We start from the raw sequence: 56,513 nt of genomic DNA, 5'->3' as shown, positions 1-56,513 counted from the left end.
TGTCGATACCTTTACCGTGCAGCACTTCAGCAGCTTTGGCAGCATCTGCATCATTCTCAACCCGCACGCCAGTCAACTTTTCTGCTTCCGTTTCGTTCGGAGTGATCATATCTAACAGAGACAGAAGCTCATCAGAGAGCTCACAGGCCGGGGCCGGATTCAGAATCACTTTGGTCTGGTGCTGATGGGCAATTTTCGCTGCAGCCAGAACGCTCTCAAGCGGGGATTCCAGCTGCATTAATAACGCCGAAGCATCAGCAATTTTCTGCTGTTGCGCTGCCACCAGTTCGGGAGTCAAAGCGGCATTCGCGCCGGCGTGAATGCCGATCACGTTTTCACCTGCGCCGTTGACAAAAATCAGCGCCACGCCGGTCGCTTCATCTTTAATGGTACTGATTGGCGAAGTATCAATATTATCGCTGGCAAGCTGCTTACAAACGCGGCCACCGGTATCGTCATCGCCCACACAGGCAATAAACGCAATGTCTGCTCCACTGCGCCCTGCCGCAACGGCCTGGTTCGCACCTTTACCGCCGAACGCCACCTGATACCCCTGCCCGGTGACGGTTTCACCCGGCGTTGGGAAATGTTCGAGGTTGAGGATATGGTCAGCATTGATGCTGCCAAGAACGACGAGTTTGCCTGTGCTTTTCATATCTTAATATCCAGTTTGAGTGCGCCGCTCATGCCTGAGCGGCGCGTTGCCCTGCTTTTCTTTAATTCTTATTTGGTGATCAGTTTCAAATCAACCGGGATTTTCGCATCCACTTTCTCGCCTTTCAGCACTTTATCAGCGGTTTCCACACCGATAACGCCGATCTGGTCAGCCATCTGAGCCACTGTCGCGCCCAGTTTGCCGCCTTCAACCGCTTTCACGCCGTCAGCCGTACCATCGAAACCGACGACCAGCACATCAGATTTACCCGCGGTTTGCAGCGCACGCAGGGCACCCAGTGCCATTTCGTCGTTCTGAGCAAACACAGCCTGAACGTTAGGGTGTGCAGTCAGCAGGTTCTGCATAACGTTCAGACCTTTAGTACGGTCGAAGTCAGCGGGCTGGCTGGCCAGCACGTCAAATTTATGTGCCGCAACAGCCTGTTTGAAACCTTCACCACGTTCACGGGCTGCGGAAGCACCAGCAATCCCCTGCAGTTCAATGACTTTCGCGCCGTCGCCCAGTTTCTTAGCGATGTAATCACCGGCCATTTTGCCGCCAGCAACGTTATCAGAAGCAATGTGGCTCACCACGGTCCCCTGGTTTGCCATACGGTCGAGAGTGATCACCGGGATTTTAGCCTGGTTTGCCATCTTAACGGCATTGCCCACCGCGTCGGAATCCGTTGGGTTAATCAGCATTAATTTGGTGCCGCGAACCGTTAAGTCCTGCACGTTGGCCAGCTCTTTTGCCGGGTTGTTTTGTGAATCCAGCACCACCAGGTTGTAGCCCAGCTTGTCGGCTTCTTTCTGCGCGCCATCTTTCAGCGACACGAAGAACGGGTTATTCAGGGTAGACACCACCAGCGCGATGGTGTCTTTTGCCATGGCGTTTGCGCTTACGGTGGCGCTCAGGGCGACAGCGGAAACCAGGGTAGCCAGTTTTTTCATGTTCATAGTCAGATGTCCTGTAGGGTTATGGTTTTACTGCTTTTTATTGTCCACCAGCACCGCCAGCAAAATTACCACCGCTTTGACGATCATCTGGTAATAAGAAGAAACACCTAATAAATTCAGACCGTTGTTCAGGAAGCCGAGGATCAATGCCCCGATCAGCGTGCCGACAATCCGGCCTTTGCCGCCCGCCAGGCTGGTACCGCCCAGCACAACCGCCGCAATAGCATCCAGTTCATATCCCGCACCCGCCGTTGGCTGCGCAGAGGAAAGACGTGCTACTTCGATGATCCCGGCCAGCGACGCCAGCAGACCACACAGAGAGTAGACGATGATTTTCACTTTGTTGACGCTAATGCCTGACAGGCGCGTTGCCGCTTCGTTGCCGCCGAGCGCATAGATGTAACGCCCCAGGCGAGTATGGTGCAACATGTACCACGCGGCCAGGAAGACAATCGCCATGATCCAGACCGGCGTTGGGATCCCCAGCGGGCGGCCAATACCGAACCAGCCAAACAGATCAGCATTGTCCGAGAAGCCGGTATTCATCGGGCTGCCGTTGGTGTAAACCAGCGTCACCCCGCGCAGCAGCAGCATCATCACCAGGGTGGCAATAAAGGCCTGAACCCGCCCTTTCGCTACAATCACACCCGTTACGGCACCAATGGCAGCCCCAAGAGCCAGCGCAGCCGCAACGGCCACCAGCGCATTGACCTCAAAGCCCACAATCGAGGCCGCCACCGCCCCGGTCAACGCCAGAAGAGAACCGACGGACAGGTCGATCCCGGAGGTCAGAATGACCAGCGTCATCCCCACCGCCATAATGGCGTTCACCGACGTTTGCTGCAGGATGTTGAACAGGTTATTCACGGTAAAGAAGTTCGGGCTCAGGGCCGAGACAATCGCAATCAGCACCAGCAGAGCGATCAGCGATTTTTGCTCCATCAGCCACGCTTTGGTGAACCAGCGACGGGTGGACACGGTCTGGGTACTCATTTATCTAACTCCTGATTCACTCGATTAAGCTTGCCAACGGCCGCGGCCATCAGCGCCTCCTGGGTGGCTTCTTCACGGGAGAACTCCCCGCTCAGTCGCCCTTCGTGAATAACCATAATGCGGTCGCTCATGCCCAGCACTTCCGGCATCTCGGACGACACAAGGATGATGCTCAACCCTTCGGCTTTAAACTGGTTAATTAACTGATAAATTTCTTTTTTCGCTCCAACGTCGACGCCACGAGTTGGCTCGTCGAGGATCAGCACTTTCGGACGGGTCATCAGGCCACGCGCGATGGCAACTTTCTGTTGGTTACCGCCGGACAGCAGGCCAATTGGCTGTTCCATGGAAGGCGTTTTGACGTTGAACAGGCGAATAAAGTCCTGCACCGCCTGCTGCTCATCTTTATGCTTCAGGCTGCCAGCCCCGCGACTGAAATAACGCAGCGCGGTCAACGACATGTTCTCCTTCACCGACATCCCCAGAACCAGCCCATCACGCTTGCGGTCTTCAGAGATATAAACGATGCCATTAGCCAATCCATCTTGCGGAGAACGAGTCACTACTTCACGGCCATCCAGCGCCACATAGCCACCGCTTCTCGGCAGCGCGCCATAAAGCACTTTCATCAATTCGGTACGCCCGGCACCCATCAGCCCGGCAACGCCGAGGATTTCACCTTTACGCAGCGTGAAAGAAACCGCCTTCACGCCGGGGCCAGATACGTTATCGACCCGCAGGCGAATATCGCCGGGCTGTTTGTCCAGATGCGGATACTGGTCTTCCAGCTTGCGGCCAACCATCATTTCGATCAGGGTATCTTCGGTAAGCGTGGAGACTTCGCGCTCGGCAATAAACTGCCCGTCACGCAGCACTGTCACGTCGTCGCACACCTCAAAAATCTCTTTCATGCGGTGGGAGATATAAACGATGCCGCAGCCCTGAGCCTTCAGCTCACGGATAACGCGGAACAGCGACTCGGTTTCCGTGTCGGTCAGCGCATCGGTCGGTTCATCCATGATGATGACTTTGGACTCAAAGCTCAGCACCTTGGCAATCTCAACCATTTGCTGATCGCCAATCGACAGCTCGCCCACCAGACGCTCGCTGGTGTAGCGTAAATTCAGCTTCGCCAGCAGCTTGTCGGCTTCACGGTACATCTTCTTCCAGTCAATGTTGCCAAAATGCCCGACAAACTCGCGGCCAAGGAAGATGTTCTCCGCAATGCTGAGCTGCGGGATCAGGTTGAGTTCCTGGTGGATAATCCCGATACCGGCTTCCTGAGACGCTTTTGGCCCGCTAAAGGCAGTTTCTTTTCCCAGCCACAGCAGCGAACCGGCATCTTTGGTGTAGATCCCGGTCAGGACTTTCATCATCGTGGATTTGCCGGCGCCGTTCTCACCCACCAGCGCCATTGCGCGGCCCGGGTAAACGTTCAACGCCGCACCAGACAGGGCTTTCACCCCTGGGAACGATTTATCGATCCCTTTAAGTTGCAGTAAGGGTTCCATGCTGACCTCCTCAGAAGGTTACGCCGGCACAGAGAATGATATTCGCATACGGGGAACACTCCCCGCTGCGAATAACCGCATGTGCATCCGCGGTGTGCTGCTTGAACTGCTCATGGCTGATGTAACGAATAGTTATGGTGTTTCCCTGGTGTTTTTGCAGTTGCTCAATATGGCTGAGCAACGTTTCGTGAAGCACGGGATTATGTTGTTTGATTTCAGAAGCAATGATTGCCGCCTCAACCTGCATTTCCTGCGTTACCACATCCACGACCTGCATAAAGCCCGGAACGCCGTGAGTTAATGCCAAATCAATGCGCTGGGTATGGCGCGGAATTGGCAGCCCGGCATCGGCAATCACCAGTGAATCGGTGTGCCCCAGACGGGAGATAACGGCCGAAATATCAGCGTTAAGAACGGTACCTTTCTTCATTTTCCTGCTCCACTAGCGAAACGTTTCGCTGATAATGAGTGTAGGAAAAGAGGTGGCGGTTAAACAACCACCAGGTTAAAGAAGTGTGATCAACATCGAAACGTTTCGCTAATAAATGCAAAACGGTACCTGAGTACCGTTTTTTAGTCTTTGCGCCCTCTCCTTGTGGGAGAGGATTGGGGTGAGGGCATCAGGCCAGTAAAGACTGGCTGACTTAAATCTCGACCTGGGTGCCCAGCTCGATAACCCTGTTCGGCGGGATCTCAAACTGGTCAGGCGCGCGCAGGGCATTTCGCTGCAGGGCGAGGAACAGCTTGCCGCGCAGGCGGAGATACCACGGACGCTTACCGATAATCAGCGACTCATGCGACATGAAGAACGAGGTTTCCATCATCCGACAGCTTAGGCCTTCCAAACCACAGCGGTGGAAAATCTCTTCCACGTTCGGCGTTTCACGCCAGCCGTAGCTGGCCACCACGCGCCAGAAGGTGGGTGACAGCTGCTCAATAGAAACGCGTTTAACGTTGTGAACGTATGGGGCATCTTCGGTGCGCAGCGTCAGCAGTACGACTCGCTCATGCAGCACTTTGTTGTGCTTCAGGTTGTGCAGCATGGCAAACGGGATCACGTTCAACGCACGGGACATATAAACCGCGGTGCCCGGTACGCGAACCGGCGGAGACTTCTCAAGGGACGCAATCATCGCTTCCAGCGAGTTACCGTGCTCGTGCATACGGCGCAGCAGGCGGAAACGCTCGCTCTTCCACGTCGTCATGATGGTAAACATGACAAGCCCCAGCGTGAGCGGCAGCCAGCCGCCAGAGACGATTTTCTCGAGGTTAGCAGAGAACAGCGGCACGTCGATAAACAGGAAGCCCACGCACATCAGGAGCACGGCAATTTTATTCCAGTGCCAGTTTTTGCGCGCGACGGTGCAGCAGAGAATCGAGGTCAGCACCATCGTGCCGGTTACTGCGATCCCGTATGCCGCCGCCAGGTTACTTGAATGTTCGAAGCTAACGATGACGATCACCACGGCGATATACAGAATCCAGTTAATCGCCGGAATGTAAATCTGCCCGGACTCCATTTCTGAGGTATGGATGATGCGCATTGGCGAGAGATAACCCAGGCGAACCGCCTGACGAGTCAGCGAGAATACGCCGGAAATCACGGCCTGAGAGGCAATAACCGTTGCCAGCGTCGCCAGGACCAATAAAGGGATCAGCGCCCAGTCAGGTGCCAGTAGGAAGAACGGGTTTTTAATCGCTTCCGGGTTCTTTAACAGCAGCGCGCCCTGGCCAAAATAGTTCAGAACTAATGAAGGCAGAACCGCGATAAACCATGCGATACGAATCGGGAGCTTACCAAAGTGCCCCATATCGGCATATAGCGCTTCAACCCCGGTTATAGCCAGCACAACAGCGCCGAGAGCAACGAACGACACGGCTTTGTACTGCACGAAGAAATTCACCGCCCAGGCCGGGTTAAGCGCCTGCAGAACTTCCGGGTTGCCGATGATACTGCGCGCGCCCAGAACAGCGAGCGTCAGGAACCACAGCAGCATCACCGGAGCAAACAGCTTGCCCACCATCCCGGTACCGTGCTTCTGAATCATAAACAGCAGCGTCAGAACAATAATAGAAAGGGGAACAATGTACTGATCGAGCTGCGGCGCGGCTATCTCAAGACCCTCTATGGCCGACATCACCGATATCGCCGGTGTGATAACCACCTCGCCGTAGAAGAAGCTGCCGCCAATCAACCCCATGATCACCAGTACAGAGGTCATTCGCGCCGTCGTATTACGCCCGGCAAGCGACATTAGCGTTAAGATCCCGCCTTCCCCGGCGTTATCCGCCCGCATCACGAAGGTGAGATATTTGATGGAGACGACCAGTACCAACAGCCAAAAAATTAACGACAAAAAGCCAAACACGGCGTCGCGTTCAACGCCAAACCCAAACTGCCCGGACAGGCATTCACGAAGGGTATAAAGCGGGCTGGTACCTATATCACCGTACACAACCCCGATAGCAGCCAGCGTAACGGCCGGCAACGATTGTTTATTATCAGCGCTCATAGACTAATCTTTTGTTGGAATCCCGAAAACGTGTGCTTAGTCCCTTGGCCCACAAAACGGCGCACAGTATGCACGATAATTGTGTAAATCGTACTCCTAAATGCATTTGACTTATCTCAGCTCAAACGTTGCATGCGGCATAATCAGCACATTAACTGGCTAAAAATAAACGCTATACTCGCGTTTCTCCACAGGGTTAACCGCGTAAGGATGCAAAGCTAATTATGGCTCAATCACATTTGCTGGCTGAAAGAATTTCTCGTCTCAGCCAGGCGCTGGAAAAGGGACTTTTTGAACGTCAGCACGCCGTTCGTCTCTGTTTGCTGGCGGCGCTGAGCGGCGAAAGCGTCTTTTTACTTGGTCCGCCAGGCATTGCAAAAAGCCTGATCGCCCGCCGCCTGAAATTCGCCTTTCGCGAAGCGCGCGCCTTTGAATATCTAATGACTCGCTTCTCAACGCCAGAAGAAGTTTTTGGCCCGCTTTCTATTCAGGCGCTGAAAGATGAAGGCCGCTATGAGCGCCTGACCGCCGGCTACCTGCCGGAAGCCGAAATCGTGTTTCTGGATGAGATCTGGAAAGCGGGCCCGGCAATTTTAAACACCCTGCTGACCGCCATTAACGAACGCCGCTTCCGCAACGGCGCCAGCGAAGAAAAAATCCCCATGCGCCTGCTGGTGGCCGCCTCTAACGAGCTGCCCGAAGCGGACAGCAGCCTGGAAGCGCTGTATGACCGCATGCTAATCCGCCTGTGGCTCGACAAAGTACAGGACAAAGCGAATTTCCGCTCAATGCTCATCAGCCAGCACGACGAAAACTTTAATCCGGTCACCGAAAACCTGCAGGTTACCGATGAAGAATATTTCACCTGGCAGCAGCAAATTGGCGGCGTCGAGCTGCCGGACGACGTTTTTGAACTGATCTTCACCCTGAGGCAGCTGCTTGAGGCCACGCCGGGGGCTCCTTATGTATCCGATCGCCGCTGGAAAAAAGCCATTCGTCTGCTGCAGGCCTGCGCCTTCTTTAACGGCCGCGATGCCGTGGCGCCTATCGATCTTATCCTGCTCAAAGACTGTCTGTGGCACGACACGGCAACCATGAATTTGATGCAGCAGCAGATTGAAGTTTTGATGACCGGCCACGCGTGGCAGCAGCAGGCCATTCTGAGCAAGCTCAGCGGCATCGTCCAGCGCCGCCTCCAGCTTCAGCAGCAAAGCAGCGATCGGGACGCTTTCACCGTGCTCAAGCAGACAGGCATGTTCAGCCGCAAGCCGCAGTATCAGCTCCCGGATGAGATAACCGGCGAAACGCTAACGCTTTTACTGCAAAAGCCGCTGAAACTGCACGATATCGAAGTGATTCATATCACCCTGGCGCGTGAGGCGCTGGCGCAGTGGCTTAATAAAGGAGGCGAGATCCGCGGCAAGTTGAACGGCATTGGTTTTGCGCAGTTGCTTAACCTTGAAGTGGACAACAGCCTGCACCTGACCATTCGCGATGTTAGCCTCCAGGCCACACGGCTGGCGCTGCCGGGCCACCAGCAACAGGGCGTACCGGATGAGATCAAAAAGCAGTTTGACGATCTCGACGCCGCGTTACACCAGCAGCACGAGCGCTTTAACGATCAGCAAAAATGCCTGTTTATTGAAAGCGACTGGCTGGGAAAAATTGAAGCCAGCCTGCAGGACGTTGCGGCACAGCTGAAACAGGCCCGGCAATGATAAGCGTTGAAACGCTGGATATGATCCTGACTATTGGTGAAGGCGAACTGATAGAAGAGATCATTATTACCCTGCTGGCTGCCCCGCAGCTGGCGGTGTTTTTCGAAAAATTCCCGCGTTTGAAAAAAGCAGTTAGTGAAGACTTACCTCGCTGGCGAGACCAGCTTAAAGGCCGACTGAAGGACGGACACGTCCCGGATGAGCTGGCGCAGGAAGTCCTTTGCTACCAGCAGAGTCAGTTACTCACCACCGGGCAGCTCATCATGCGGCTGCCGGAAATTATTCAGCTGCTGCATAAGCTCGGCTCGCCGTTCTATGAACAGGCCAAAACGCTGGTGGCTGATAACCCGCACTTCACCCCGGCGCAGCATACGCTGTTTCTGCAGCGCTGGCGGTTGAGCCTGGTTGTACAGGCCACGTCGCTTAACCAGCAGCTGTTAGAAGACGAGCGCGACAAGCTGCTGGCGGAGATTCAGGAGCGGCTGGCACTTAGCGGGCAACTGGACCCCGCACTTGCCGAAAACGATAAAGCAGCGGGCAAGCTGTGGGACATGAGCGGCGGCACGCTCAAGCGCGGGGACTATCAGCTGATTGTGCAATACGGCGAGTTTCTCACCGGCCAGCCCGAGCTGATGCAGCTTGCCGAACAGCTGGGCCGCTCCCGCGAGGCAAAATCGGTCCCGCGGAAAGATTCCCCCACGGAGCCCTGGCGTATGCTGGTTCGGGAACCTGCCACCGTGCCCGAACAGGTTGACGGCCTACAGCGCAGCGACGATATCCTGCGCCTGCTGCCGCCCGAACTGGCAACCCTGGGGATTACCGAACTGGAATTTGAGTTCTACCGCCGCCTGGTGGAGAAGCAACTGCTCACTTACCGTCTGCACGGTGACGCATGGCGTGAAAAAATCATCGAACGCCCGGTCGCCCATCAGGATTTTGACGAACAACCTCGCGGGCCATTTATTGTCTGCGTGGACACTTCCGGCTCCATGGGCGGGTTCAACGAGCAATGCGCAAAGGCTTTTTGCCTGGCGCTGATGCGCATTGCCCTCGCCGACAACCGGCGCTGCTTTATTATGCTGTTTTCCAGCGAAGTGGTGCGCTATGAGGTCAGCGGGCGGGACGGCATCGATCAGGCGATCCGTTTTTTAAGCCAGCACTTCAGCGGCGGGACGGATCTTGCCAGCTGTTTCCGCTCGATCCTGGAAAAAATGCAAACCGGAGACTGGCACGATGCCGATGCGGTGGTGATCTCAGATTTTATCGCCCAGCGGCTACCGGACGATGTCGTCAGCAGCGTGAAGGCGCTGCAGCGGCAGTATCAGAACCGCTTTCACGCGGTCGCCATGTCGGGGCATGGAAAACCCGGCATCATGCGCATCTTTGACCATATCTGGCGCTTTGACACCGGGATGAGAAGCCGCCTGCTGCGTCGCTGGCGGCGCTAAGACTCACAGCAGGTCGCTAACCTTAGCCTGCACTTCTGGCGACCAGACGCCGCACTGAACCTGGCCAATATGCGGCAGCTGAAGCAGCAGCATCGTCAGACGAGACTGGCCAATGCCGCCGCCGATGGTTTGCGGCATTTCACCTTTCACCAACGACTGGTGCCATTCGAGCTGGAGCCTGTCTTCATCTCCGCTGATCGCCAGCTGGCGCTTCAGGGTGTCCGCATCCACGCGGATCCCCATAGAAGAAAGCTCCAGCGCATCTTCCAGCACCGGGTTCCAGACCAGGATATCGCCGTTCAGCCCCGGTAAACCTGCTTCCCCGCCGGTTGACCAGTCATCATAATCCGGGGCGCGGACGTCGTGACGTTTCCCGTCCGACAGCTTGCCCCCGATACCGATTAAGAAGACCGCGCCAAGTTCTTTAGCGATAGCCCGCTCGCGGCCTTTTGCGTCCAGACCAGGGAAGCGCTGCAATAACGTTTCGCTGTGAACAAAATGGATTTTCTCCGGCAGCAAGGCGGCCAGGCCAAACCGTTCACTCACTTCAGCCTCGGTAGCCTTAATTGCCGCCCAGATGCTCTCTACGGTTTGTTTTAGCGTGCCGGTGTGGCGTTCGCCGTCACCCATCACGCGTTCCCAGTCCCACTGATCGACATAGACCGAGTGAATCGGGGATAAACGGTCTTCATCGGGGCGAAGAGCTTTCATGTGCGTGTAAAGCCCTTCGCCCGCGCTGAAGTCGTGCTGGCCGAGCGTTTTTCTTTTCCATTTGGCCAGCGAATGCACCACTTCAAACTGCGCCTGCGGCAAGGTTTTCACCTTCACCTGCACTGCTTTCTCGCTGCCAGATAGGTTGTCCTGTGTGCCATCCCCTACGCGGCTGAGGATCGGCGCCTGTACTTCTATCAGGCCCAGCTTCTCTTCCAGTTGACGGGAAAAATGGGTTTTCACAAAACTGATCTGACGTTGTTTAGCAATCCAGGCGGTTTTCATGGCTTTTCTCTTTGTTGTGGTGTTTCTTCCATCGATTAAGCAACAGAAACGTCATCGTATTCAATAATCAACAATAAAAAAGGCCAGCCTCTTTTTAATCGACGAATTTAAGGCTATAAAAAATGGAAAATCGGCATTTATCATAGGAAAAAGTGATGGATAATTATCAGATCGACAATCTCGATCGCGGCATACTCGAAGCATTAATGGCCAATGCCCGCACCGCATATGCAGAACTGGCCAAACAGTTTGGCGTCAGCCCGGGCACCATTCACGTCCGCGTCGAAAAGATGAAGCAGGCGGGGATCATTACCGGGGCGCGTATCGACATCAGCCCGAAGCAGCTCGGCTACGATGTCTGCTGCTTTATTGGCATCATTCTGAAAAGCGCCAAAGATTATCCCTCCGCTCTGACCAAGCTGGAAAACCTGGATGAGGTGACTGAGGCTTACTACACCACCGGCCACTACAGCATCTTTATTAAGGTGATGTGCCGATCCATTGATGCCCTCCAGCAGGTACTTATCAACAAGATCCAAACAATCGATGAAATTCAGTCCACTGAAACGCTGATCTCGCTGCAGAACCCGATCATGCGCACTATCCGGCCCTGATCGTTAATTTTAATACCCATATTATCCACAGGTAGATCCCCGCTCTTTCACAGCGTACAATACGCGACGATTTGAAAAGGCGGGACACAATGGCTGATATCACTCTGATTAGCGGCAGTACTCTGGGTAGTGCCGAATATGTAGCAGAACATCTGGCAGAGAAGCTTGAAGAAGCGGGACACGGCACTGAAATGCTGCATGGCCCTCTTTTAGAAGATCTTAAAGCCAGCGGTATCTGGCTGGTGGTCTCTTCCACACATGGTGCTGGCGATCTGCCGGACAACCTGCAGCCTTTCTATGACGCTATAAATGAACAGCGCCCGGATCTGAGCGACGTAAGCTATGGCGCGATCGGGATCGGCAGCCGTGAATACGACACGTTTTGCGGTGCTATAGAGAAGATCGATCTGCTTCTGACCGAATGCGGTGCAACCCGCATAGGATCCTTGCTCAAAATTAACATCCTCGATCACGACATTCCTGAGGATCCAGCCGAAATTTGGGTTGGTTCCTGGATTAATTTACTCCCTGAAGTGTAAAGATTGCGCGATCAGATGTGGATAACTCTGGTTAAAAGCTTGGATTAACCCGTAGTTATCCCAATAACAACCGCTGTTCACTTTTTGAGTTGTGCATAAACCTCAATTCTGATCCCAGCTTATACGGTCTGGGATCACCGGTAGTACACAGCAAACGATCCTTTCCAGGTTGTTGATCCTAAAATGGATAAATGGCTTATCCACAGAGGTGGTCGATCCTAATAAGAGATCACAATAAAGAGATCTTTAAATAAAAAAGATCTTCTTTTAATAACCGAAGATCCCGATGCTTTCTCGAAAGACTAAAGTTGAGTAGAATCCCCAGCCCGGGAAGTCACAAACCCTCATTCGCGAAACCGAGGCAGTTACCATGTTTTATCCAGATCCTTTTGACGTCATTATCATCGGCGGGGGTCATGCAGGCACAGAGGCGGCAATGGCCGCAGCTCGTATGGGTCAGCAGACCCTGCTTCTGACACACAATATCGACACGCTGGGACAGATGTCCTGTAACCCGGCTATTGGCGGTATTGGCAAGGGACATTTGGTTAAGGAAGTGGATGCTCTCGGTGGCCTGATGGCTACCGCGATCGATCATGCAGGCATTCAGTTTAGAATACTAAACGCCAGCAAAGGCCCTGCAGTCCGCGCCACTCGTGCTCAGGCAGACCGCGTGCTTTACCGTCAGGCCGTACGCACCGCGCTGGAGAACCAGCCAAACCTGATGATTTTCCAGCAGGCGGTTGAAGATCTTATCGTTGAGAACGATCGTGTCGTCGGTGCGGTCACCCAGATGGGGCTTAAATTCCGCGCGAAAGCGGTTGTGCTGACGGTAGGCACCTTCCTGGATGGTAAGATCCACATCGGGCTGGATAACTACAGCGGCGGCCGTGCGGGCGATCCTCCGTCGATCCCGCTCTCACGTCGCTTACGTGAACTGCCTTTGCGCGTCAGTCGCCTGAAAACCGGGACACCTCCGCGCATTGACGCCCGCACCATTGATTTCAGCGTACTTGCTCCGCAGCACGGAGATAACCCGATGCCGGTCTTCTCCTTCATGGGGAACGTGAACCAGCACCCGGAGCAGGTACCTTGCTACATCACGCATACCAATGAGCAAACTCACGAGGTCATTCGTAATAACCTCGACCGCAGTCCAATGTATGCAGGGATTATCGAAGGCATTGGTCCTCGTTACTGTCCGTCTATCGAAGACAAAGTGATGCGTTTTGCCGATCGCAACGCGCACCAAATCTTCCTGGAGCCTGAAGGGCTGACCAGCAACGAGATTTACCCGAACGGGATCTCCACCAGCCTGCCCTTTGACGTTCAGATGCAAATCGTTCGTTCGATGAAAGGAATGGAGAATGCGAAGATCGTTCGCCCAGGCTACGCGATTGAGTATGACTTTTTCGATCCGCGCGATCTGAAACCAACGCTGGAAAGCAAATTTATCCAGGGGCTGTTCTTTGCTGGTCAGATCAACGGCACCACTGGTTACGAAGAAGCCGCTGCTCAGGGTCTGCTTGCCGGTCTCAATGCCGCTCGGTTCTCTGCCGAGAAAGAGGGTTGGGCACCGCGTCGCGATCTGGCTTACCTTGGCGTGCTGGTTGATGACCTGTGCACTCTGGGGACCAAAGAACCGTACCGTATGTTTACTTCCAGGGCTGAATATCGCCTGATGCTGCGTGAAGACAACGCCGACCTGCGTCTCACCGAAGCCGGTCGTGAGCTGGGTCTGGTGGATGATGCTCGCTGGGCTCGCTTCAACGACAAACTGGAAATGATCGAACGTGAGCGTCAGCGCCTGAAAGATATCTGGCTGCACCCGAACTCTGAGCAGGTAGCAGAGGTGAACGCGCAGCTCAGTGCCCCGCTTTCCAAAGAAGCTAACGGCGAAGATCTGCTGCGTCGCCCAGAAATGACCTACGCGGCGATGACGCAGCTGTCGACCTTTGCGCCAGGACTTCAAGATCCTCAGGCTGCCGAACAGGTCGAGATCCAGGTTAAATACGAAGGCTATATTGCACGCCAGCAGGATGAGATTGAAAAACAGCAACGCAATGAGAATACTGTGTTACCAGCCACGCTCGACTATAGTCAGGTGAGCGGGCTGTCTAACGAAGTGATCGCCAAACTTAACGATCACAAACCGGTTTCCATTGGCCAGGCATCGCGCATCTCGGGTATTACCCCTGCGGCAATCTCTATTTTGCTTGTCTGGCTTAAAAAACAAGGGCTGCTGCGACGCAGCGCTTAAAAACAGACGACAACAGGCCAGGCAATCCTGGCCTCTTTTTTTGATGGGTTTATGACGTGCTGACTAAATTATCTCGCCTGCTGAAAGAAGCGGGCATCACTCTCCCTGAAAATCAGCAGCAGCAACTGGTGGGCTATGTCTCGCTGCTCGACAAATGGAACAAGGCCTATAACCTCACTTCGGTGCGTAATCCTGATGAAATGCTGGTGCGGCATATTCTGGATAGCATCGTGGTCGAACCGCATTTGCAGGGCAGCCGGTTTATCGACGTTGGCACGGGCCCTGGTCTGCCTGGGATCCCGCTGGCAATCGTGCGCCCTGATTCGCATTTCACCCTGCTGGACAGCCTCGGCAAGCGTGTGCGATTCCTGCGTCAGGTCCAGCACGAGCTGAAGCTGGAAAACATTACTCCGGTACAAAGTCGCGTGGAGGATTTTCCGGCGGAACCTCCGTTTGACGGCGTTATCAGCCGGGCTTTTGCCTCGCTAAGCGACATGGTGAACTGGTGTCACCATCTGCCTGCTGCGCACGGGAAGTTCTATGCGCTGAAAGGGGTGCGTCCGGATGAAGAAATTACCCAACTGCCTGCCGGATTCACCGTTGAAAATATCGTCAAACTCAACGTGCCGAGCCTGGAAGGGGAGAGGCATTTGGTGCTGATTAAGGCAAACAAAACTTAATATTTATCAAAAAACGACGCGATAGAGATGTTTCACTGAGGTTAAAAAACGGCGGGGCGATCGATGTAATGGTTGGTTACATTTAACCAATCTTTAACTCGGATTTATCCTGCTTTTAACTTAAAAGTGATTAATTACCAGGGTAATAATTTTATTCGAAAATATCATCCGGCTAAAATTATGCCGAAAAACGGCCTTTGTCGGATGTTAAAAGTTTAACTGGAATGTCAATGAAAGGTTTTTATGATGTTTCAGCTTGTTTTAAACAGAGTGCACATTAATCAGCTTAATTATCAGTCATCTGTAATTAGTGCTTTCTTAAGCGGCAAAATAATGTCTGCCGATAAGATGTTTAATTTGTGATCGTGTGCACGCTTTGCTGTCAGGGATTTCGGCTTATTTGCACTTTTTGAGGAAGCCGATGCGATTCACCAAAAGTCAGAAAACGGCTCTGCGGAAAATTAATTAAACATTTGTTCACCTTTTCGCTACTTATTGTTTGAAATCACTGGGCCGCACCGTATAATTTGCTCGCTTTTTGAGGCTTGACTCAGCGTCGCAAAGACAGTTTTATACGACACGCGACATACCTCATAGGTAGCAGGAGTTAGGAAACGTCATGTCTGTGTCGCTCTTGAGTAAGAACGTAGCCCGCAAGCTTCTGTTCATCCAACTTCTGGCTGTGGTAGCAATTGGACTGCTGTTTTGCCTTAAAGCTCCTTCTTGGGGCGCTTCCGCTCTCGGTGGAGGCCTGGCGGTTTGGTTGCCAAACGCGCTGTTTATGATTTTTGCCTGGCGTCATCAGGCGCATACACCCGCAAAAGGCCGCGTGGCCTGGACATTCGCTTTCGGCGAAGTGCTAAAGGTGATTGCGACCTTCATCATTTTAGTGGTGGCGCTGGCGTACTTTAAGGCGGTGGTATTGCCGCTAATAGTGACGTGGGTTTCGGTGCTGGTTGTGCAGATACTCGCACCAGCTGTAATTAACAACAAAGGGTAAGAGGCATCATGTCTGCAGGAGAAATCTCTACACCGCAGGAGTATATAGGTCACCACCTGAATAACCTTCAGTTGGACCTGCGTACTTTCTCGCTGGTGGATCCGCATAACCCCCCGGCTACCTTCTGGACGCTCAACATCGACTCCATGTTCTTCTCAGTATTTCTGGGGCTGGTGTTCTTGGTGTTGTTCCGTAAAGTGGCGAAAACCGCAACCAGCGGCGTCCCGGGTAAATTTCAGACTTTTATCGAGCTGATTATTGGCTTTGTGCATGGCAGCGTGAAAGACATGTACCATGGCAAAAGCAAGGTTATCGCTCCACTCGCCCTGACGATTTTCGTCTGGGTCTTCCTGATGAACTTGATGGATCTGTTGCCTATCGATCTGCTGCCGCTTATCGGCGAGCACTTCTTAGGCCTGCCAGCCCTGCGCGTGGTGCCGTCTGCGGACGTGAATATCACCCTGTCTATGGCGCTAGGCGTGTTTATCCTCATTCTGTTCTACAGCATCAAAATGAAAGGCATTGGCGGCTTCACGAAAGAGCTGACGCTGCAGCCGTTCAATCACTGGGCATTTATTCCTGTCAACTTAATCCTTGAAGGGGTAAGCCTGCTGTCCAAACCTGTATCACTGGGTCTGCGACTGTTCGGCAACATGTATGCCGGTGAGCTGATTTTCATTCTGATTGCAGGTCTGTTGCCGTGGTGGTCACAGTGGATTCTGAATGTGCCGTGGGCCATTTTCCACATCCTGATTATTACGCTGCAAGCCTTCATCTTCATGGTTCTGACGATCGTCTATCTGTCGATGGCGTCTGAAGAACATTAATTTACTTACCACTACTGCGTTTAACTGAAACAAACTTGGAGACTGTCATGGAAAACCTGAATATGGATCTGCTGTACATGGCTGCCGCTGTGATGATGGGTCTGGCGGCAATCGGTGCTGCGATCGGTATCGGCATCCTCGGGGGCAAATTCCTGGAAGGCGCTGCACGCCAACCAGATCTGATTCCACTGCTGCGTACTCAGTTCTTTATCGTTATGGGTCTGGTGGATGCAATCCCAATGATCGCTGTTGGTCTGGGTCTGTACGTGATGTTCGCCGTCGCCTAGTGAGCGATGTTTGAGTCATCTAGTAATATCAGAACGTTAACTAACAAAGAGGCATTGTGCTGTGAACATTAACGCAACAATCCTCGGCCAGGCCATCGCGTTTGTCCTGTTTGTTCTGTTCTGCATGAAGTACGTATGGCCGCCATTAATGGCAGCCATCGAGAAGCGTCAGAAAGAAATTGCTGACGGTCTTGCTTCTGCAGAACGTGCTCAAAAGGACCTTGACCTTGCACAGGCCAACGCGACCGACCAGCTGAAAAAAGCCAAAGCGGAAGCTCAGGTGATCATTGAGCAGGCGAACAAACGCCGTGCCCAGATCCTTGATGAAGCGAAAACTGAGGCAGAGCAGGAACGTAATAAAATCGTTGGGCAGGCTCAGGCAGAAATCGACGCTGAGCGTAAACGCGCTCGTGAAGAGCTGCGTAAGCAGGTCGCTCTGCTGGCAATTGCCGGTGCCGAGAAGATAATCGAACGTTCCGTAGATGAAGCTGCTAACAGCGACATCGTCGATAAACTGGTCGCTGAACTGTAAGGAGGGAGGGGCTGATGTCTGAATTTGTTACTGTAGCTCGCCCCTACGCCAAAGCAGCTTTTGACTTTGCCGTCGAACACCAGAGCGTAGACCGCTGGCAGAATATGCTGGCGTTTGCTGCCGAGGTAACGAAAAACGAACAAATGGAAGAGCTTCTTTCCGGTGCCCTGGCACCAGAAACGCTCGCAGATTCGTTCATCGCCATTTGCGGCGAGCAGCTGGACGCCAATGGCCAGAACCTGATTAAGGTGATGGCTGATAACGGTCGTTTAAAAGCGCTCCCGGATGTTCTTGAGCAGTTCGCGCATTTACGCGCGCTGAGTGAAGCGATTGCAGAGGTTCAGGTAACCTCTGCGGCTGAACTTAGCCATGAACAGCTTGCAAACATTACGTCCGCAATGGAAAAACGTCTGTCACGCAAAGTTAAGCTGAATTGCAAAATCGATAAGTCTGTTATGGCGGGCGTTATCATCCAGTCGGGTGATATGGTCATTGACGGTAGCGTACGCGGCCGTCTTGAACGCCTTGCAGACGTCTTGCAGTCTTAAGGGGACTGGAGCATGCAACTGAATTCCACCGAAATCAGCGAACTGATCAAGCAGCGCATTGCTCAGTTCAATGTTGTGAGCGAAGCTCATAACGAAGGTACTATTGTTTCTGTAAGTGACGGTATTATCCGCGTTCACGGCCTGGCCGATTGTATGCAGGGTGAGATGATTTCCCTGCCGGGTAACCGTTACGCTATCGCACTGAACCTGGAGCGCGACTCCGTAGGTGCGGTAGTGATGGGCCCATACGCTGACCTCGCCGAAGGCATGAAGGTTAAGTGTACTGGCCGTATTCTGGAAGTTCCGGTTGGCCGTGGCCTGTTGGGCCGCGTGGTGAACACCCTGGGTGCACCAATCGACGGTAAAGGTCCGGTTGATAACGATGGCTTCTCGCCAATCGAAGTTATCGCGCCAGGCGTAATCGAACGTCAGTCCGTCGACCAGCCGGTGCAGACCGGTTATAAATCCGTCGATGCGATGATTCCAATCGGCCGTGGCCAGCGTGAGCTGATCATCGGTGACCGTCAGACCGGTAAAACCGCGATGGCAATCGATGCCATCATCAACCAGCGTGACTCCGGTATTAAATGTGTGTACGTGGCTATCGGCCAGAAAGCGTCCACCATTTCTAACGTGGTTCGTAAACTGGAAGAGCACGGCGCACTGTCCAACACCATCGTTGTTGTGGCAACTGCTTCTGAATCCGCTGCACTGCAATACCTGGCACCATATGCTGGTTGCGCAATGGGCGAATACTTCCGTGACCGCGGTGAAGATGCGCTGATCGTATACGATGACCTGTCTAAACAGGCTGTTGCTTATCGTCAGGTTTCCCTGCTGCTTCGTCGTCCACCAGGTCGTGAAGCGTTCCCGGGCGACGTGTTCTACCTCCACTCCCGTCTGCTGGAGCGCGCATCCCGCGTTAACGCGGAATACGTGGAAGCTTTCACCAAAGGTGAAGTTAAAGGTAAAACCGGCTCCCTGACCGCTCTGCCGATCATCGAAACCCAGGCGGGTGACGTTTCTGCGTTCGTTCCAACCAACGTAATTTCGATTACCGATGGTCAGATCTTCCTGGAAACCAACCTGTTTAACTCCGGTATTCGTCCGGCAGTTAACCCAGGTATTTCGGTATCTCGTGTTGGTGGTGCTGCTCAGACCAAGATCATCAAGAAACTGTCCGGTGGTATTCGTACCGCGCTGGCACAGTATCGTGAACTGGCTGCGTTCTCTCAGTTCGCATCCGATCTGGATGAAGCCACCCGTAAACAGCTGAGCCACGGTCAGAAAGTGACCGAGTTGCTGAAACAGAAACAGTATGCCCCAATGTCTGTTGCACAACAGGGTCTGGTGCTGTTCGCGGCTGAACGCGGTTACCTCGAAGACGTGGAACTGGCGAAAATCGGTAGCTTCGAAGCCGCTCTGCTGGCTTACGCTGACCGTGATCACGCTCCGCTGATGCAAGAAATTAACCAGACCGGTGGCTATAACGACGAGATCGAAGGCAAGCTGAAAGGCATCCTCGACTCCTTTAAAGCAACCCAGTCCTGGTAACGTCTGGCGGCTTGCTCTAGGGCAAGCCGCAAGGCATTGAGGAGAAGCTCATGGCCGGCGCAAAAGAGATACGTAGTAAGATCGCAAGCGTCCAGAACACGCAGAAGATCACCAAAGCGATGGAGATGGTCGCCGCTTCCAAAATGCGTAAATCGCAGGATCGCATGGCGGCCAGCCGTCCTTATGCAGATACCATGCGCAAAGTGATTGGTCACCTTGCGAACGGTAATCTGGAATATAAGCACCCATACCTGGAAGAACGCGACGTTAAGCGCGTGGGCTACCTGGTGGTGTCGACCGATCGTGGTTTGTGCGGCGGTTTGAACATTAACTTGTTCAAAAAAGTGCTGGCGGATATGAAAGAGTGGTCCGATAAGGGCGTTCAGAGCGAACTCGCGATGATCGGCTCTAAAGGCGTTTCTTTCTTCAACTCCGTTGGCGGCAACGTGGTTGCTCAGGTTACCGGCATGGGAGATACCCCTTCCCTGTCTGAACTGATCGGCCCGGTGAAAGTGATGCTGCAAGCCTACGACGAAGGTCGTCTGGACAAGCTGTACGTTGTCAGCAACAAATTTGTTAACACCATGTCTCAGGTTCCGACCATCACTCAGCTGCTGCCGTTACCGGCATCAGAAGATGAGGATCTGAAGCGTAAATCCTGGGACTACCTGTACGAACCGGACCCGAAAGCGCTGCTGGACACCCTGCTGCGTCGTTATGTTGAGTCTCAGGTTTATCAGGGCGTCGTAGAAAACCTGGCCAGCGAGCAGGCCGCACGTATGGTGGCGATGAAAGCCGCAACCGATAACGGCGGCAGCCTGATTAAAGAGCTGCGGTTGGTATACAACAAAGCTCGTCAGGCCAGCATTACTCAGGAACTTACCGAAATCGTCGGTGGTGCGTCCGCGGTTTAAACCAGGTTTATTACCCTAAATAGTTCGGTTTGCAGAAAGACGCCAACTGAGCAAATCCTCAAGAGCTTACTTCAGTAAGTGACGGAGGTGAGGGAAGGCAGTCAACGCATCTGCAAATTGAAATATGACGGGTAAACGAATTACGTAGAGGATTCAAGATGGCTACTGGAAAGATTGTCCAGGTAATCGGCGCCGTGGTGGACGTCGAGTTCCCTCAGGACGGCGTACCGCGCGTTTATGACGCGCTTGAGGTACAGAACAACAATGAGAAGCTGGTGCTGGAAGTTCAGCAGCAGCTCGGCGGCGGTATCGTGCGTACCATCGCAATGGGTTCCTCCGACGGTCTGCGTCGCGGTCTGCAAGTCAATGACCTCGAGCACCCGATCGAAGTCCCGGTAGGTAAAGCGACCCTGGGCCGTATCATGAACGTGCTGGGTCAGCCAATCGACATGAAAGGCGACATCGGCGAAGAAGACCGTTGGGCTATTCACCGTGCAGCACCTTCCTACGAAGAGCTGTCCAGCTCTCAGGAACTGCTGGAAACCGGCATCAAAGTTATCGACCTGATTTGTCCGTTCGCTAAGGGCGGTAAAGTTGGTTTGTTCGGTGGTGCGGGCGTAGGTAAAACCGTAAACATGATGGAGCTGATCCGTAACATCGCGATCGAGCACTCCGGTTATTCCGTGTTTGCGGGCGTGGGTGAACGTACTCGTGAGGGTAACGACTTCTACCACGAAATGACCGACTCCAACGTTCTGGATAAAGTAGCACTGGTTTACGGCCAGATGAACGAGCCACCAGGTAACCGTCTGCGCGTAGCGCTGACCGGTCTGACCATCGCGGAAAAATTCCGTGACGAAGGCCGCGACGTTCTGCTGTTCGTTGATAACATCTACCGTTATACCCTGGCCGGTACAGAAGTATCTGCACTGCTGGGTCGTATGCCTTCTGCGGTAGGTTATCAGCCAACTCTGGCAGAAGAGATGGGTGTTCTTCAGGAGCGTATTACCTCCACCAAGACCGGTTCTATCACCTCCGTACAGGCCGTTTACGTTCCTGCGGATGACTTGACTGACCCGTCTCCGGCGACCACCTTTGCGCACCTGGACTCAACCGTTACGCTGAGCCGTCAGATCGCATCTCTGGGTATTTACCCGGCAGTTGACCCGCTGGACTCCACCAGCCGCCAGCTGGATCCACTGGTTGTTGGTCAGGAGCACTACGATACCGCGCGTGGCGTTCAGTCTATCCTGCAGCGTTACCAGGAACTGAAAGACATCATCGCGATTCTGGGTATGGACGAACTGTCCGAAGAAGACAAACTGGTTGTAGCACGTGCGCGTAAGATCCAGCGCTTCCTGTCTCAGCCATTCTTCGTAGCAGAAGTCTTTACCGGTTCTCCAGGCAAATACGTTTCGCTGAAAGATACCATCCGTGGCTTTAAAGGCATCATGGACGGCGAATACGACCATCTGCCAGAGCAGGCGTTCTACATGGTTGGCTCCATCGACGAAGCCGTTGAGAAAGCGAAAAAACTTTAACGCCTAATCGGAGGGTGACATGGCTATGACTTACCACCTGGACGTCGTCAGCGCGGAGCAGCAAATGTTCTCCGGTCTGGTCGAAAAGATCCAGGTAACGGGTAGCGAAGGTGAGCTGGGTATCTACCCAGGTCACGCCCCGCTGCTCACCGCCATTAAGCCTGGTATGATTCGCATCGTTAAACAGCACGGACATGAAGAGTTTATCTACCTGTCCGGCGGTGTTCTGGAAGTTCAGCCGGGTAACGTAACCGTCCTGGCTGACACCGCAATTCGCGGTCAGGATCTCGACGAAGCGCGTGCCCTGGAAGCGAAACGCAAAGCTGAAGAGCACATGCACAGCTCCCACGGTGACGTGGATTACGCTCAGGCTTCTGCTGAACTGGCTAAAGCGATCGCCAAACTGCGCGTTATCGAGTTAACCAAAAAAGCGATGTAACTACCTGCTTGAAAAGACAAATGCCAGTCCGGGAAACCTGACTGGCATTTTTTATTTCTCAGCTTTATTCCATGCTCAAAATAACCATAAAACCAGCTAGATAGCGGTTTTCTCGGGGTGTTTAGCCCCTGTTTCGGCCTTAATTCTCATGGATTCTGCCGCGATTACTGCTATAAAAGACGCAGATAATCTCAAGGCGGTGAAATTAGCAGCAACGTATTTTTTGGTGCAAAATATGTAGAATTTTCAAGGCTAAATCGCTTTACTTCACACACTAAACAGATTCAGGACACGTATGTCAAACAGCGCAATGAGCGTGGTTATCCTTGCCGCCGGCAAAGGAACCCGCATGTACTCAGATCTTCCAAAGGTGCTGCACACGCTGGCTGGGAAGCCAATGGTTCAGCATGTCATTGATGCCGCTAATAAATTAGGCGCCCAGCGGGTAAACCTGGTGTATGGCCACGGCGGGGATCTGCTAAAGCAAACCCTGAACGACGGCTCGCTTAACTGGGTACTGCAGGCGGAGCAGCTGGGAACCGGCCACGCGATGCAGATGGCGGCACCGTTCTTTGCCGATGACGAAGACATTCTGATGCTGTACGGCGATGTGCCGCTGATCTCCGTCGAAACTTTACAGCGCCTGCGTGAAGCTAAACCGCAGGGCGGCATTGGTTTGCTGACCGTTAAGCTTGATGATCCGACCGGCTATGGCCGCATTGCGCGGGAAAATGGCAAGGTCGTTGGCATCGTTGAGCATAAAGACGCCAGTGAAGAACAGCGCAAAATCAATGAAATCAACACCGGGATTCTGGTGGCTAACGGCGCAGATCTGAAACGCTGGCTCGGCAAGCTGGATAACAACAACGCCCAGGGCGAGTTTTACATCACGGACATTATTGCTCTGGCTCATGGTGAAGGGCGTGAGATTGCCGCCGTTCATCCGGATCGCCTGAGTGAAGTTGAAGGCGTGAATAACCGCCTGCAGCTTTCTCGCCTGGAACGCGTTTACCAGACGGAGCAGGCCGATAAGCTGCTGCTGGCGGGCGTTATGCTCCGCGATCCGGCTCGGTTCGATCTACGCGGTGAATTCACGCACGGGCGCGATGTTGAAATAGATACTAATGTCATTGTGGAAGGCCGCGTTACGCTGGGTAACCGCGTGAAGATTGGGACCGGCTGCGTGATTAAAAATGCCGTTATCGGTGATGACTGCGAAATCAGTCCGTATACGGTTATTGAAGATGCGACGCTTGAAGCCGCTTGCACCATCGGGCCATTTGCCCGCCTGCGCCCTGGCGCGGAACTAGCGGAAGGCGCTCACGTGGGCAACTTCGTTGAAATGAAGAAAGCTCGTCTGGGGAAAGGTTCTAAAGCGGGCCATTTGAGCTACCTCGGTGATGCCGAAATTGGCGACAACGTGAACATCGGTGCAGGCACAATTACCTGCAATTACGACGGCGCGAACAAACATAAAACGATCATTGGCGATGACGTGTTTGTTGGCTCTGATACTCAACTGGTGGCCCCGGTTACCGTGGCCAGCGGTGTCACCATTGGCGCCGGGACGACAGTGACGCGCGACATTGCTGAAAATGAACTGGTGATCAGCCGCGTAAAACAGAAACACATTCAGGGCTGGCAGCGTCCGGTTAAGAAAAAGTAATTTCCCCTCACCCTAACCCTCTCCCCAAAGGGAGAGGGAACTGGACTGAGATGGCTTTCCCTTCCTCTCTAAGGGCCAGGGAGCTGAACAAAACACAGATTTCCTCCCTCTCCCTTCCAGGGAGAGGGCTGGGGTGAGGGTCGTTCTTGAAAACGCCCCGCCCAAAGGCAGTAACCATAAAAATAACCCCACTCTCTACAAGGCTCGGGGCTCCGGAAAACCGGAATAAACAGGTCAGCGACAACACATGGCTAACGCCATTATCAGGACTTAAAAATTATGTGTGGAATTGTTGGCGCAGTGGCGCAACGTGATATCGCTGAAATCCTTCTCGAAGGGCTTCGTCGTCTGGAATACCGCGGGTACGACTCTGCGGGCCTGGCGGTTGTTGACGACAAAGGTCACATGACCCGTCTGCGTCGTCTGGGTAAAGTACAGAAACTGGCGGAAGCTGCGGAAGAAACCGCTCTGCATGGCGGCACCGGGATTGCCCATACCCGTTGGGCAACGCACGGCGAACCTTCAGAAATTAATGCTCACCCACATGTTTCCGACCACATTGTGGTCGTACACAACGGTATTATCGAAAACCACGAGCCGCTGCGTGAAGCGCTGCAGTCTCGCGGCTACACGTTTGTCTCCCAGACGGATACCGAAGTTATTGCTCATCTGGTGCATTGGGAACTGGAGCAGGGTGGCACGCTGCGCGACGCTGTCCTTCGCACTATTCCTCAGCTTCGCGGCGCTTATGGCACCGTAATCATGGATACCCGTAACCCGGATGTGCTGCTGGCCGCGCGTTCCGGTAGCCCGATGGTCATCGGCCTGGGCATGGGTGAAAACTTTATCGCCTCCGATCAGCTGGCACTGTTGCCGGTAACCCGCCGCTTTATCTTCCTCGAAGAAGGCGATATCGCAGAAGTGACCCGTCGCGCGGTGACCGTTTTTGATACTAAAGGCGAGCAGGTTCAGCGCCCGGACATCGAATCCAATCTGCAGTATGACGCGGGCGACAAAGGCATTTACCGTCATTACATGCAGAAAGAGATCTACGAGCAGCCGAACGCCATCAAAAACACCCTGGCCGGGCGCATCAGCCACGGTGAAGTGGATTTGACGGAGCTGGGGCCAAAAGCCAATGAAATGCTCTCTCAAGTTGAGCATATTCAAATCGTAGCCTGCGGTACGTCCTATAACTCAGGCATGGTTTCCCGCTACTGGTTTGAAGCGCTGGCCGGCGTGCCTTGCGATGTCGAAATCGCCTCTGAATTCCGCTACCGCAAATCTGCGGTGCGCCGCAACAGCCTGATGATCACCCTTTCCCAGTCTGGCGAAACGGCGGACACCCTCGCGGCGCTGCGCCTTTCCAAAGAGCTGGGCTATCTCGGTTCGCTGGCGATTTGTAACGTGGCAGGCTCTTCTCTGGTGCGTGAATCCGACCTGGCGCTGATGACCAATGCCGGAACGGAAATCGGCGTGGCCTCAACCAAAGCGTTTACCACTCAACTGACCGTATTGTTGATGCTGGTGGCTAAGCTGAGCCGCCTGAAAGGCGCTGATGCACAGGTTGAGCAAGATATCGTACATGGCCTGCAGGCGCTGCCAAGCCGTATCGAGCAAATGCTGTCCCAGGACAAACGCATTGAGCAGCTGGCGGAAGATTTCTCTGACAAACATCATGCGCTGTTCCTTGGCCGTGGCGATCAGTACCCGATCGCCATGGAAGGTGCGCTGAAGCTGAAAGAGATCTCCTATATTCACGCTGAAGCCTATGCGGCAGGCGAGCTGAAGCACGGCCCGCTGGCGCTGATCGATGCTGATATGCCGGTTATCGTTGTGGCTCCGAACAACGAGCTGTTGGAAAAACTGAAATCCAACATCGAAGAGGTTCGCGCCCGCGGTGGCCAGCTGTATGTGTTCGCCGACCGTGACGCCGGCTTTACCAGCAGCGACAACATGCACATCATCGAGATGCCGCATGTGGAAGAGGTGATTGCGCCTATCTTCTACACCGTGCCGCTGCAACTGCTGTCCTACCACGTGGCGCTGATCAAAGGCACCGACGTGGATCAGCCGCGTAACCTGGCGAAATCAGTAACGGTTGAGTAATTTTTTGTCACTAATCAGTCGCGATTAGCGGATGGAAAAGCCGTTTCTCACCAGATCAATAATGCTATAAACGAAGCTAACCTCGGGCGAAATACCGGGTTAGCTTTCGCATCCACCCTGCGAACGGCGAGTTTGCAGGGTGTTTTTATTTCTGAGCGGGAAACAACAAATGTCGGCAAACAAACCTCACTGTCGGCTGGTCAAGCCGCAGCCAGTATTTATAGGCAAGCAGGGGCTTTCTTATCAGGTAGGTGTTTCAAAGGAGGCCGTCGACTCACAGCATATCCATATGCAGCTGGCGACCATACCTCCTCGTTCGCAGGCTAAAGCCCACAAGCACGAACACCATGAAACCGCAATTTATGCCCTGAGCGGAACTTCGTCGGTGCTTTATGGCGATGGGCTGGAGCATTTTCTTGAGCTTCCCGCCGGCAGTTTTCTTTATATCCCAATGGATACCCCGCACCTGCCTTACAACAATACTGATGAGCCTGCGGTGGTGATTATTTCGCGGACCGATCCTAACGAGCAGGAGAGCGTGGTGATGATGCCCGAGCTGGACAGAGACGTGCTCTAGCGTCGCCGGATAAATTGTCGCGGAGTCATAGAGAAGCCCTCTACGCAGTTGAGGGCTTTTTTGTTATTTAATTTTCTGGGCGAGTTCATCAATCTTGCGGGAAAGCTGCTCGTTATCCCGCTTCAGGCTGTCCATTTTGGATTGCTGCTCATTGGCTTTACTTTCCATTTGAGACAGTTTGTTTTTCATCTCATCCAGCCTGGTTTCCTGCTCATCTATTTTCCTGACGCTACCGTCGTAATTTGACTGCAACTTTTCCAGGCGATCCTTCATCTCGACAATTGTGCTTTCCTTAATCGATGTAGGGACGAGGGTATTACTTCCTGAAAAGGTGGCGAGCGTTGAGCTGAAACTATCCGTATTACGTGCTTCAACGGCATCAGCGTAAACGGTAGAGGCTGTCATAATGAGTGATATCGTACATAATACAGACAGATAGGCTTTCATTTTTAAACACCTTTTTAAATAAACTGAATTTAATGATGCTTTAAAAAACATGGGGTTGTGTGTTTTTTTATGGCGCTGAGCGGATTGTCATAAAACTGTCATAATTCGTACATTTAACTGTCACCAAACTGTCCTATTTTCTACCCTGTATTCAATTAAACAACAATTTACGAACATCTGGCAGGAGACATTATGAACGTTATGCGTACCACTGTCGCAACTGTTGTCGCCGCGACCTTATCTCTGAGCGCTTCTACTGCGTTTGCAGCTGCAAGCCTGACTGGCGCTGGTGCAACCTTCCCTGCGCCGGTGTATGCCAAGTGGGCAGATACCTACCAGAAAGAAACTGGTAACAAGGTGAACTACCAGGGTATCGGTTCCTCCGGCGGCGTGAAGCAAATCATTGCTAACACCGTTGACTTCGGCGCTTCTGACGCCCCTCTGGCGGATGACAAATTACAGCAAGAAGGCCTGTTCCAGTTCCCTACCGTAATCGGTGGCGTAGTGCTGGCGGTTAACCTGCCTGGCTTCAAGTCTGGCGAGCTGGTTCTGGACGGCAAAACCCTGGGTGACATCTACCTGGGCACCATCAAAAAATGGAACGACCCGGCGATTGCTAAGCTGAACCCAGGCCACAAACTGCCGGATCAGAACATCGCGGTTGTTCGTCGTGCTGACGGCTCCGGTACTTCCTTCGTGTTCACCAGCTACCTGTCTAAAGTGAACGAAGAGTGGAAATCTAAAATTGGCGCAGGCTCTACCGTTAACTGGCCAACCGGTCTGGGCGGCAAAGGCAACGACGGCATCGCAGCCTTCGTACAGCGTCTGCCAGGCTCCATTGGCTACGTTGAATACGCTTATGCTAAGCAGAACAACCTGACTTACACCAAGCTGCTGTCCGCTGACGGTAAGCCAGTTAGCCCGACCGAAGCAAACTTTGCTAACGCGGCTAAAGGCGCTGACTGGAGCAAATCCTTCGCACAGGATCTGACCAACCAGAAAGGTGACGAAGCGTGGCCAATCACCTCCACCACCTTCATCCTGGTTCACAAAGAGCAGAAAAACCCTGAGCAGGGCGCAGAAGTGCTGAAGTTCTTTGACTGGGCATACAAATCTGGCGCGAAAGAAGCTAACGCCCTGGATTACGCAACGCTGCCAGCCTCTGTGGTTGAACAAGTTCGCGCTGCATGGAAGACCAATGTAAAAGACAGTTCCGGTAAGGCGCTGTACTAAGTGCAAAAATCTGGGGTAACAGGTATGTTACCCCGGTTTATTCAGCAACTACGAAGAGTACGCTATGGCTGTGACTAAGCCGACGTTTAAAGCCCCTGGCAAACAAGGCGATGTAATTTTCAGTGCGCTGGTAAGACTGGCTGCGCTGATTGTGCTATTTCTGCTGGGTGGGATTATCATCTCGCTGTTTATCTCCTCGCTGCCGAGCATTGAGAAGTTTGGCTTCTCTTTCCTCTGGTCCAAAGAGTGGGATGCCCCTAATGAAGTATTCGGCGCACTGGTGCCGATCTACGGAACCCTCGTAACCTCGTTTATCGCACTGCTGATTGCGGTTCCGGTGAGCTTTGGTATCGCGCTTTTCCTGACAGAACTTGCGCCTGGCTGGCTGAAGCGCCCGCTGGGTATCGCCATTGAACTGCTGGCGGCCATTCCAAGTATCGTGTACGGCATGTGGGGCCTGTTTATCTTTGCTCCCCTGTTCGCGACTTACTTCCAGGAACCCGTAGGCAACGTGCTCTCTGCCGTGCCTATCGTTGGCGCGCTGTTCTCTGGCCCTGCGTTTGGTATCGGCATTCTTGCCGCCGGCGTGATCCTCGCCATTATGATCATCCCTTACATTGCCTCCGTGATGCGCGATGTCTTCGAACAAACGCCAGTGATGATGAAAGAATCGGCCTACGGCATCGGCTGTACCACCTGGGAAGTTATCTGGCGCATTGTTTTGCCGTTCACCAAAAACGGCGTTATCGGCGGCGTGATGCTTGGCCTTGGCCGTGCGCTGGGTGAAACCATGGCGGTGACCTTTATCATCGGTAATACCTACCAGCTCGACAGCGCCTCACTGTATATGCCGGGCAACAGTATTACCTCTGCGCTGGCGAACGAATTTGCCGAAGCAGAATCCGGCCTGCATACCGCCGCGCTGATGGAGCTTGGCCTAATTCTGTTTGTGATTACCTTTATCGTACTGGCTATCTCTAAGTTCATGATTATGCGCCTGGCGAAAAACGAAGGGGCTCGCTCATGACCACGATGGAAATGCAAAGCAGCGCGGCACTGGCTGAGTCGCGCCGCAAAATGCAGGCGCGTCGCCGCATGAAGAACCGTATCGCCCTGACGCTCTCTATGGCGACCATGGTGTTCGGTCTGTTTTGGCTGGTGTGGATCCTGTTTTCCACGGTAACCCGCGGCATCGACGGCATGTCGCTGGCGCTGTTTACCGAAATGACGCCTCCGCCTAATACCGCGGGCGGTGGCCTGGCTAACGCCCTGGCGGGCAGCGGCCTGCTGATCCTGTGGGCGACCGTTATCGGTACGCCGCTGGGCATCATGGCCGGGATTTATCTGGCCGAATATGGCCGTAAATCCGCCCTGGCCGAAGTGATTCGTTTTATTAACGACATTCTTCTGTCCGCCCCATCGATTGTGGTCGGTCTGTTCGTTTACACCATTGTGGTGGCGAAAATGGAACACTTCTCCGGCTGGGCGGGCGTGATTGCGCTGGCGCTGCTGCAGGTGCCTATCGTCATTCGTACCACTGAAAACATGCTGAAACTGGTGCCGGACAGCCTGCGCGAAGCCGCTTACGCACTGGGAACACCAAAATGGAAGATGATCTCCGCGATTACGCTTAAGGCGTCCGTCTCCGGGATTATCACCGGCGTGCTGCTGGCGATTGCCCGTATCGCTGGCGAAACCGCTCCGCTGCTCTTCACCTCCCTCTCCAACCAGTTCTGGAGCACGGACATGATGCAGCCTATCGCCAACCTGCCGGTGACCATTTTCAAATTTGCGATGAGCCCGTTTGCCGAGTGGCAACAGCTGGCCTGGGCAGGGGTGCTGATCATTACCCTCTGCGTGCTGCTGCTGAACATTCTGGCGCGCGTGATTTTCTCGAAGAGTAAACACGGTTAAATTTTACGGCGCGGCCCTCGCGGCGCCGGACGGAGATTAAGACACAGATGAGTAAGGTTGATTTAGCCCCAGGCAAAATCCAGGTTCGCGATCTGAACTTCTATTACGGTAAGTTCCACGCCCTGAAGAACATCAATCTGGATATCGCGAAGAACCAGGTTACCGCCTTCATTGGGCCGTCAGGCTGTGGTAAATCCACCCTGCTGCGTACCTTTAACAAAATGTACTCGCTCTACCCTGAGCAGCGTGCAGAAGGTGAAATCCTGCTGGATGGGGAAAATATTCTCACCCAGAGCCAGGACATCGCCCTGCTGCGTGCCAAAGTCGGCATGGTCTTCCAGAAGCCGACGCCGTTCCCGATGTCTATTTACGACAACATCGCTTTTGGCGTGCGTCTGTTTGAAAAGCTGTCCCGCAGCGACATGGATGAACGCGTGCAGTGGGCATTGACCAAAGCCGCGCTGTGGAACGAAACTAAAGATAAACTGCACCAGAGCGGCTATAGCCTCTCCGGTGGTCAGCAGCAGCGTCTGTGCATCGCTCGCGGCATCGCGATTCGCCCGGAAGTTCTGCTGCTGGATGAGCCGTGTTCCGCGCTTGACCCGATCTCCACCGGGCGTATTGAAGAGCTGATCACCGAGCTGAAAGAAGACTATACCGTAGTGATCGTGACCCACAACATGCAGCAGGCGGCGCGTTGTTCTGACCACACGGCGTTTATGTACCTCGGCGAGCTGATCGAATTCAGCGAAACCGATACGCTGTTTACTACGCCAGCGAAGAAACAAACCGAAGATTACATTACTGGCCGCTACGGTTGATTTGGAGAGCGCGATGGATAACCTCAACTTAAACAAACACATTTCTGGCCAGTTCAACGCCGAGCTGGAGTACATCCGTACTCAGGTGATGACGATGGGCGGGCTGGTGGAACAACAGCTCTCCGACGCGATCACCGCGATGCACAACCAGGACAGCGAGCTGGCGAAGCGCGTTATCGCCGGTGACCAGAAGGTCAACATGATGGAAGTGGCGATCGATGAAGCCTGCGTGCGTATCATCGCCAAACGCCAGCCTACCGCCAGCGACCTGCGCCTGGTGATGGCGATCATCAAAACCATCGCCGAGCTGGAACGTATTGGCGACGTAGCGGACAAAATTTGCCGCACCGCGCTGGAGAAGTTCTCCCAGCAGCACCAGCCGCTGTTGGTCAGCCTGGAATCGCTGGGGCGCCACACCGTGCAGATGCTGCACGACGTGCTGGACGCTTTTGCGCGTATGGATCTGGACGAAGCGGTGCGTATTTACCGCGAAGACAAGAAAGTTGACCAGGAATATGAAGGCATCGTGCGTCAGCTGATGACCTACATGATGGAAGACTCCCGTACGATCCCAAGCGTGCTGACCGCGCTGTTCTGCGCCCGTTCTATCGAGCGCATCGGTGACCGCTGCCAGAACATCTGCGAATACATCTTCTACTTCGTGAAGGGGCAGGATTTCCGTCACGTGGGCGGGGATGAGCTGGACAAGCTGCTGGCGGGTAAAGATCCGAAAGAGTAAGCATTTCCGTTCCCTCTCCTTTTAGGAGAGGGGTCGACGCTTCTTCCCCCCTCTCCTAAAAGGAGAGGGCTGGGGTGAGGGGCCGTTACTTCCCGAACAAACGCCGAGAATTATCCTCGATCTTCCCTGAAATTCTGCGCTTCTGCATCGTTCTGCTCCAGCTTACCGACAACCCAGCCGCTGACAAAAGCCGATGATACTGTGAATCATCAAACGGCATATGCCAGGCAATGGCGATAGCTTCTGCCACCGTCACGTCGCTAACGCGAGAGGCCAGTTCCAGCGGTGCATCGGCGGAAACATACCCCGCCAGAATCACGCGATAAAGCCAGCCGCAGTAGCCCGCTTCCTGCATCCGCGTTGCCATATCCTCTACGCCAAAATGGTAGTTCAGCTTAAAGCAGGGCGAACGAGGCTGAGTCACCTGAATCAGCGCTTCACCCCAGCGGTAAATATCCCCCATACAGACGTTCTTTTCCGTCATCCCTTCCGTGGACAGGTTTTCGCCGAAGGCCCGGGCGTTAAACAAATCGCTTTTATCCGGGAAGAGTTGCGCCCAGTGCTGATAATGCTCGCGCGGATAGTGGCACAGCGCCCTGTCTGGCCCACCGTGAATCACTTTCTCCGCCTGCTCGTCGCCCTCCAGCCCAAGCTCGGTCAGGCGAAGTTCGCCGTCCACCTGCACCTTGGCGATGGCGCTGGGCCGACTCCCTTCGTAAGCACGGATCTGGCCAACGTAAACCTGAAGCGGATAGCGATGCATAAGCGACTCCCTGCGAAATAGACATAAAAAAAGCGAGCCATCAGGCTCGCTTCTCTAAGGTCGGATTGCAACCTTATTTTTTAGCGGCGAAACGTGCTGCTGCTTCGTCCCAGTTAACCACGTTCCAGAACTCTTTCGCGTAGTCCGGGCGACGGTTCTGGAATTTCAGGTAGTAAGCGTGTTCCCAAACGTCCAGGCCCACAATCGGGAAGCCGGAAGCGCCGGAGATAGCTTCGCCCATCAGCGGGCTGTCCTGGTTTGCAGTAGAAACTACAGCCAGTTTGTCGCCTTTCAGTACCAGCCACGCCCAGCCGGAGCCGAAACGGGTAGCGGCTGCTTTTTCGAACTCAGCTTTGAACGCGTCAACGCTGCCGAAATCGCGCTCGATAGCGGCTTTCAGGTCACCTTTCAGCTCGGTACCTTTTTTCAGGCCTTTCCAGAAGAAGCTGTGGTTAGCGTGGCCACCAGCGTTGTTACGCAGTACGGTTTTCTTATCCGCAGGCAGCTGATCCAGTTTAGCGATCAGTTCTTCAGCAGACAGGCTGGCAAACTCAGGCAGGGATTCCAGCGCGGCGTTCGCGTTGTTGACATAAGCCTGGTGGTGTTTGCTGTGGTGGATTTCCATGGTTTCTTTGTCGAAATGCGGTTCCAGCGCGTCGTAAGCGTAAGGCAGGGATGGCAGTGTATAGCTCATATTCATCGTCTCCATTAACGTAGAGCGGCTGTAATGCTGTTAACGCCGCGTAATCAGTCGGTTCATTATAGTTAATTAAATGATATTGAAAATGTTTATCAATGCCGTACTTAGCGTGTGGTTATAACTTTTCTTCATGAAACCACGGCTTACGGCTATAACGCAGCGGGTAAAAAGCCATTTTCCCAGAGTAACGGCGAATTGTTACCCGGTCGTGACGTAACGGCATGAGAAGAACCTGAGAGGAGTACAAATTGTGATCGCCATCGGCGGCACTCGCTGAATTTTGCCAGCTTCATCGGGTGCGCGGCATTGCCCTGAAGGTTAGCCCGCAGCTCACTCTTTAGACTCGTTGACATTGCAGGCTGTCGCAGAGGCGACGGCCCAAAAACAGCGAGGGTTAATCATGAGCAATGCAATCACGATGGGGATCCTGTGGCATCTGATCGGCGCCGCCAGCGCCGCCTGTTTTTATGCCCCGTTTAAAAAAGTGCGGCACTGGTCCTGGGAAACCATGTGGTCCGTCGGCGGGATTGTCTCCTGGCTTATCCTGCCGTGGGCGGTGAGTGCCGTACTGCTACCCGATTTCTGGGGGTATTACGGGTCGTTCAGCGTGGCCACGCTGCTGCCGGTGTTTTTGTTTGGTGCCATGTGGGGCATCGGTAATATCAATTATGGCCTGACGATGCGCTATCTGGGGATGTCGATGGGGATTGGCGTCGCTATCGGCATCACGCTGATTGTCGGCACATTACTGACCCCGATCATCAATGGCAAATTTGCCATGCTGACGGGTACGCCAGGCGGACGCATGACGCTCCTTGGCGTGCTGGTGGCGCTTATCGGCGTGGCTATTGTGACCTGGGCCGGGCTGCTAAAAGAGCGTCAGATGGGGATTAAAGCGGAAGAATTTAACCTGAAAAAAGGGCTGCTGCTGGCAATGATGTGCGGCATTTTCTCCGCCGGTATGTCATTTGCGATGGATGCAGCGAAGCCCATGCATCAGGCGGCGTCGAATCTGGGCGTCGATCCGCTTTATAATGCCCTGCCAAGCTATGTGGTGATCATGGGGGGCGGCGCCGTTATTAATCTGGGCTTTTGCTTTATCCGACTGGTAAAAGTAAAAAACTTGTCGGTAAAAGCCGATTTCTCGCTGGCAAAATCGCTGATTGTTACCAACCTGATTTTATCGGCACTTGGCGGCCTGATGTGGTACCTGCAATTCTTCTTCTACGCCTGGGGACACGCTAAAATTCCGGCACAGTATGACTACATGAGCTGGATGCTGCATATGAGCTTCTACGTGCTCTGCGGCGGGCTGGTAGGGTTAATCATGAAGGAGTGGAAGTCCGCGGGGCGCAGGCCGGTTGGCGTACTGGCGATGGGCTGCCTGACGATCATTCTTGCTGCCAATATCGTCGGCCTGGGCATGGCGAACGGATGAGGCTCAACGAAAACGCTGGCGCCATAACCTTGGCGTCACGCCCGTCTCTTTGGTGAACACCACGGAAAAATAGTTACTGTCCTCGAAGCCGCACTGGGCGGCGATCTCGCTGATTAACAACTCGCTGTGGCGCAGCAGATACTGCGCCTGGCAAATACCTAGCTGGCGCAGATACTGGTTTAGCGTCATGCCCGTTTGCTGGCGAAACAGGGAGCGCATCTGCCGCTCTGTCACCTGATGGTGGTGGCAAAACAGCCCGAAATCAAACGGCTCTTCAAGGCTGTTTCCCAGTGCGGCCATCAGCAGATCCAGCGTTTCACCCTCACTCAGGCTGGCGGCATCGGCCACCCGATAGCGATGGCGGCGCAGGGTTATCAGCAGTTGTAAAAACAAGCTTTCCGACAGGCAGCGTGACAGGAGGTCCGTTTTCGGACTTTCATGCTCGAGCTGCCCGATGATCTGACGTACCTGCGCCATGCCCTGGCTACCCAGCCGCCAGCGAGGATCGCTGTCGCTGCCGTGGGGAGGGTTAGACAGCAGATCCCCCCAGTTAACGTTTAACGCCAGCCTTTCCGGGCAGTAAATAATGTTATGCAGGACCAGATCGTGCACTGATTCGTAGCTGTGCTTATCTTCCGCACGAATGTAGAACAAATCGCCACAGGTGATGCGCCAGGGCCTGCCGTTAAGAATGTGCAGCCCGTTGCCGCGCCAGACCACCACCAGTTCACAAAATTCATGGGTATGCTCGGCAAAAACGTTTTGAGGATAGCGATCGGCCACCGCGACCGGCTGCGTATCGGAGGCAAAAAAATCCGCTTTTTTAAGCACTAACTGGCCTGGCACAGACGTCGCTCCGTGACTGAATGGGCTGAAATCATTGCTTTTTTTCGCCTAAAATACGGTGACGTCAGCCACGTTATACCAACGGAGTATCCCGGCCCTGGCGTACCACCCTGGGAGAGTAAGAAAACTCTCGCTTAAAAAGCGTGGAGAAATGGTTACTGTCGCCAAAGCCGCACTGAAAGGCGATATTCGTCACGCTTTCCTCGCTATGTCGCAGTAAATAACGCGCTTTCATCAAACGGAGTCGGTTGAGGTAGCGCTGAGGCGTGAGCCCGGTTTTCTGATTTAACAGGCGATGCAGGGTTCTCAGCGAGAGCGTAAAAGAGGCTGCCAGCTGCTCCCAGCAAACCTCTTCCGAAGAGTGATCTTCCAGCCAGAGAAGAAGCTGGTTTAAGCGCTCGTCGGCCCCGCCCCGATTGTCTGCCTGATTCGCCTGGCTCAGCAACACCAGCAACTGCATAAAGAGAAGTTCTCGCCTGGCGAGGGCAGGCGCCGTGTTTTCCGAACTCAGCGCCTCAAACTGCTCGATAAACCCTTTCACCTGACGCAATACGCCCTGATTGACCCGCCAGTGTGCCGGATAATAGCCGTCTTGTTCCTGCGGCAGGAGTTTGTGCAGCCCGGATAGAAAGCAAAAGGCTTCCGGCTCACGATACAGAATATTGGTCAGGCAGAGGTTTTCGGTGTGCTCAAACTGATGATGATCGTGATCGCGAACAAAGCAGATGGAGCCGCCGCTCAGGGTAAAAGGTTGCCCGTTGAAAATATGGGAGCCGGTGCCGTGTTCAACAATAATGATTTCATTGAAATCATGGATGTGCTCAGGGAAGTCCGGCTGAGGCTGGCGGGGTTCAATGGCCACCGATATCCCGGCATCTGGAAAAAAATCCACGCTGTGTAATACCGTCATGATTGCTTCTCACTGTGCTAACAATGGGTCGATAGTAGAGAACCGCGCCCGGCATCACCTTAAATTTTCGACACAAAATCGTGCATAAAGCGTTCTTTTTTGAAGATGAAACGGGCTTTATCGGGAAATGTGTGTGCGGTCACAGGCGTGAAGCGCGGCCTTTCGAGGCGGGCAAAGTAAATATGTGAACTCTCTCTCGTTCATCTTTGCCTCTTTGCCAGGCGGGAACGCACGCTGTCATTGGGATGAAGGCAGGGGCAGAGCGGCATTTTTAGACTGATGGGCAATGACGCCAATAAGGACTCCCATCATGACTTTTAGCCACAGCGTTGCCGTCGATCTCGGTGCCTCCAGCGGCCGCGTGATGCTGGCGTGCTATGATCAAGCCGCCCGGCAGATCTCCCTGCGGGAAATTCACCGCTTTACCAACAGCCTGATTCGCATTGACGGCCATGACTGTTGGGATCTTGACAGCCTCGAAGCTGAAATACGCCTTGGGCTACAAAAAGCCTGCGATGAAGGCGTGCGAATCGACAGCATTGGCATCGACACCTGGGGCGTGGATTTCGTTCTGCTTGATGAAAATGGCCGCCGAGTGGGCCTGCCCGTGTCCTATCGCGATAGCCGGACGGACGGCGTAATGGCTCGGGCTATCAGCGAGCTTGGGCGCGAAGAAATCTACTGCCGCAGCGGTATTCAATTTTTACCTTTCAACACGTTATATCAGCTTCGTGCACTGGTAGAGCAGCACCCGGACTGGGTAAAGCGAGCCGCTCGCGCGCTGCTGATCCCGGATTATTTCAGTTTTCGGCTTACCGGGGTGATGAGCTGGGAATACACCAACGCCACCACGACTCAGATGATAAACATCCAGACGGACAGCTGGGACAGCCAGCTGCTGGCCTGGGCAGGGGTGCCGGAGCGTTGGTTTGGCACACCCACGCATCCCGGCGTGATGAGCGGCGAGTGGGAATGCCGTGAAGGCAACAAAATTCCGGTAGTCAGCGTCGCTACCCACGATACGGCCAGCGCGGTAATTGCCGCTCCTCTGGTCGGGGAAAACGCCGCTTATCTCTCCTCCGGGACCTGGTCATTAATGGGTTTTGAAAGCAAAACGCCCTGCGTCAGCGAGGCGGCGCTGGCGGCCAATATAACTAACGAAGGTGTGGCAGAAGGGCGTTATCGCGTCCTGAAAAACATCATGGGGCTGTGGCTGCTGCAGCGCGTTTTCCGCGAAAGCGCGGGAATGGATATCCCCGATCTTATTGCCCTGGCACAGCGTCTGCCCGGCTGCCGCTTCACCATCAACCCCAACGACGATCGCTTTATCAATCCGGTCAACATGAGCCTTGAAATTCAGGCCGCCTGCCGTGAGGCGAACCAGCCGGTGCCGGAAAGCGATGCAGAGCTTGCGCGCTGTATTTTTGACAGCCTGGCCTTGCTCTATGCCGAGGTACTGCGCGAGCTGGAAGCGTTGCGAGGCGAGCCTTTTGGCTGCCTGCATATTGTCGGCGGCGGCAGCCAGAATCATTTCCTCAACCAGCTTTGTGCCGATGCCTGTGGGATCCCTGTTGTTGCCGGGCCGGTGGAGGCTTCAACGCTGGGAAACATTGGCTGTCAGCTGATGGCGCTGGACGTGATTCCAGACGTAGACGCCTTTCGCCACCTCGTGCGCCAAAACAGCAATCTCATTTCCTTCATGCCGAACCCGGACAGTGACATTCGCCGCTACGTCGGGCAGCTACGGCAAAACATTCAGACACGTAAGGAGCTTTACGCATGACCACTCAAATCGAAGAAGCCTGGGCCCTGGCGAAACAGCGTTTTGCCGCAGCAGGCGTTGATGCGGAGGAGGTTTTACGCCAGCTCGATCGCCTGCCAGTCTCCATGCACTGCTGGCAGGGTGATGACGTCGCCGGGTTTGAAAGCCCCGAAGGCGAGCTAAGCGGCGGCATCCAGGCCACGGGCAACTACCCAGGTAAAGCGCGTAATCCGGCTGAACTGCGCGCCGATCTGGACTGTGCTCTGAGCCTGATCCCCGGGCCAAAGCGATTGAATTTGCATGCGATTTATCTCGAGTCCGACGAGCCTGTCTCTCGCGACTGCATCAAGCCTGAGCATTTCAAAAACTGGGTTGAATGGGCTAAAAACCATGGCATGGGGCTGGATTTTAACCCTTCCTGCTTCTCTCATCCGCTAAGTGCGGACGGTTTTACGCTGTCACACGCCAGGGATGAAACCCGCCAGTTCTGGATCGATCATGTTAAAGCCTGCCGCAAAATATCGGCTTACTTCGGCGAACAGCTGGGAACGCCATCGGTGATGAATATCTGGATCCCGGACGGCATGAAAGATATCACCGTCGACCGTCTGGGCCCGCGCAGGCGTCTCGTGGAGGCGCTGGATGAAGCCATGGCTGAAAAACTTAACCCGGCACACCACATTGATGCGGTGGAAAGCAAACTGTTCGGTATCGGCGCGGAAAGCTACACCGTCGGTTCCAATGAGTTTTACTTCGGCTATGCCACCAGCCGCCAGACGGCCCTGTGCCTCGATGCTGGCCACTTCCATCCCACCGAAGCGATATCCGACAAAATCTCCAGCGCCATGCTCTACATCCCGCGCCTGCTGCTGCACGTCAGCCGCCCGGTGCGTTGGGACAGCGACCACGTTGTGCTGCTGGACGACGAAACCCAGGCGATCGCCAGCGAAATCATCCGTCACAACCTGTTTGACCGCGTCCACATTGGCCTCGACTTCTTTGATGCCTCAATCAACCGCGTTGCGGCCTGGGTTATCGGCACGCGCAACATGAAGAAAGCCCTGCTGCGGGCGCTGCTTGAGCCCACAGCCCAGCTTCGCCAACTGGAGTTGGCAGGCGATTACACCGCCCGCCTGGCGCTGCTTGAAGAACAGAAATGTCTGCCGTGGCAGGCCGTCTGGGAGATGTACTGCCTGCGCCACGACACTCCAGCGGATGCCTCCTGGCTGAGCACTGTTCGCCAGTATGAACAGCAAATTTTAGCGCAGCGCGTGAATTGACCCTCACCCTAAAAGGGATAGGGAGAAACCGACATTCTTACTGAACAATTCCCTTTCCCCTTTGGGGAGAGGGAACGTCTTAAGGAACACGAAACAATGCAGAACATCCTCAACTCATGGTTTATTCAGGACATGGTGAAGGCCACCGGCGATATGTGGCTAAAGGGCTGGGACGAGCGCAACGGCGGCAATATTAGCCTGCGGCTGGATGCCGAAGACGTCGAATATTACCGCGACCAATTCAGCCATGCACCGCACCGCGTCGCGCTAAGCCAGCCTGCAGAAATGCTGGCGGGATGCTGGTTTTTGGTGACCGGTTCAGGCAAGTTTTTCCGTAACGTTCAGCTCGATCCGGCGGACAATCTGGCGCTGCTGCAGGTCAGCAACGATGGCCAGTCCTACAGCATCCACTGGGGGCTGACCAACGGCGGGATGCCAACTTCAGAACTCGCAGCACATTTCCAGTCCCACGGGGTACGCAAGCTCATCTCCGGGGGGAAAGATCGGGTGATCATGCATTGCCACGCCACCAACCTGATTGCGCTAAGCTACGTCCTGCCGTTGGAAAACGCGGCCTTCACGCGCCAGCTTTGGGAAGGCAGTACCGAATGCCTGGTAGTCTTCCCGGAGGGTATCGGCATTGTGCCGTGGAAGGTGCCGGGCACTGACGACATTGGCACCGCCACCGCAGAGCAAATGCGCGCTCACAGCCTGGTGCTGTGGCCACATCATGGCATTTTTGGCACCGGGCCTACGCTCGACGAAGCCTTTGGCCTGATAGACACCGCTGAGAAGTCGGCTGAAATCCTGGTGAAAATCTATTCGATGGGCGGCATGAAGCAGACTATCACTCGCACGGAACTGGTGGCGCTTGGCGAGCGTTTCGGCGTCACGCCACTTGCAGAAGCACTTAAGGATTGAGGAGCAAAAGATGAGTTTTATGCTGGCACTACCCAAAATCAGCCTGCACGGAGCGGGCGCCATTGGCGATATGGTGGAGCTCATCGCCGAAAAACGCTGGGGCAAAGCGTTAGTGGTAACCGACGGACAACTGGTGAAAATGGGGCTATTAGATAGCCTGTTTGCGGCGCTGGACGAGCATAACCTGCCTTACGAACTGTTCGATGAAGTGTTCCCCAACCCGACCGAAGCGCTGGTGCAAAAAGGCATCACAAGATTTAACCTGGCCGACTGCGACTACCTCATTGCTTTCGGCGGCGGCAGCCCGATTGATACGGCGAAAGCGGTGAAAATCCTGACCGCAAACCCGGGGCTTTCCGTGCATTATTCCGGTGTCGGGAAAGTAAAAAATGGCGGAGTTCCTCTGGTGGCGATTAACACCACGGCGGGCACGGCGGCAGAAATGACCAGTAATGCGGTGATCACCGACAGCGAACGTCAGGTGAAAGAGGTGATCATCGACACCAATCTCATCCCGGATATTGCCGTGGATGATGCCAGAGTCATGGTGAATATTCCGTCCTCCGTTACCGCTGCAACTGGGATGGATGCGCTTACCCACGCCGTTGAAGCCTATGTTTCCGTCAGCGCACATCCGTTAACGGATGCCAACGCGCTGGAGGCCATTCGCCTGATAAACACTTGGTTGCCGAAAGCCGTAGACGACGGGCAGAACCTGGAAGCGCGTGAAATGATGGCCTACGGCCAATATCTCGCGGGGATGGCGTTTAACAGCGCCGGGTTGGGGCTGGTACATGCGATGGCGCACCAGCCGGGCGCGACGCATAACCTGCCGCACGGCGTATGTAATGCGATTTTGCTGCCGGTTGTTGAAGCCTTTAACCGGCCAAACGCGGTGCCTCGCTTTGCTCGTCTGGCGCAGGCTATGGGGAGCGATACTCAGGGGCTGACCGACGAGCAGGCAAGCCATAAAGCCATCGAAGCGATTCGCGCGTTATCCGCCAGGGTTGGCATCCCGTCCGGCTTTCGTGAGCTTGGCGTTCAGCCTGCCGATATTGAAGGCTGGCTGGACAAAGCGCTGGCCGATCCGTGCGCGTCGTGTAACCCAAGACCCGCCTCGCGCGAAGAGATCCGCCAGCTTTATCTGGAGGCGCTGTGATCAGGAAAGCTTTTGTGATGCAGGTTAATCCTGACGCCCACGAAGAGTATCAGCGCCGCCATTCGCCGATTTGGCCCGAGCTGGAAGAGGTGCTTAAACAGCACGGCGCTCATCGCTATGCGATCTATCTGGATGAACAGCGCCATCTGCTGTTTGCCACGGTAGAAATTGAGTCCGAAGCGCGCTGGAATGCGGTGGCCGACACCGACGTTTGTCAGCGCTGGTGGCAGCATATGCGCGACATCATGCCCAGCAACCCGGACGGCAGCCCGGTCAGCCAGGCGCTAAAAGAAGTGTTCTGGCTCGAATAAAAAACAAGGCCCGGTTTCCGGGCCTTTTATTCTCTCTTAGCGAGTGGCGGCGTCTTCCAGCGCTTTGTGGATGACGGAAGACAGCTCGGCGACGTCAAACTTGGCGACATAGCCGTTGGCACCGACTTTACGGACGTGATCTTCGTTGGCGCTGCCGGAAAGTGAGGAGTGGATCACCACCGGAATGTGCTTCAGAGAAGGTTCGGTCTTAATGTTGCGGGTCAGGGTAAAACCGTCCATCTCCGGCATCTCGATATCGGTCAGCACCAGGCCGATTTTGTCGGTGATAGGCGTGCCGGATGCTTTGGCATCGGCAGCAATAAGTTTGATTTTTTCCCAGGCTTCCAGGCCGGTCGCGTGCATGATGGCCGGAATGCCCATCCCCTTCAGGCCCTGCTCCAGCATCGAACGCGCGACTTTGGAATCTTCGGCAACAATAGCCACCGCACCGGGCTTCAGGGTATAAGTTTTCTCTTCTATCGCGGCAATATTCACATCTCTCCCGGATGGGATAATGTCATAGAGGATCTGCTCCACGTCCAGCACCAGCGCCAGGTCTTTGCCGGTTAGCGGGTCGTCAATATTGGCGATGCTGGTGATATTGCGGCTGCTGACCCCGGCCTCGGCGGCGTGCACCTGGCTCCAGTCGAGGCGAATAATGTTCTCCACGGACTCCACGGCAAACGCCTGGGTGCTGCGGGCATATTCGGTGATCAGTAATAAATTCAGGCCGGTGGTCGGCGTGCAGCCGGTGACCGCAGGCAGATCGATAACCGGGATAATCTGGTCGCGAATATTAGCCATGCCCAGCAGCGGTGATTCCATGCCTGCGGCACGGTTAATCTTCGGCATCGGCACAATTTCACGCAGCTTAAAAACGTTGATGCCGTACAGCTCGGACTTGCTGTCGTGCTGGCTGGTGCCTAAGCGGAACAGCAGCAGCTCGAACTTGTTGGATAACGCCAGGTTGGCCCTTTCATCAATATCTTTCTGAAAACTATCCATTTTAACCTCAAGTGATAACCCGGCCTCAGAACCCAACCGTACGGAGTGAATGCTTGTCTAAGTTATCGGCAGCGTCTGGAAAAAATGAAGGGAAAAGGCGAAATGATTTCGCTTAGAGGGGCGTGATACCCCTCTAAGCGGGGGGCGCTTACTTTTTCTTGTTCAGCATCGCTTTGAGGTCGGCAAACGGATTATAGGTTGCTTCGCCTACATCCTTTTGCGCGTCCTCTCCGGCAATCACCGTGGAGCCGTACTGGTCGGCCTCGGTGTATTTAGAATGTTCATGATCGTGGCAATACAGGCATAAAAGCTCCCAATTGCTGCCATCTTCTGGGTTATTGGTGTGATCGTGATCCATATGGTGAACGGTCAGTTCACGCAGATTAGAATAGACAAACTCGCGGGAGCAGCGCCCGCACACCCACGGGAAAAGCTTCAGCGCCTTTTCGCGGTAGCCGCTTTCCAGCCGCGTATAGTTCTTGGGGATAATTGCCATGATTCAGGTTCCAGACAAAAAATGTAGGGTTATGCCCAGTTTCCGGCTAAAGCACGTCTTTATCAATCCCCAGGCGCTTCATCCGGGAAAGTAACGTGGTGCGCTTCAGCCCTAATCGCTGGGCAGCGCCGCGAGGCCCGGCCACCACGCCGTTAGCTTCTTTCAGCACGCGCAGGATGCGCTCGCACTCGTCCTCATCTTCACGCCTCTCTTCTTCCACACACGGAGAAAGATGGCGTTCCAGAGGAGGGCGGTGATCCATTTCGGGCAGGGAAAGGTGCAGCACGCTGCCCCGGGTTAACAGCACCGCCCGCTCAATCACGTTTTCCAGCTCCCGCACGTTGCCTGGCCACTCCATGCGGCTCAGGGCGCGCAGCGTTTCTGCCGGAATACTGTCGATGTTGCGGTTCAGGCGGCGGGCGATTTTGAAAGTGAAGGATTTTACCAGCAGCGGGATATCCTCCGGGCGTTCGCGCAGCGGCGGCAGCGTGATAGGAAACACATTCAGCCGGTAATAAAGATCGCTGCGGAACTCCCGGTCGGCAACCATCTCTTTCAGGTTGCGGTTAGTGGCGGCGATCAGGCGCACGTCCACTTCCTGAACCTTATTGCTGCCGAGGCGCTCAAACTCCTGTTCCTGCAGCACGCGCAGCAGCTTGGGCTGCAGCTCAAGCGGCATATCGCCCACTTCGTCGAGGAACAGCGAGCTTTTATCCGCCAGCTCAAAGCGGCCAATGCGCTGATTGTTCGCCCCGGTAAACGCCCCGCGCTCGTGGCCGAACAGGTCGCTCTCCAGCAGCCCGGCGGGCATCGCAGCGCAGTTGATCTTCACCATCCGGCGGCTGTTGCGCTCGCTCAGGTTATGGATCGCCCGGGCAATCAGCTCTTTACCGGTACCGGTCTCGCCGAGGATCAGCACGGTGCTGTCGCTGCTGGCCACCATCTCCACCTGCTTAAGCACGATAGACATCGCCTCGCCGCGCCCGATAATTTCGCCAAAATCGCTGTCGACGTTATTAATCTGCTCGGTGAGGTAGAGGTTTTCATCCACCAGATTCTCTTTCAGGCGGTTGATTTCCTGGTAGGCGAGGGCGTTATCCACCGCGATGGCAATACGTTCGGCAATCTGGCGCAGCAGCTTGAGGTTGGCTGGCGTAAAGCCCTGCTCGCTGCATTTGGCGAGCTTCAGGACGCCCAGCATATTGGGACCGAACTTCAGCGGCAGCAGGCAAAGCGTCTGAGGTTTGTTGTCCCACATCTCCAGCAGCATCCGCTCATACGGCGCCAGTTTGTCGCCAGGGCAAAGATTGAGCAGCAGCATTTCGCCACTTTTAAAGACGCGTTCTGACAGCGTGCCTTCCTCAAGCACGTCGCTTTGATCGTGAATCGGCGAAGCTTCATCCACAAAGTGAGTGGAGTAGAGCGTGAGCCGCGACTTGCGGCTGCTTTTCAGCACGATGCTGATGGAATCAATGGCGAAGTGATAGTGAATTTCCCGGGCAATCTCGCTGATCAGTTCGTCCAGGTCCAGCTTCGACAATACCGCGTTGGTGACGGCCACCAGAATGCGAAAATCGTCGCGCTCCCGGCACAATAACTGGTGATCGTGGCTCGAATTGAGCCGGGTCTGAATTTGCTCGGTCACCAGGCCGACAATTTGCGCCAGGGTATAAAGCCGGTTCAGCTCTTTTTCCGTCCAGCCATCCGCCCGGTTGCGGATAAATTCGCAGCCGCCGAAAATTTTGCCTTCGGAGGCCAGCGGTAAAAGGCAGTAGCGGCCAAAAGGAGCATACAGATCCAGGCTTGCCATTTGCGGCCAGGTTTCATCGAACTCTTGCTGGCTGCAAATCAGCGCCTCCGGGCGCGACAATATGCGGCGCACCGGGCCGCTGGCCAGAGCCATTTCATCTTCGTAGTGCAGTTCCTTGCCGTGTTTATCCTTGCCATAAAAACTCACCCGCTGATGCTGGGGATGGTAAAGCAGAATGTTAACGCGATCGGCCAGCGCGCCCTGTTTCACCAGCTGCGTCAGGCTGCTGGCGAGTTCGTTGAGATCGGGCTGCTGGAGCAGCATGCGGGTGATATCAAACAACCCCTGCTGCCCGAGATCGCTCATCGGCGTGTATGACATTTTTGCTTTCCATTGAAATGCCCTGCGGCGGGTGCAGGGCTAAAAAATATAATTAATATAAATATTGTTTAAGTTTAGTCAGCGTTGCGTGAATGCATACTGGTGCAGGTCAACAAATGCGCGGTAAGGGTTCAAAATGCGGCAGATCGAGCGTGCGTTTTACGCCATAAAGCCCCGCGACGCACACGCCTTTTCGCTCTACAACCTCACCCACGACAGCCGCCTGTTTGCCGCAGGAGTGCTGCTGTAACGCCTGAATAACGGCCGGGGCAGACTCGGGAGACGCGGCGATAACCAGCTTGCCTTCATTAGCAAAATTTAACGCATCCAGCCCCAGCAGTTCACAGACGCCGCGCACCGCCGGGTTCAGCGGCAGCTTGTTTTCGCTGATTTCCATTCCGCAGCCGCTGGTGTCGGCAAACTCGTGCAGAACGGCATTTACCCCGCCGCGCGTGGCGTCCCGCAGCGCTTTTACGCCGGGAATCTGCAGCAGCGGGGCGATCATCGGCGCCAGCACCGCGCAATCGCTTTGTAGGTCGCCGTCCAGCCCCAGCTTCTCGCGCAGGTTGAGGATGGTTGCGCCGTGGTCGCCGAGCGTGCCGCTCACAATCAGCCGATCCCCTGCTTTGATCTGAGCCGCGCCCCAGTTAACGCCCGCAGGAATAGCGCCTATCCCGGCGGTATTGATAAACAGCTTGTCCGCCGCGCCGCGCGGTACGACTTTGGTGTCGCCGGTGACAATGGCGATATTTGCCGAGCGCGCGGCATTCGCCATACTGGTGACCACGCGCTCCAGCGTTTCAAACGGCAGGCCTTCTTCAAGGATAAAACCGCACGACAGCCAGCGCGGTGTAGCCCCGCTCACCGCGACGTCGTTGGCCGTGCCGCACACGGCCAGCTTGCCGATATCCCCGCCGGGAAAAAACAGCGGATCGATAACGTAGCTGTCGGTAGAAAACGCCAGCCGGTCGCCGCAAGCTGTCAGCTCTGCCAGCGAAAGCCTCGCCTGATCTTCCTGCTCGGCCAGCCACGGATTATCAAAAGCCCGCATAAACAGGCCGGCGATCAACTGCTGCATCGCCTGGCCGCCGCTGCCGTGGGCCAGCTCAACGGTTTTCATACTTCACACTCCTGAGAACGGTACTGATACCACGCCGCGCAGGCTCCTTCGGAGGAGACCATCAGGGCGCCGAAGGCGTTTTGAGGATTACAGTCGCGGCCAAACAGCGGGCATTGCTGCGGCTTGCAGCGCCCGATAAGCACGTCGCCGCAGCGGGCTTTCGGGTCGTCGTAAACCCGCTGCGGTTTGGGCTGGAAATGGTCTTCGGCATCAAACTGACGGTAGGCTTCGGTGAGCTGCACGCCGGAATCACCGATTACGCCCAGGCCGCGCCATTCCGCTTCGCCGCGCACCGTAAATACGTCGCTTATCGCCTTCTGCGCAAGCAAATTGCCTTCTTCCGGCACGACCCGGCGGTACTGGTTTTCTACCAGGCTGCGCTGCCTGATTTTTTGCTCGACCAGCATCAGCACGCCCTGCAGCAGATCGAGCGGCTCAAAGCCGGCCACCACCAGCGGGCGCTGGTGCTCAGAGGCAATAAAGTCATAGGCTTCGGTGCCAATCACCATGCTGACATGCCCCGGCGCCAGGAAAGCGCCGATGCCGTTGTCGGGCTGGGAAAGCAGGCTGCGCAGCGTCGGGATCAGCGTGATGTGCTGACAGAAGAAATAGAAATTATCGATGCCCTGCGACTTTGCCTGTTGAAGCGTGATTGCCGTGGCGGGCATGGTGGTTTCAAAGCCGAGGCCAAAGAACACCACTTTGCGCTCCGGGTTCTGGCGAGCCAGCGTCAGCGCGTCCATGGGCGAGTAAATCACCCTGACGTCCGCGCCTCGCGCCTTCGCCTGCATCAGCGAGCCGTTTTTACCCGGCACGCGCATCGCATCCCCAAAGGTACAGAAAATCACTTCCGGGTGGCTGGCTATCTCAATGCAGGTGTCGATTCGCCCCATCGGCAGCACGCAAACCGGGCAGCCGGGGCCGTGAATAAACTCGATATTTTCCGGCAGCAGCTGATCGAGGCCGAATTTAAAAATAGCGTGGGTATGGCCGCCGCAAACTTCCATGATGCGCAGCGGGTGGCTCGTCGTGTAGTTCAGCAGCGTGGCGCGGGATTTCAGCGTTTCAATCAGCTGCATCACGCGATCTGGATCGCGGTATTCATCGACGTAGCGCATCAGCGACGCTCCTCGCCATAAAGCAGTGCGCCAACGTCCGGCTCAACCTCGAACATGTTTTGCAGGGCATCCAGCGTGTCCCGCGCCTCGGCTTCATCAATCATGCTCATGGCGAAACCGACGTGAACCAAAACCCATTGCCCCACTGCGGCGTCGCCCACCAGCGTTAAATTCACGTCGCGCTGCACGCCGCAGACGTCCACTTTCGCGCTGCCGTCGGCCAGGCGCTCAACAATTTGCCCCGGGATGCCTATGCACATCGCTCCGCCTCCAGCCAGCTAAGCCACTCGTCCATCCCTTCGCCGCTGGTCGCGGAAACCAGAATAATTTTGATGTCCGGGTTAACCTCGCGGGCAAAAGCTAAGCACTTGCTGACGTCGAACTGCAGGTAGGGCAGCAGGTCGATCTTGTTCAGCAGCATCAGTGACGCCGCGGCGAACATATGCGGGTATTTCAGCGGCTTATCTTCGCCTTCCGTCACCGACAGCACCGCGACCTTATGGCGCTCGCCTAAATCAAAGCTCGCCGGGCAAACCAGGTTGCCGACGTTTTCGATAAACAGCACGCCGTCGCGTTCTAGCGGCAGGCGCAGCATGGCATCGCGAATCATCTGGGCATCAAGGTGGCAACCTTTCCCGGTATTCACCTGAATGGCTGGCGTGCCGGTTTCGCGGATGCGCGCGGCGTCGTTCACCGTTTGCTGATCGCCTTCGATAACCGCGCACGGCACTTTGGCATTCAGGCGCTTCAGCGTCTCGGTGAGCAGGGTGGTTTTACCGGAGCCGGGGCTTGAGACCAGGTTCAGCACCAGCTGATTGTGGCTGGCAAAGCGGTCGCGGTTATGGGCGGCGAGCTGGTTATTTTTGTCGAGCACGTCCAGCTCGATCTCCAGCATCTTACGCTGAGTCATCCCCGGCGCGTGGGTGCCTGCCGCGCCGTGACCGTAATGCAGGTCGCCCTGTTCGTCAACCGTAGGGGCAAACTTGACGCCGGTGATCTGCTGCAGCGGGCGTGCCGCCGGGGCAAACGGGGCACTGCGAAAGCCAGAGTGGGGATTACGTTCGTCCCCTTCAATGTACAGGTTGCCTTCACCGCAACCGCAAGTGCTACACATAAGCTATCTCCTGATCGATTTCCAGACGCTTAATCTGCATGCCGTCATCCGCCACGATGCGCAGGTTGCTGCCGTTACAGTTGGGGCAGCACTTCACGCGCTGGGTCAGTAAGGTGACGAACTGCTGGCAGTCATGGCACCAGCATTCGGCTTCCTGCTGGTGGATATGCAGCTTGCAGCCTTCTGCCAGGGTGCCGCGGCAGACCAGATCAAAGCAAAACTCCAGGGCGCTGGTTTCCACGCATGAGAAGGCGCCGACCTCCAGCCAGACGCCGGTCACGCGACGGGCATTGTTCTGGCGGGCGTGGTTTTCGATAAGTTCGACTGCGCGCTGGCAAAGGGTGATTTCGTGCATGGGGCCTCCGGGGGTAACTGGGGCAGGTAATGCAAGGACGGTGCCAGGCTTTTTCTTTGCCCCTCACCCCGGCCCTTTCCCCGAAGGGGCGAGGGAGAATTCTTTTAAGAAAAGGGAACGTTTATCCCCCTTCCTTCCGGGAGTAGCCTGGCCTGCTTTTATCCCCTCTTCCTTCCAGGGAGAGGGTTAGGGTGAGGGTAAAAAAGTGCCGTCAGCCAAAGTCAAAGATGACGAAATGACATGTCATTCTGCTCGCTAAAGACACTTTTATCGGTTAAATCCATTTAAAAACAATAAATTAAAAACATGGCACGAAACGTGCCTTACGGAGGGACAAGCACTAACAGAGCGAACAAAACATGAACATTTGGGAACTGAGCGAAAAAGCAGAGTACATCGCCGACAAGCACCAGCGGCTGCTTTCGCAGTGGCATCTGTACGGCAACACCCTGATTCAGGGGATCACCTTATCCAAAGCGAAGCTGCATCACGCCGTGGGCTGCAACCCGGACGAAAGCCTGCGCTTCTTCTTATTTGACCACTTCGTCATTCAAATCAATCTCGCCGAAGGCTTTAACAGCCACACCATCGAGTACAGCATCGAACTGCGCGACGGCAGCGATAACGTGCTGATTGCCAAGGCGACTATCGACGATGACGGACTGATTGATAACGCCGTCAGCAACCGCGACCGCGAAAAATTGCTGGAACACTACCTCGAGCTGATCCGCCCGGTGTACGACAGCCTTTATCTGGCCGTGCAGCAAAACACCCCGTTATCCATGGCGCTGCTGCAAAAGTCCGCCGTGGCATGAAGAGATCTGGGGTGTCGAGAACTGTCGAACCGGCAGCTTTTCGGCATGTTTTCGTCAAAAATGACGATTGTCACCTGAGGAAGAACTGGTGAACCGTTTTGTAATCGCTGACTCAAAATTGTGTATGGGCTGCCATACCTGTGAAGCGGCCTGCGCCGAGACGCACCGCCTGCACGGCCTGCAGTCCATGCCGCGCCTGAAAGTCATGCGCAACCTGAATGAATCTGCGCCGCAGATGTGCCACCACTGTGAAGACGCCCCCTGCGCCGGGATTTGCCCGGTCAACGCGATAACCCGCGTGGACGGCGCCGTGCAGCTGAATGAAAGCCTGTGCGTAAGCTGCAAACTTTGCGGCATCGCCTGCCCGTTCGGCGCCATTGAATTTTCCGGCAGCCGCCCGCTGCATATTCCCGCCAACGTGAACAGCCCGAAAGCGCCACCTGCGCCTCCGGCCCCGGCTCGCGTTAGCCCGCTGCTGGACTGGGTTCCCGGCGTTCGCGCTATCGCGGTCAAATGCGACCTGTGCAGCTTCGACGAAAGCGGCCCGGCCTGCGTTCGCACCTGTCCGACCAAGGCGCTGCGGCTGATCGACAACCAAGACATCGCCCAGGCCAGCAAGCGCAAACGTGAACTGACGCTTGGCGCGACGCTTGGCGACCTGACCTTGTTTACCCAGCCAGAGGCGAGAAAATGAATGCTTTTTTACTGATTCACTGGGCGCTTTTGGGATTTGTCACCAGCGCTGTGTTAGCCGGCGCTCTGGCATTTTCAAAGCCCGTTAGCGGCTTTATCGGCGGCGTTGGCGGCGCAATCAGCGCCGTGCTTTTGCTGATCGCGGGCGTTCAGGCGCTGCTGGGCTTCAGCGGCGATGCGCAAATCTGGCACTGGCACCTGCAGCTCAACGCTTTCAACGGCGTCTGGCTGGTAACGGTGGCCTTAAGCGGCCTGTTTATTTCCGTCTATAACTGCGCCTGGCATCGCCATCCGGCGATAAAAGCCGACGGCCTGCTGATTAACTTAATCCTGGCGGCAAGCGTTGCGGCGCTGGTAGCCGACAACTTTGTCACGCTGGTAGCGATGGCGGAAATCATCTCCCTGGCGGGTTATTTCCTCACCGGCTGCCAGCAGTCCGGGCAGCTGTGGTTTGCCCTTGGTCGTCTGGGTACCGTGCTGCTGGCAATGGCCTGCTGGCTGCTGTGGCAGCGCTACGGCACGCTGGGTTATGGCGATCTGCGTCATCTCCTTGACGGCGCGCCGCTGCCGGCCCCGGTACTGATCCTCGCGCTACTCGGCTTTGGGCTGCTTGCCGGGATTATTCCGCTGCACGGCTGGGTGCCGCAGGTGCATGCGAATGCCTCCGCGCCTGCCGCCGCGCTGTTCTCCGCCGTGGTGTTGAAGATTGGCCTCTACGGCATTATGAGCTTCTCGCTGATCGGTAATACGCTGCCGCTGTGGTGGGGTGTGCTGGTCGTGGTGGTCGGCATGATCACCGCGTTTATCGGCGGGCTTTACGCGCTGATGGAGCACAACATCAACCGCCTGCTGGCTTATCACTCCCTTGAAAACATCGGCATTATTTTGCTGGGCCTGGGCTGCGGCCTGATCGGTATCGCACTGCATGAGCCGGTGCTGGTGGCGCTGGGCATGACCGGCGGCCTTTATCATTTGTTCAACCATAGCCTGTTCAAAACCACGCTGTTCCTCGGCACAGGTGCCGTCTGGTTCCGCACCGGACACCGCGACATCGAGAAGCTGGGCGGGATCGGCAAACGCATGCCGGCTATTTCGCTGGCGATGCTGGTTGGGCTGATGGCGATGGCCGCGCTGCCGCCGCTGAACGGCTTTGCCGGGGAGTGGGTTATCTATCAGTCGTTCTTCCGCCTCGGCAGCCTGCCGCTGTTTGTGGGCCGTTTTATCGGGCCGCTGCTGGCCGTGGGGCTGGCAATCACCGGCGCACTGGCGGTCATGTGCATGGCGAAAGTCTATGGCGTCACCTTCCTGGGTGCGCCGCGTACTAAAGAAGCGGAAAACGCGACCTCTGCGCCGTGGCTAATGAACGTCTCAGTCGCCCTGCTTGCCGCATGCTGCGTAGTTGCCGGGGTTGCTGCCCCGTGGCTGCTGCCTCTGCTTCAGCACGCCGTGCCGCTGCCGCTTCAACCGGCGCATACCGCCGTGTCTCAGCCGATGATCACGCTGTTGCTGATTGCCTCTCCGCTGCTGCCGTTTATTTTGATGATCGTTTTCCGCGGCGACCGCTTGCCAAATCGCTCTCGCGGCTCGGCGTGGGTCTGCGGCTACGACCACGAACAGGCGATGGTGATCACCGCGACGGGCTTTGCCCAGCCGGTAAAAGCGGCGTTTGCGCCTTTGCTTAAGCTGCGCCAAACCCTGAACCCGGTGAAGTGGATCCCTGGCTGGCAGTGCGAGCGCCTGTCCGGCACGTTCCGCCGCCTGGCGATGGTTGAGCTGGCGGTCTTACTGGTGGCGATGGTTGCCTGAGGAACTGATATGAATACGTTTTTATTCGCTCTTATCCAGGCGCTGGCGCTGTTTTTTGCCGCGCCTCTGCTGGCAGGGATTACCCGCGTGACGCGCGCCCGCCTGCATAATCGCCGTGGCCCCGGAGTGCTGCAGGAATACCGGGATCTGTTCAAGCTGCTGGGCCGCCAGAGCGTGGCCCCCGCCGCCTCTGGCTGGGTTTTCCGCCTGATGCCGTTCGTGATGGTGGGCGTGATGCTCACCATCGCCACCGCGCTGCCGGTGGTGACAATTGCCTCGCCGCTGCCGTCATTAGGCGACCTGATAACCTTAATTTACCTGTTCGCCATCGCCCGCTTCTTCTTCGCCATCGCCGGGCTGGACACCGGCAGCCCGTTCACCGGGATTGGTGCCAGCCGTGAAGCCATGCTTGGTGTGCTGGTCGAGCCGATTCTATTGCTTGGTTTGTGGGTTGCCGCGCAGGTTGCCGGCAGCACGCACATCAGCAATATCGCCGGGACTATTCACGCCTGGCCGACGGCGCAAAGCCTGACGCTGGTTCTGGCCTTCGCAGCCTGCGCCTTCGCCACCTTTATTGAAATGGGCAAGCTGCCGTTTGACCTCGCCGAAGCCGAGCAGGAGCTGCAGGAAGGGCCGTTGTCCGAATACAGCGGCGCGGGCTTTGCGGTGCTGAAGTGGGGCATTTCGCTGAAGCAACTGGTTGTGCTGCAAATGTTTGTCGGCGTGTTCCTGCCCTGGGGGCAAATGAGCGCCTATAGCTGGGGCGGGCTTGTCCTTGCCCTGGTGCTGGCCGTTGTGAAGCTGGTGGCGGGCGTGCTGATTATCGCGCTGTTCGAAAACAGCATGGCGCGCCTGCGGATGCTTGAAACCTCACGCATTACCTGGGCCGGTTTTGGTTTTGCCTTTTTAGCCTTCGTCTCCTTGCTGGCGGCGTGATTTAAGAGAACCTATCGATGTCTGAAGAAAAAATTGGTCAACACTATCTCGCCGCGCTGCATCAGCAATTCCCGAATGCAGTGATCGACGAAGCCTGGCAGACCAAAGACCAAATCACCGTCACCGTGAAGCTCAACATGCTGCCGGAGGTGGTGGAGTGGCTTTACTACCAGCAGGGCGGCTGGCTTTCGGTGCTGTTTGGCAACGATGAGCGCCAGCTGTGCGGCAGCTATGCGGTGTATTACGTGCTGTCGATGGAAAGCGGCGTGAAGTGCTGGATCACCGTGCGTGTGGAAGTGGATGCCGACAAACCAGAGTTCCCGTCCGTCACGCCTCGCGTTCCTGCCGCCGTTTGGGGCGAGCGCGAAGTCCGCGATATGTACGGCCTGCAGCCGGTTGGCCTGCCCGATGAGCGCCGCCTGGTGCTGCCGGACGACTGGCCTGACGATCTTTATCCGCTGCGTAAAGACAGCATGGATTACCGTCAGCGCCCGGCGCCGACCACCGACAAAGAGACCTACGAGTTCATTAACGAGCTGGGCACGAAAAAGAACAACGTGGTGCCGATTGGCCCGCTGCACGTCACTTCTGATGAACCCGGCCATTTCCGCCTGTTCGTTGATGGCGAAAACATTATCGACGCCGACTACCGGCTGTTCTACGTCCATCGCGGCATGGAAAAGCTGGCGGAAACCCGCATGGGCTATAACGAAGTTACCTTCCTGTCCGATCGCGTGTGCGGCATCTGCGGCTTCGCCCACAGCACCGCCTATACCACCTCGGTGGAAAACGCGATGGGGATTGTGGTGCCGGAGCGCGCGCAGATGATTCGCGCCATTCTGCTGGAGGTTGAGCGTTTGCACAGCCACCTGCTGAACCTCGGCCTGGCCTGCCACTTTGTCGGCTTCGACTCCGGTTTTATGCAGTTCTTCCGCGTGCGTGAAATGTCGATGAAGATGGCGGAGATCCTGACCGGGGCACGGAAAACCTACGGCCTGAACCTGATCGGCGGCATCCGCCGCGACCTGCTGAAAGACGACATGATCCAGACCCGCCAGCTCGCCCAGCAGATGCGCCGGGAAGTGCAAGATCTGGTGGATATCCTGCTGAGCACGCCGAACATTGAGCAGCGCACCGTCGGCATTGGCCGCCTTGACCCACAAATCGCCCGTGATTTCAGCAATGTCGGCCCAATGGTGCGTGCCAGCGGCCACGCCCGTGATACCCGCGCCGATCACCCATTTGTCGGTTACGGCCTGCTGCCGATGGAAGTACACAGCCTCGACGGCTGCGACGTGCTTTCCCGCCTGAAAGTGCGGATCAACGAAGTCTTTACCGCGCTGAACATGATTGATTTCGGTCTGGATAACCTGCCGGGCGGCCCGCTCGCCGTGGAAGGCTTTACCTACATTCCAAACCGCTTTGCCCTGGGCTTCTCAGAGGCGCCGCGCGGGGACGACATTCACTGGAGCATGACCGGCGACAACCAGAAGCTGTACCGCTGGCGCTGCCGTGCGGCGACGTACGCCAATTGGCCAACCCTGCGCTACATGCTGCGCGGCAACACGGTGTCCGACGCCCCACTGATTATCGGCAGCCTTGATCCTTGCTACTCCTGCACCGACCGCATGACGGTGGTGGACGTGCGCAAGAAGAAAACCCAGGTGGTGCCGTACAAAGAGCTGGAGCGCTACAGCATTGAGCGCACTAATTCGCCGCTGAAATGATTTTGATGCCTGGCTTTTGAGGGAAACCCCCTCACCCTAACCCTCTCCCCAAAGAGGAGAGGGAACTGCATCGAGCCAGATTTCCCCCTCTCCCTTTCAGGGAGAGGGCCGGGGTGAGGGTCAATCATTCAGGCCAGGCAAACAAGGAAAACGCATGTTTAACTTCATCAAAAAAGCCATCAAGGGCGGCGTGGCAACCGAGTCTTACCCGCTCCAGCCCATTGCCGTCGATCCGAATTTTCGCGGCAAACCGGAGCACAATCCGCAGCAATGTATCGGCTGTGCGGCCTGCGTGAACGCCTGCCCGTCCAACGCCCTGAGCGTTGAGACCGATCTTGCCGCCGGGCAACTGCAGTGGAGCTTTAACCTCGGGCGCTGCATCTTCTGCGGGCGCTGTGAAGAGGTTTGCCCGACGGCCGCCATCAAACTCTCACAGCAGTACGAGCTGGCGGTGTGGAACAAAGCCGACTTCCTGCAGCAGGCCAGCTTCCCGCTGTGTAACTGTCGCGAATGTGGCCGCCCGTTTGCCGTGCAAAAAGAGATCGACTACGCCATTGCGCTGCTTGAGCACAACGGCGATTCCCGTGCGGAAAGCCGCCGTGGGGCATTTGAAACCTGCCCGGACTGCAAGCGCCAGCAAAGCCTGGTGTCGTCCGACCGGATCGACTTTAGCCGTCAGATGAGAGAGGCCAGCTAATGAGTAACCTACTGGGGCCGCGCGACCACAACGGCATTCCGGTGCCGATGACGGTGGACGAATCTATCGCCAGCATGAAGGCGTCGCTGCTGAAAAACATCAAACGCTCAGCCTACGTTTACCGTGTGGACTGTGGCGGCTGTAACGGTTGCGAAATCGAGATTTTTGCTACGCTTTCGCCACTTTTCGATGCAGAACGCTTTGGGATCAAAGTGGTTCCTTCCCCGCGCCATGCCGATATTCTGCTGTTTACCGGGGCGGTAACCCGCGCGATGCGTTCCCCGGCGCTGCGTGCCTGGGAGTCGGCGCCCGATCCTAAAATTTGCATCTCCTACGGCGCCTGCGGCAACAGCGGCGGGATCTTCCACGACCTTTACTG

56 protein-coding genes (2 of these 56 only partly in view) are annotated in these 56,513 nt (G+C 55.4%); 36 read left to right on the top strand and 20 right to left on the bottom strand.

Annotated features, from left to right (window positions below; translation table 11 throughout):
- From rbsK to kup, 6 genes are all read right to left on the bottom strand, one after another.
- Window positions 1–655 carry the 5' portion of a ribokinase gene (gene rbsK / locus F3J26_RS16710; protein ID WP_008457777.1) on the bottom strand. It extends 275 nt beyond the left edge of the window, so the window shows 655 of its 930 coding nt (coding positions 1–655); the start codon lies at window positions 653–655; the stop codon falls past the left edge of the window.
- Between the two features lie 68 nt (window positions 656–723).
- Window positions 724–1,611 (bottom strand): ribose ABC transporter substrate-binding protein RbsB, encoded by an 888-nt coding sequence (gene rbsB, locus F3J26_RS16705; RefSeq protein WP_008457776.1) that lies wholly within the window; start codon window positions 1,609–1,611, stop codon window positions 724–726.
- Between the two features lie 27 nt (window positions 1,612–1,638).
- Window positions 1,639–2,604, bottom strand: a complete 966-nt coding sequence (rbsC, locus tag F3J26_RS16700; RefSeq protein ID WP_008457775.1) for a ribose ABC transporter permease — start codon at window positions 2,602–2,604, stop codon at window positions 1,639–1,641.
- Window positions 2,601–4,115 carry a ribose ABC transporter ATP-binding protein RbsA gene (gene rbsA, locus F3J26_RS16695; protein WP_166994953.1) on the bottom strand — a complete coding sequence of 505 codons (1,515 nt, stop codon included), beginning with the start codon at window positions 4,113–4,115 and terminating at the stop codon, window positions 2,601–2,603. Before rbsA ends, rbsC begins: the two co-directional genes overlap by 4 nt.
- 10 nt (window positions 4,116–4,125) lie before the next feature.
- On the bottom strand, window positions 4,126–4,545 hold the full coding sequence (gene rbsD, locus F3J26_RS16690) for a D-ribose pyranase (RefSeq protein WP_166994951.1): 420 nt from the start codon (window positions 4,543–4,545) through the stop codon (window positions 4,126–4,128).
- Window positions 4,546–4,759: 214 nt separating this feature from the next.
- The gene (gene kup, locus F3J26_RS16685) at window positions 4,760–6,628 is read right to left on the bottom strand and encodes a low affinity potassium transporter Kup (protein ID WP_008457772.1); all 1,869 of its coding nucleotides are present in this window, start codon (window positions 6,626–6,628) and stop codon (window positions 4,760–4,762) included.
- Between the two features lie 224 nt (window positions 6,629–6,852).
- Here kup and ravA point away from each other — a divergent pair, with 224 nt between their 5' ends.
- Both ravA and viaA read left to right on the top strand, forming a co-directional pair.
- Entirely contained in the window at window positions 6,853–8,346 is a 1,494-nt protein-coding gene (gene ravA, locus F3J26_RS16680; RefSeq protein WP_166994949.1) for an ATPase RavA, read from the top strand.
- Entirely contained in the window at window positions 8,343–9,794 is a 1,452-nt protein-coding gene (viaA, locus tag F3J26_RS16675; protein WP_166994947.1) for an ATPase RavA stimulator ViaA, read from the top strand. The genes ravA and viaA overlap by 4 nt, the downstream gene beginning before the upstream one ends.
- Before the next feature lie 3 nt (window positions 9,795–9,797).
- Here viaA and asnA read toward each other — a convergent pair whose 3' ends face one another.
- Window positions 9,798–10,790 (bottom strand): aspartate--ammonia ligase, encoded by a 993-nt coding sequence (gene asnA, locus F3J26_RS16670; RefSeq protein ID WP_166994945.1) that lies wholly within the window; start codon window positions 10,788–10,790, stop codon window positions 9,798–9,800.
- Window positions 10,791–10,945: 155 nt separating this feature from the next.
- Here asnA and asnC point away from each other — a divergent pair, with 155 nt between their 5' ends.
- From asnC to F3J26_RS16590, 16 genes are all read left to right on the top strand, one after another.
- On the top strand, window positions 10,946–11,404 hold the full coding sequence (asnC, locus tag F3J26_RS16665; RefSeq protein WP_008457765.1) for a transcriptional regulator AsnC: 459 nt from the start codon (window positions 10,946–10,948) through the stop codon (window positions 11,402–11,404).
- Between the two features lie 89 nt (window positions 11,405–11,493).
- Complete coding sequence (gene mioC, locus F3J26_RS16660) at window positions 11,494–11,943, top strand: FMN-binding protein MioC (protein ID WP_008457762.1); 450 nt, start codon at window positions 11,494–11,496, stop codon at window positions 11,941–11,943.
- Between the two features lie 370 nt (window positions 11,944–12,313).
- On the top strand, window positions 12,314–14,203 hold the full coding sequence (gene mnmG, locus F3J26_RS16655; RefSeq protein WP_166994943.1) for a tRNA uridine-5-carboxymethylaminomethyl(34) synthesis enzyme MnmG: 1,890 nt from the start codon (window positions 12,314–12,316) through the stop codon (window positions 14,201–14,203).
- 56 nt (window positions 14,204–14,259) lie between these two features.
- On the top strand, window positions 14,260–14,883 hold the full coding sequence (rsmG, locus tag F3J26_RS16650; RefSeq protein ID WP_008457757.1) for a 16S rRNA (guanine(527)-N(7))-methyltransferase RsmG: 624 nt from the start codon (window positions 14,260–14,262) through the stop codon (window positions 14,881–14,883).
- A gap of 619 nt (window positions 14,884–15,502) precedes the next feature.
- A complete protein-coding gene (atpI, locus tag F3J26_RS16645; RefSeq protein ID WP_008457755.1) occupies window positions 15,503–15,883 on the top strand; it encodes a F0F1 ATP synthase subunit I in 381 nt (126 codons plus the stop codon).
- Between the two features lie 8 nt (window positions 15,884–15,891).
- Window positions 15,892–16,710 carry a F0F1 ATP synthase subunit A gene (gene atpB, locus F3J26_RS16640; protein ID WP_008457754.1) on the top strand — a complete coding sequence of 273 codons (819 nt, stop codon included), beginning with the start codon at window positions 15,892–15,894 and terminating at the stop codon, window positions 16,708–16,710.
- Window positions 16,711–16,757: 47 nt separating this feature from the next.
- Window positions 16,758–16,997: a F0F1 ATP synthase subunit C gene (atpE, locus tag F3J26_RS16635; protein ID WP_000429386.1), complete on the top strand. Its 240-nt coding sequence runs from the start codon at window positions 16,758–16,760 to the stop codon at window positions 16,995–16,997.
- Between the two features lie 61 nt (window positions 16,998–17,058).
- Window positions 17,059–17,529: a F0F1 ATP synthase subunit B gene (gene atpF, locus F3J26_RS16630; RefSeq protein WP_008457751.1), complete on the top strand. Its 471-nt coding sequence runs from the start codon at window positions 17,059–17,061 to the stop codon at window positions 17,527–17,529.
- Between the two features lie 14 nt (window positions 17,530–17,543).
- A complete protein-coding gene (gene atpH / locus F3J26_RS16625) occupies window positions 17,544–18,077 on the top strand; it encodes a F0F1 ATP synthase subunit delta (RefSeq protein WP_039299001.1) in 534 nt (177 codons plus the stop codon).
- Window positions 18,078–18,089: 12 nt separating this feature from the next.
- Window positions 18,090–19,631, top strand: coding sequence for a F0F1 ATP synthase subunit alpha (atpA, locus tag F3J26_RS16620; RefSeq protein ID WP_008457747.1), 1,542 nt, complete (start codon window positions 18,090–18,092; stop codon window positions 19,629–19,631).
- A gap of 50 nt (window positions 19,632–19,681) precedes the next feature.
- Window positions 19,682–20,545: a F0F1 ATP synthase subunit gamma gene (gene atpG / locus F3J26_RS16615; RefSeq protein ID WP_008457744.1), complete on the top strand. Its 864-nt coding sequence runs from the start codon at window positions 19,682–19,684 to the stop codon at window positions 20,543–20,545.
- Window positions 20,546–20,703: 158 nt separating this feature from the next.
- On the top strand, window positions 20,704–22,086 hold the full coding sequence (atpD, locus tag F3J26_RS16610) for a F0F1 ATP synthase subunit beta (protein WP_008457741.1): 1,383 nt from the start codon (window positions 20,704–20,706) through the stop codon (window positions 22,084–22,086).
- 19 nt (window positions 22,087–22,105) lie between these two features.
- The gene (locus F3J26_RS16605) at window positions 22,106–22,525 is read left to right on the top strand and encodes a F0F1 ATP synthase subunit epsilon (RefSeq protein WP_008457739.1); all 420 of its coding nucleotides are present in this window, start codon (window positions 22,106–22,108) and stop codon (window positions 22,523–22,525) included.
- Window positions 22,526–22,820: 295 nt separating this feature from the next.
- Complete coding sequence (gene glmU, locus F3J26_RS16600) at window positions 22,821–24,191, top strand: bifunctional UDP-N-acetylglucosamine diphosphorylase/glucosamine-1-phosphate N-acetyltransferase GlmU (RefSeq protein ID WP_166994941.1); 1,371 nt, start codon at window positions 22,821–22,823, stop codon at window positions 24,189–24,191.
- Window positions 24,192–24,470: 279 nt separating this feature from the next.
- On the top strand, window positions 24,471–26,300 hold the full coding sequence (gene glmS, locus F3J26_RS16595; RefSeq protein WP_166994939.1) for a glutamine--fructose-6-phosphate transaminase (isomerizing): 1,830 nt from the start codon (window positions 24,471–24,473) through the stop codon (window positions 26,298–26,300).
- 169 nt (window positions 26,301–26,469) lie between these two features.
- Window positions 26,470–26,877, top strand: a complete 408-nt coding sequence (locus F3J26_RS16590) for a cupin domain-containing protein (protein ID WP_166994937.1) — start codon at window positions 26,470–26,472, stop codon at window positions 26,875–26,877.
- Between the two features lie 63 nt (window positions 26,878–26,940).
- On the opposite strand, the gene F3J26_RS16585 is transcribed toward F3J26_RS16590, so the two are convergent.
- Window positions 26,941–27,324: a hypothetical protein gene (locus F3J26_RS16585; RefSeq protein WP_157141406.1), complete on the bottom strand. Its 384-nt coding sequence runs from the start codon at window positions 27,322–27,324 to the stop codon at window positions 26,941–26,943.
- 192 nt (window positions 27,325–27,516) lie between these two features.
- Between F3J26_RS16585 and pstS the strand changes: the two genes are divergently transcribed.
- The 5 genes from pstS (at window position 27,517) to phoU (ending at window position 32,031) form a co-directional block, all read left to right on the top strand.
- Window positions 27,517–28,557, top strand: coding sequence for a phosphate ABC transporter substrate-binding protein PstS (gene pstS, locus F3J26_RS16580; protein ID WP_008457728.1), 1,041 nt, complete (start codon window positions 27,517–27,519; stop codon window positions 28,555–28,557).
- A gap of 64 nt (window positions 28,558–28,621) precedes the next feature.
- Entirely contained in the window at window positions 28,622–29,584 is a 963-nt protein-coding gene (pstC, locus tag F3J26_RS16575; protein WP_008457726.1) for a phosphate ABC transporter permease PstC, read from the top strand.
- Entirely contained in the window at window positions 29,581–30,471 is an 891-nt protein-coding gene (pstA, locus tag F3J26_RS16570) for a phosphate ABC transporter permease PstA (protein WP_008457724.1), read from the top strand. The genes pstC and pstA overlap by 4 nt, the downstream gene beginning before the upstream one ends.
- Before the next feature lie 47 nt (window positions 30,472–30,518).
- Complete coding sequence (gene pstB / locus F3J26_RS16565; RefSeq protein WP_008457722.1) at window positions 30,519–31,292, top strand: phosphate ABC transporter ATP-binding protein PstB; 774 nt, start codon at window positions 30,519–30,521, stop codon at window positions 31,290–31,292.
- A gap of 13 nt (window positions 31,293–31,305) precedes the next feature.
- Window positions 31,306–32,031: a phosphate signaling complex protein PhoU gene (gene phoU / locus F3J26_RS16560; protein WP_008457720.1), complete on the top strand. Its 726-nt coding sequence runs from the start codon at window positions 31,306–31,308 to the stop codon at window positions 32,029–32,031.
- An 85-nt stretch (window positions 32,032–32,116) separates the two neighbouring features.
- On the opposite strand, the gene yiiM is transcribed toward phoU, so the two are convergent.
- Together yiiM and sodA are read right to left on the bottom strand one after the other, a co-directional pair.
- Window positions 32,117–32,794 (bottom strand): 6-hydroxyaminopurine reductase, encoded by a 678-nt coding sequence (gene yiiM / locus F3J26_RS16555; protein WP_166994935.1) that lies wholly within the window; start codon window positions 32,792–32,794, stop codon window positions 32,117–32,119.
- Between the two features lie 73 nt (window positions 32,795–32,867).
- Complete coding sequence (sodA, locus tag F3J26_RS16550; RefSeq protein WP_008457716.1) at window positions 32,868–33,488, bottom strand: superoxide dismutase [Mn]; 621 nt, start codon at window positions 33,486–33,488, stop codon at window positions 32,868–32,870.
- Between the two features lie 406 nt (window positions 33,489–33,894).
- Between sodA and rhaT the strand changes: the two genes are divergently transcribed.
- Entirely contained in the window at window positions 33,895–34,932 is a 1,038-nt protein-coding gene (gene rhaT, locus F3J26_RS16545; RefSeq protein WP_166994933.1) for an L-rhamnose/proton symporter RhaT, read from the top strand.
- Window positions 34,933–34,935: 3 nt separating this feature from the next.
- On the opposite strand, the gene rhaR is transcribed toward rhaT, so the two are convergent.
- A complete protein-coding gene (gene rhaR, locus F3J26_RS16540; protein WP_166994931.1) occupies window positions 34,936–35,778 on the bottom strand; it encodes an HTH-type transcriptional activator RhaR in 843 nt (280 codons plus the stop codon).
- Window positions 35,779–35,851: 73 nt separating this feature from the next.
- Window positions 35,852–36,688: an HTH-type transcriptional activator RhaS gene (gene rhaS / locus F3J26_RS16535; protein WP_166994929.1), complete on the bottom strand. Its 837-nt coding sequence runs from the start codon at window positions 36,686–36,688 to the stop codon at window positions 35,852–35,854.
- Between the two features lie 310 nt (window positions 36,689–36,998).
- Here rhaS and rhaB point away from each other — a divergent pair, with 310 nt between their 5' ends.
- The 5 genes from rhaB (at window position 36,999) to rhaM (ending at window position 42,121) form a co-directional block, all read left to right on the top strand.
- Window positions 36,999–38,471, top strand: a complete 1,473-nt coding sequence (gene rhaB, locus F3J26_RS16530) for a rhamnulokinase (RefSeq protein ID WP_166994927.1) — start codon at window positions 36,999–37,001, stop codon at window positions 38,469–38,471.
- Complete coding sequence (locus F3J26_RS16525) at window positions 38,468–39,730, top strand: L-rhamnose isomerase (RefSeq protein ID WP_166994924.1); 1,263 nt, start codon at window positions 38,468–38,470, stop codon at window positions 39,728–39,730. Before rhaB ends, F3J26_RS16525 begins: the two co-directional genes overlap by 4 nt.
- Window positions 39,731–39,826: 96 nt before the next feature.
- The gene (rhaD, locus tag F3J26_RS16520; RefSeq protein ID WP_008457701.1) at window positions 39,827–40,651 is read left to right on the top strand and encodes a rhamnulose-1-phosphate aldolase; all 825 of its coding nucleotides are present in this window, start codon (window positions 39,827–39,829) and stop codon (window positions 40,649–40,651) included.
- Window positions 40,652–40,661: 10 nt separating this feature from the next.
- Window positions 40,662–41,810: a lactaldehyde reductase gene (gene fucO, locus F3J26_RS16515; protein WP_166994923.1), complete on the top strand. Its 1,149-nt coding sequence runs from the start codon at window positions 40,662–40,664 to the stop codon at window positions 41,808–41,810.
- Window positions 41,807–42,121 (top strand): L-rhamnose mutarotase, encoded by a 315-nt coding sequence (gene rhaM / locus F3J26_RS16510; protein WP_166994921.1) that lies wholly within the window; start codon window positions 41,807–41,809, stop codon window positions 42,119–42,121. Before fucO ends, rhaM begins: the two co-directional genes overlap by 4 nt.
- Window positions 42,122–42,157: 36 nt before the next feature.
- Here the strand turns inward: rhaM and F3J26_RS16505 are convergent, their stop codons facing one another.
- The 8 genes from F3J26_RS16505 to hypA form a co-directional block, all read right to left on the bottom strand.
- Window positions 42,158–43,126: a chemotaxis protein gene (locus tag F3J26_RS16505; RefSeq protein ID WP_039298985.1), complete on the bottom strand. Its 969-nt coding sequence runs from the start codon at window positions 43,124–43,126 to the stop codon at window positions 42,158–42,160.
- Between the two features lie 148 nt (window positions 43,127–43,274).
- Window positions 43,275–43,622 carry an HNH nuclease YajD gene (gene yajD / locus F3J26_RS16500; protein ID WP_008457693.1) on the bottom strand — a complete coding sequence of 116 codons (348 nt, stop codon included), beginning with the start codon at window positions 43,620–43,622 and terminating at the stop codon, window positions 43,275–43,277.
- A gap of 46 nt (window positions 43,623–43,668) precedes the next feature.
- Window positions 43,669–45,753 (bottom strand): formate hydrogenlyase transcriptional activator FlhA, encoded by a 2,085-nt coding sequence (gene flhA, locus F3J26_RS16495; RefSeq protein WP_166994919.1) that lies wholly within the window; start codon window positions 45,751–45,753, stop codon window positions 43,669–43,671.
- Window positions 45,754–45,862: 109 nt separating this feature from the next.
- Complete coding sequence (gene hypE / locus F3J26_RS16490; protein ID WP_166994917.1) at window positions 45,863–46,873, bottom strand: hydrogenase expression/formation protein HypE; 1,011 nt, start codon at window positions 46,871–46,873, stop codon at window positions 45,863–45,865.
- Entirely contained in the window at window positions 46,870–47,991 is a 1,122-nt protein-coding gene (gene hypD, locus F3J26_RS16485; protein ID WP_166994915.1) for a hydrogenase formation protein HypD, read from the bottom strand. Before hypD ends, hypE begins: the two co-directional genes overlap by 4 nt.
- Window positions 47,991–48,251 (bottom strand): HypC/HybG/HupF family hydrogenase formation chaperone, encoded by a 261-nt coding sequence (locus F3J26_RS16480; RefSeq protein ID WP_166994913.1) that lies wholly within the window; start codon window positions 48,249–48,251, stop codon window positions 47,991–47,993. The genes hypD and F3J26_RS16480 overlap by 1 nt, the downstream gene beginning before the upstream one ends.
- Window positions 48,242–49,105 carry a hydrogenase nickel incorporation protein HypB gene (gene hypB, locus F3J26_RS16475; RefSeq protein WP_166994911.1) on the bottom strand — a complete coding sequence of 288 codons (864 nt, stop codon included), beginning with the start codon at window positions 49,103–49,105 and terminating at the stop codon, window positions 48,242–48,244. The genes F3J26_RS16480 and hypB overlap by 10 nt, the downstream gene beginning before the upstream one ends.
- Entirely contained in the window at window positions 49,098–49,460 is a 363-nt protein-coding gene (gene hypA / locus F3J26_RS16470; protein WP_166994909.1) for a hydrogenase maturation nickel metallochaperone HypA, read from the bottom strand. Before hypA ends, hypB begins: the two co-directional genes overlap by 8 nt.
- Before the next feature lie 359 nt (window positions 49,461–49,819).
- On the opposite strand from hypA, the gene hycA reads away from it, so the two are divergent.
- The 7 genes from hycA to F3J26_RS16435 all read left to right on the top strand — a co-directional run.
- Window positions 49,820–50,275, top strand: a complete 456-nt coding sequence (hycA, locus tag F3J26_RS16465; protein ID WP_166994907.1) for a formate hydrogenlyase regulator HycA — start codon at window positions 49,820–49,822, stop codon at window positions 50,273–50,275.
- Between the two features lie 88 nt (window positions 50,276–50,363).
- Window positions 50,364–50,969 (top strand): 4Fe-4S binding protein, encoded by a 606-nt coding sequence (locus F3J26_RS16460; protein WP_166994905.1) that lies wholly within the window; start codon window positions 50,364–50,366, stop codon window positions 50,967–50,969.
- Window positions 50,966–52,774, top strand: a complete 1,809-nt coding sequence (hycC, locus tag F3J26_RS16455) for a formate hydrogenlyase subunit 3 (protein ID WP_166994904.1) — start codon at window positions 50,966–50,968, stop codon at window positions 52,772–52,774. Before F3J26_RS16460 ends, hycC begins: the two co-directional genes overlap by 4 nt.
- A gap of 9 nt (window positions 52,775–52,783) precedes the next feature.
- Window positions 52,784–53,710: an NADH-quinone oxidoreductase subunit H gene (locus F3J26_RS16450; RefSeq protein WP_166994902.1), complete on the top strand. Its 927-nt coding sequence runs from the start codon at window positions 52,784–52,786 to the stop codon at window positions 53,708–53,710.
- A gap of 17 nt (window positions 53,711–53,727) precedes the next feature.
- On the top strand, window positions 53,728–55,437 hold the full coding sequence (locus tag F3J26_RS16445; RefSeq protein WP_166994900.1) for an NADH-quinone oxidoreductase subunit D-related protein: 1,710 nt from the start codon (window positions 53,728–53,730) through the stop codon (window positions 55,435–55,437).
- Window positions 55,438–55,591: 154 nt separating this feature from the next.
- Complete coding sequence (locus F3J26_RS16440; RefSeq protein ID WP_038477388.1) at window positions 55,592–56,134, top strand: formate hydrogenlyase complex iron-sulfur subunit; 543 nt, start codon at window positions 55,592–55,594, stop codon at window positions 56,132–56,134.
- A protein-coding gene (locus tag F3J26_RS16435; protein WP_008457680.1) for an NADH-quinone oxidoreductase subunit B family protein crosses the window boundary here: on the top strand, window positions 56,134–56,513 show its 5' end (the start). Its footprint extends 385 nt past the window's final position; 380 of the gene's 765 nt are visible here — the first part of the coding sequence; its start codon is at window positions 56,134–56,136; the stop codon falls past the right edge of the window. Before F3J26_RS16440 ends, F3J26_RS16435 begins: the two co-directional genes overlap by 1 nt.

This window comes from Enterobacter sp. Ap-867 (assembly GCF_011752855.1).
In the GTDB taxonomy this organism is placed as follows: Bacteria; Pseudomonadota; Gammaproteobacteria; order Enterobacterales; family Enterobacteriaceae; genus Cedecea.
The sequence above is the reverse complement of the archived record's forward strand: the minus strand, read 5'-3'. Positions and strand labels throughout refer to the sequence as shown.

What these genes read in the sequence shown, in the direction of transcription:
- hycC (WP_166994904.1), top strand. Translation starts at nt 50,966, where the DNA reads ATGAATGCTTTTTTACTGATTCACTGGGCGCTTTTGGGATTTGTCACC.
- F3J26_RS16480 (WP_166994913.1), bottom strand. Translation starts at nt 48,251, where the DNA reads ATGTGCATAGGCATCCCGGGGCAAATTGTTGAGCGCCTGGCCGACGGC.
- glmS (WP_166994939.1), top strand. Translation starts at nt 24,471, where the DNA reads ATGTGTGGAATTGTTGGCGCAGTGGCGCAACGTGATATCGCTGAAATC.
- yiiM (WP_166994935.1), bottom strand. Translation starts at nt 32,794, where the DNA reads ATGCATCGCTATCCGCTTCAGGTTTACGTTGGCCAGATCCGTGCTTAC.
- pstS (WP_008457728.1), top strand. Translation starts at nt 27,517, where the DNA reads ATGAACGTTATGCGTACCACTGTCGCAACTGTTGTCGCCGCGACCTTA.
- sodA (WP_008457716.1), bottom strand. Translation starts at nt 33,488, where the DNA reads ATGAGCTATACACTGCCATCCCTGCCTTACGCTTACGACGCGCTGGAA.
- atpA (WP_008457747.1), top strand. Translation starts at nt 18,090, where the DNA reads ATGCAACTGAATTCCACCGAAATCAGCGAACTGATCAAGCAGCGCATT.
- rhaB (WP_166994927.1), top strand. Translation starts at nt 36,999, where the DNA reads ATGACTTTTAGCCACAGCGTTGCCGTCGATCTCGGTGCCTCCAGCGGC.
- atpB (WP_008457754.1), top strand. Translation starts at nt 15,892, where the DNA reads ATGTCTGCAGGAGAAATCTCTACACCGCAGGAGTATATAGGTCACCAC.
- phoU (WP_008457720.1), top strand. Translation starts at nt 31,306, where the DNA reads ATGGATAACCTCAACTTAAACAAACACATTTCTGGCCAGTTCAACGCC.
- rhaS (WP_166994929.1), bottom strand. Translation starts at nt 36,688, where the DNA reads ATGACGGTATTACACAGCGTGGATTTTTTTCCAGATGCCGGGATATCG.
- rbsD (WP_166994951.1), bottom strand. Translation starts at nt 4,545, where the DNA reads ATGAAGAAAGGTACCGTTCTTAACGCTGATATTTCGGCCGTTATCTCC.
- pstA (WP_008457724.1), top strand. Translation starts at nt 29,581, where the DNA reads ATGACCACGATGGAAATGCAAAGCAGCGCGGCACTGGCTGAGTCGCGC.
- atpD (WP_008457741.1), top strand. Translation starts at nt 20,704, where the DNA reads ATGGCTACTGGAAAGATTGTCCAGGTAATCGGCGCCGTGGTGGACGTC.
- fucO (WP_166994923.1), top strand. Translation starts at nt 40,662, where the DNA reads ATGAGTTTTATGCTGGCACTACCCAAAATCAGCCTGCACGGAGCGGGC.
- hypB (WP_166994911.1), bottom strand. Translation starts at nt 49,105, where the DNA reads ATGTGTAGCACTTGCGGTTGCGGTGAAGGCAACCTGTACATTGAAGGG.
- F3J26_RS16440 (WP_038477388.1), top strand. Translation starts at nt 55,592, where the DNA reads ATGTTTAACTTCATCAAAAAAGCCATCAAGGGCGGCGTGGCAACCGAG.
- rhaD (WP_008457701.1), top strand. Translation starts at nt 39,827, where the DNA reads ATGCAGAACATCCTCAACTCATGGTTTATTCAGGACATGGTGAAGGCC.
- mioC (WP_008457762.1), top strand. Translation starts at nt 11,494, where the DNA reads ATGGCTGATATCACTCTGATTAGCGGCAGTACTCTGGGTAGTGCCGAA.
- atpE (WP_000429386.1), top strand. Translation starts at nt 16,758, where the DNA reads ATGGAAAACCTGAATATGGATCTGCTGTACATGGCTGCCGCTGTGATG.
- F3J26_RS16585 (WP_157141406.1), bottom strand. Translation starts at nt 27,324, where the DNA reads ATGAAAGCCTATCTGTCTGTATTATGTACGATATCACTCATTATGACA.
- atpH (WP_039299001.1), top strand. Translation starts at nt 17,544, where the DNA reads ATGTCTGAATTTGTTACTGTAGCTCGCCCCTACGCCAAAGCAGCTTTT.
- F3J26_RS16590 (WP_166994937.1), top strand. Translation starts at nt 26,470, where the DNA reads ATGTCGGCAAACAAACCTCACTGTCGGCTGGTCAAGCCGCAGCCAGTA.
- asnA (WP_166994945.1), bottom strand. Translation starts at nt 10,790, where the DNA reads ATGAAAACCGCCTGGATTGCTAAACAACGTCAGATCAGTTTTGTGAAA.
- hypA (WP_166994909.1), bottom strand. Translation starts at nt 49,460, where the DNA reads ATGCACGAAATCACCCTTTGCCAGCGCGCAGTCGAACTTATCGAAAAC.
- hypD (WP_166994915.1), bottom strand. Translation starts at nt 47,991, where the DNA reads ATGCGCTACGTCGATGAATACCGCGATCCAGATCGCGTGATGCAGCTG.
- rbsB (WP_008457776.1), bottom strand. Translation starts at nt 1,611, where the DNA reads ATGAACATGAAAAAACTGGCTACCCTGGTTTCCGCTGTCGCCCTGAGC.
- F3J26_RS16450 (WP_166994902.1), top strand. Translation starts at nt 52,784, where the DNA reads ATGAATACGTTTTTATTCGCTCTTATCCAGGCGCTGGCGCTGTTTTTT.
- rbsA (WP_166994953.1), bottom strand. Translation starts at nt 4,115, where the DNA reads ATGGAACCCTTACTGCAACTTAAAGGGATCGATAAATCGTTCCCAGGG.
- atpG (WP_008457744.1), top strand. Translation starts at nt 19,682, where the DNA reads ATGGCCGGCGCAAAAGAGATACGTAGTAAGATCGCAAGCGTCCAGAAC.
- F3J26_RS16605 (WP_008457739.1), top strand. Translation starts at nt 22,106, where the DNA reads ATGGCTATGACTTACCACCTGGACGTCGTCAGCGCGGAGCAGCAAATG.
- mnmG (WP_166994943.1), top strand. Translation starts at nt 12,314, where the DNA reads ATGTTTTATCCAGATCCTTTTGACGTCATTATCATCGGCGGGGGTCAT.
- flhA (WP_166994919.1), bottom strand. Translation starts at nt 45,753, where the DNA reads ATGTCATACACGCCGATGAGCGATCTCGGGCAGCAGGGGTTGTTTGAT.
- ravA (WP_166994949.1), top strand. Translation starts at nt 6,853, where the DNA reads ATGGCTCAATCACATTTGCTGGCTGAAAGAATTTCTCGTCTCAGCCAG.
- hypE (WP_166994917.1), bottom strand. Translation starts at nt 46,873, where the DNA reads ATGAAAACCGTTGAGCTGGCCCACGGCAGCGGCGGCCAGGCGATGCAG.
- viaA (WP_166994947.1), top strand. Translation starts at nt 8,343, where the DNA reads ATGATAAGCGTTGAAACGCTGGATATGATCCTGACTATTGGTGAAGGC.
- kup (WP_008457772.1), bottom strand. Translation starts at nt 6,628, where the DNA reads ATGAGCGCTGATAATAAACAATCGTTGCCGGCCGTTACGCTGGCTGCT.
- yajD (WP_008457693.1), bottom strand. Translation starts at nt 43,622, where the DNA reads ATGGCAATTATCCCCAAGAACTATACGCGGCTGGAAAGCGGCTACCGC.
- F3J26_RS16445 (WP_166994900.1), top strand. Translation starts at nt 53,728, where the DNA reads ATGTCTGAAGAAAAAATTGGTCAACACTATCTCGCCGCGCTGCATCAG.
- rhaT (WP_166994933.1), top strand. Translation starts at nt 33,895, where the DNA reads ATGAGCAATGCAATCACGATGGGGATCCTGTGGCATCTGATCGGCGCC.
- F3J26_RS16525 (WP_166994924.1), top strand. Translation starts at nt 38,468, where the DNA reads ATGACCACTCAAATCGAAGAAGCCTGGGCCCTGGCGAAACAGCGTTTT.
- glmU (WP_166994941.1), top strand. Translation starts at nt 22,821, where the DNA reads ATGTCAAACAGCGCAATGAGCGTGGTTATCCTTGCCGCCGGCAAAGGA.
- F3J26_RS16505 (WP_039298985.1), bottom strand. Translation starts at nt 43,126, where the DNA reads ATGGATAGTTTTCAGAAAGATATTGATGAAAGGGCCAACCTGGCGTTA.
- asnC (WP_008457765.1), top strand. Translation starts at nt 10,946, where the DNA reads ATGGATAATTATCAGATCGACAATCTCGATCGCGGCATACTCGAAGCA.
- rbsC (WP_008457775.1), bottom strand. Translation starts at nt 2,604, where the DNA reads ATGAGTACCCAGACCGTGTCCACCCGTCGCTGGTTCACCAAAGCGTGG.
- pstB (WP_008457722.1), top strand. Translation starts at nt 30,519, where the DNA reads ATGAGTAAGGTTGATTTAGCCCCAGGCAAAATCCAGGTTCGCGATCTG.
- hycA (WP_166994907.1), top strand. Translation starts at nt 49,820, where the DNA reads ATGAACATTTGGGAACTGAGCGAAAAAGCAGAGTACATCGCCGACAAG.
- pstC (WP_008457726.1), top strand. Translation starts at nt 28,622, where the DNA reads ATGGCTGTGACTAAGCCGACGTTTAAAGCCCCTGGCAAACAAGGCGAT.
- atpI (WP_008457755.1), top strand. Translation starts at nt 15,503, where the DNA reads ATGTCTGTGTCGCTCTTGAGTAAGAACGTAGCCCGCAAGCTTCTGTTC.